The organism is Streptomyces sp. RLA131 (assembly GCF_056270125.1).
Genome location: NZ_JBWDOQ010000002.1, coordinates 5661728 through 5719398 on the forward strand (window position 1 = coordinate 5661728; position 57671 = coordinate 5719398).

Here is a 57671-nt window from a genome sequence, read left to right on the forward strand (position 1 = left end):
TGCGCGACGGGGCTCGGTTCGAAGGGCGGGCCGCCGTCGTCCTCCCATCGGGCGGTGGCCCATTCGGACTCCGACAGTGCGGGTGGGGCGGGGAGGATGTGGGGGTGTGCGGGCATGGCAGGTCGTTCCCTTCCCTGGAAGGTTGTGAGGGCCGGAGGCCGGAGCGGGGTGGGGCGGGCGGGGGTGTCAGAGCTGGCGTCCGAGGGCCAGGGCGGTCACCGGCCTGCCGATGGCCTTGGTGACGATCTCGGCGACCGTGTCGCGGTCCTCCAGCGGGGCGATGCCGACCAGATTGGCGAAGGCGGCCTCGGTACCCAGAACATCGGCGATCTTCTGAAAGGCGATCAGTTCCCGTAGTTGCGGTGCCCAGCCCACCTCACCGGCCTGCTGGCTTGTGGACAGGTGGCGGGCGACCCGCACCGCCGTCCCGTTGATCTTCAAGGCGGCGGCGAGGTCGTAGTCCGAGCCGACCTGGATCTGCACGCTGAACCGGCTGGCGAGGGCCTCGGTCAGCACCGCCCCGTGGACGCCGGGGTTGTGACCAGCGATCACATAGAAGCCGTCGGCTGCGGTGATCGCCTCGCCCTTGTGTGCCTTCACCTGGATCTGGCGCCGCCCGTCCATCGCCGGATACAGGGCCGCCAGCACTTTCGGGGAGATCAGTGTCGCGTCGTCCACCAGCAGGGCCCGCCCCTCTTGCATGGCGGTCACCAGGGGCCCGTGGACGAACACATAACCGCCGTTCTCGTCCTGGGTGTACTCGCCGATCAGATCGCCGACCGTCGTATCGCCATCCCCGGCCACCGTGATCAAGTCGTCGAAAGCCGCCTCGATCAGCGAGGTCTTGCCAGTTCCCGGCGGCCCGTAGAGCAGAACAGGCACGCTCGCCGCACGCAGCCGCCGCAACGCCTCAACATCCGGCAACTGGGCCAATGCCCGGGGATGGTAGCGCTGCCCGTTCGGCCGGATAAGCGGCTCGGGCTTGCCCGGTGGTACGGCAGCCGGGCCCGCAGGTGCCTTCGGGGAGGCCTGTCGCGGCACGGGCGGAGTCGTCACGGCGCGCTGGGCGGCCCCGGCGGTAGCGGCCGTCGCCCGGTACATGCGCGGTTTGGTACCAACCCTTTCCGCCTCGCCCCGGGACACCAGCGTCTCGCAGGCATTACCGACCGCCCCGCCCGAATGCCCCAGCATTTTCGCCAGTTCGGTGACGCTGAACATCGCTTCGGCCTGCGCGGCCAGGATCTTGGCGGTCCTTGCGCGCAGCTCGCCCGGGCGGGCCTTCCCGGCCATGCCAGGCCCCGGCATCACGGGCGCCGGGGCGGAGTTCGGCCCGGTGGAGGCGGCCGGTGGCAGCGGCAGGACCGGGGCGGGAGGAGAGGAAGGCGGGGCGGCACTGGTCATCGAAGAGCCTTTCAGTCATCACAGGGTCGGTATTCAGGGCGACACTGGAGCGGCCTGATTTTGGGCGCACTCCACCTGTCATCCATATCCAGGCGGACCCTTTTGCGAAATTCCCATTCCCAGCCTTTCCGGGAACAATTTAAATATAGCTCGACCCGCGCCCCACCTCCAGCCATAATGTGGCTTTAAAATGCTGGAATATCTCGTAATTCGCGACGTGAATTCAGGTGAATTTGCATTCTCGCGACGGCCTGTATCGTGCACACCGCGTTCCTCGACGGGTTCGAAGGCGCCCATGACGCTGGCCCCGGACGGAATTCGAGTCCGCGTACGCACGCCTGCGGCCCGGCGGCGCGGCGGCGCGGCGGCACTCTTGGCTTCGCCTGGGTACCGCCGCACCCTGCCCGGGGGCCGGCGATTGGGGACGGGGTAGGCAGGGAGAAAGTAAGAAGTGAGGAGGGGAAGGGGAAGCGAGAGGAAGGATGCTGCGGACAGATGTAGGGGGAGGAGGCTGTACGGGCCGCCGGGTTCCGCAGATCGGGGCAGATGCTTGCACCGATATGCAGTCTGCGCAGCCCGTGGGCGGCGAATGGCGCTCTGACCTGCGGGGCAACGGCCTTGGCGGGGGTCCTGCCTCAGTGGGATGGCAGGTTCGACACCCGTGGCAGGACGCCAGCCAGGACGGGGAGCGGGCCTGCGGCCACCGTCATGAGAACCCCACCCCAGAGGAGTTCAGCGGGTGGCCGCAGGGTGGCGCTGTCGTCCAAGCAGGGCAGTGGTGGCCGGGTCGGGGGTGGCGTCGATGTCGGAGAGGCGCCGGGCCAGCAGTTGGTACGTGCGCCGAGCGGCGTCGTCGCGTCCAGCGGAGAGTTGCAGGCGGATGATCCGCTCGTAGACAGCTTCGTTGACCGGGTCCCATTCGGCGGCCTGGTCAAGTAGGGCAAGGGCGGGGTCCGGGTCGGGGTGGGCAGCGGCGGTGTGGTCAGCCAGCAGGACGAGGGCGTCGACGGCTTTGCGGTGCAAGGCCTCCCGTAGCTCGTCGGCCCAGGGATAGTCCGCGCCCTCGCAGAGCCGGCCTCTGTACGCGTCGACGGCTTTCCTCAGCGCGGCGGCGCGGGCTCCTCCGCTGCGGGCCGAGGCAGCCTGCTGCACAGCAGCAGTGAACGCTTCGACATCGGTGGCGACGAGATTCGGGTCCAAGCGGATACGGTCGCCGGAGCGGACGAGGAATGCGGCCTGCTGCGCCCCGGTAGCCTGCCGCAGGCTGCGACGCACTGCACGCCGCAGGTTTCCCAGATCCCGGCTGGACTGTTCCGGGTCCGTGGACAGCCGCAGATGCTCAACGATTTCTTCCCCGCGAATCCCTCGAGGATGCGCCGCGAGGACAGCGATAAATTCACGGGTCTCTCCCTTCAGGCCAAACCCGAATTCCTCGCCCTTTCGCCTTGCGTGGATACGGAAACCGCCGAGCAGTTGGACGGTGACCGGTTTACGGGGCGCCTCGGCCTCTGCATCGTCTGGCGCGTCGTCGGCTCGGTCGCATTCTTCACCGATGGGCGTGTTGTCCTCTCGCTCGTTGGTGGCAGAGGTCGCGGTGGCTGCGGCCGACTTGGCAACCTCCGGTTCTGGCAGCGGCGCCGGTGTGACGGGGCTGGTCGGCGGAGACGTGCTGCGTGGGGTCCGGCCGTGCGCGCCGTGGATCACGTCGAGAAGGTCGCGGGCGGGTTCGGGCGCGACGGTGAACAGGGTGGCCGCGTCCAGGAGGCCGACTCCGGGGCCCGTGGTGCCGATCACGGTGCCGTCGGCTGCGAGCCGGGCGGTGTTCTCCCAGGTATCGGCACCGAGCATCACGACGGCAAGCTGGCCCGGGCCGGCACGGCGGGCCGTGGCCTTCAGCCGCTCATGGCGACTTGCGTCGGATCCACAGATGAGTAGGTCCATAGGCGGTCCGGGCGGGAGTGGGGCACCGGGACTGTGATCGTCGGAGAGACGAGCACGGTGCAGAAGGGCCTGTTCCACGAGGTCCAGCGCGTGATCGCTGTCCACCGTAGACGTCCATCCGGGTAGGTCCGGGGCGAGGCCGGGCAGGAGCCGCTCGGCAGTGAGCGCCGGAAGGATGAGCCGGGCCTTCGGGGGATCGGGTCGTAGGCGTTGGGCGGCACTGAGCACGGCGATGGCCAAAGCCCTGGCGGCGAGATCGGCTCCGGGCCCGGTGAGGGCGATTCCGCCCACAACGGCGAGGGCGTCCGCGGAGAGTTCCTGGCCGTCGCGGTGCGCGCACATCACCGCCCCGGGGCTGCCGGATTCAGCCGGAGTGGGGCGGCGCGACGTGATCGCCTCCGCGTCCTGCGGCAGGGCTGACGACGCTTGATGCACCGCCAGATGGGCGCTGTTGGCTGCGCGTACCGCTTCGGCCAGCGGCGGCGGTTCGGGGGCGTCAAGGTCCGCCTGCCGGCGTCGCCGGCTGTGGGCGCGCGCGAAAGCCAGGGCGGCTGCAATGCCAGCGGCCGTGGTGATACCGATCGCTGATGCAGGGCCGACCCCGATGCTCACGGGACGCACTTCCGAGCTGCGGCGGTGGGGCGGCGGCGCGTCGCGGCTGTTCGCTCGTTGCCCGGCGTCGTGCTGCTGGGTCGGCACCGGCGCTTCGTATGCTGGTGCCTGTACCTCGCTCGGTGATTCTTCCGGCGAGGAGACCTTTGGCGGCGGGGCCGTGTGGTCGGGGCCTTGCGCCGGGCCGCCCGGCGCGCCGCTGTCCGTGGGGAGATGGAGGACCCAGCCCGGGAGGATCAGGTCGGGGTCGCGAAGGCGCTGCCCGTCAACTTGGATCCGGTCCCGGCTCATCTGGTAGATCTTCGGCCACTTCAGAGGGTCGTCCAAATACTCACGGGCGATATCCCACAAGGTGTCCCCAGGCACGACGGTGTACGGAACCGTATGGACGACTTCCGCTGATCTCGCTGGTCCTACCGGGGCTGCGGCGGGGACTGATACGGGGGCGCTCGTATACGCGACCGAACGGGCGGAGACCGCGCTGTCGGGCGCTGCGGCGTGTGCTGGGGCAGGGCTCCACGCCGCGGCCCACGACAACAGCAGCGTCCCGATCAGCAGTGCCGCAGCGACCCGGTGTGCGGGCAGTGCGCGCAGGCGGGTCCGGAGCAGAGAGCCGTCTCGGCGTAGGACGGGCAACTGCCGTACGGTCCAGGCGGCTTCCCTCGCCAGGGTGGCCAGGAAGGCCGTCCAGCACACCCAGCCAATGAGGGCGAGAAGCTTGACCACCAGCGGATCGCTGAGCGGCTGGCCGAACCGGGCAAGCAGATCCTCGAAAGACACCGCCGGCTCCGGCCACGGCACCCCGGCGGAAGCCGCCAGCCCGTACGGCACCCCGATCACCACGGCGAACAGCACCGCGGAGGAGGCGGTCAGCCGCGCCAGAGCCCACACCCGGCTGCGGCCGGTACGGCTGGGTGTGGGCCGCACAGGGGTGCGGTGAGTCATTCGGTGCTCGCCTCCGCCGTCGTCCAGGGGCGAGTAATGCCTTGTTCTGGCTGCGCGATAGCGGTTGCTGTGGTGACCAGTTCATCCAGCCCCACCAGCGAGAGGATCTGAGTGCGTTGGCGGTGCGTGACCGTGACGGTCACCCGGTCGCCGGAGACGAAAACCCTGCCCTTATCGCCGGTGGCCTGTACGTAGCGGAGTGCTGCCTCAGCGGCGCGCTGACGGTCCAGTCGGACGTGCCGGGTGGCGCGCAGTTGGGCAAGGTCGATCTGCTGGGAGCCGCTGCGGGCTGCTTCCTGCGCGGCGTCGGCCGCATCGACCTTGCCTGCCAGAGCCAGCCCGCCGTCGAGCACCAGGCCCGTGAACAGCAACAGGCCGGCAGTGCAGACCACCACCATTGCGGTGATCTGCCCGGCCTCATCGGAGCCCCGTCCTCCGCCACCGCGCCGCCACCATGCGCCGTGGCCATCACGCTGTTTCATCCGCCGTCTCCCCGAAATGTGTCGACCACCGAGGAGGCCGTCTTGGTTACGGTGACGTGTGCGGGAAGCCCCGCGGTGGCCAAGGCAGCGGTGCAAGACACCCGCACCCGGACCACGCCCCCGGGCTGCAGGCTTCCGACGTCCGTGCTCACCGCGAACTGGGAGCAGGAGGGCCCTGCCCCGGCCAACGCGGCAGCGGCGACAGCCTGCGCCTGACGCCGCGCGCTCGTCGGCGTACGGGCAAGTGAGGCGGCCCGGGCGGCCTGGTGGGCGGCGTCGTCCGCGTCAAGGCGGGCGGTGGCCATGTGCCCGACTGCCACCGCGACCAGGAGCAGCAGCACCAGCAGCGGGGTGACGAGGACCAGTTCGGTGGACGCCGATCCGCGATCTTGCATCCACAGGTTGTGCGTCGATCTGTTGATAACCGCAGGCTCGGTGCGACTGTGCGATCGCCACGCCCTTGCCCGAGCCCTGAGTTCCACGCCCCTCACCCCCCGCCTCCCGCCGACCACCGCTCGTTTTCCCCACTGGCCCGTCCGGTGACGGCCAGGTGCACGCCCGGGATCACCGCTTGTACCTCGCCCTGGACCTGCGCAGTACTTCGCTGGCCGCCGCGCGCCACCGTGATCTGCGGTTTGAGTAGTACTGCGCTCCCCAGCGCACTCAGCGTGGCCTGAGCGGCCTGGCTGCCGGAGGCGGCGCTGCCACCCTGGGCCCGCGCATTCGCCAGAGCCCGGGACGCCGCAGTCTGAGCGATGTGCTGGGCGTGCAGCGCGAGTGCGAACTGCACGATCAGCAAAAGGAGGAACATCAGCAGTGGCACCACGATCACTGTCTCGGTAGACCCGGCCCCGCGATCCCCTCGGCACCGGGTACCGAACCCCCGGCGTCGGCCGATAGCTGCTCGATGCACGTGATCGCCTCCGCGAGGGTCGGGGATTTTTCGGGATCAGAGGTTTCAGAGGTTGATGCCGTTGGCCTTGTCCGTCACCTTGACCGCGATGATGCCGACGACGGCGAGGGCCAGAATGGCCAGCAGCGCCGTGACAATCACGGTCTCGGTGGAGTAGCCGGCGTCGTCCCGCATACGGCGGCGTAGCTCGGCAGCCCGGCATCGCAGCTGGCAGGCGAAGTAGTGGATCAGCGAGTTCACGGGGGCTAGTACTCCTTGTGCTGAGGGCGTCGGCTGCGGCGTCACGCCCGTGAGTCGGAATTCACGAACCCACCGGCCTTTCACAGGCCGGTGAGGACGTGAGCTATGGCCGGATAGCCGATGAAGACGAGGAATGCGGCGAACTTCAGCACCACGGGCAGAGCCATTCGTTCAGTGGCGGATTGGGCGGCACCGTCGGCTTCGGCGAGGCGGCGGCCGCGCATGGCAGCGGCCTTGGCTTCCAGCGAGGTACGGATGCGGGCACCCTCGCTGCCGGCCAGACCGACCGTGGCGGCCAGTTCGGACAGCTCGCGTACGCCGGTCTGCTCACCGAGGGCGCCGAGCTCGTCCCACACGCTGGTGCGGGCCATCTGCGCGGTCGCCAGGGCTCGCCGGAGTTGGGCAGCGGCCCAACCCTGCGGGGCTGCCGCCGCGTCCGCGAGGGCCTGCTGAACCCCGGCGCCGCCGGCGAGGGCGATCACCACCAGGTCGAAGAAGACCGCCAGCGTGTGGCGCATTTCGGCTCGGCGTTTGCCGGCCTTCTCCCGTACCGACAGGTCGGGCGCCAGGAAGAGTGCCCCGGCAGTCAGCAGCGCCGCCCACACGGGCAGCCACCAGCCGATGCCTCCTCCGACAGCAACGCTTGCGAGCGCGAACAAGCCAGGGGGCGCGATGAGCCCAACGGCCGCGGCTGCGGTCTTTTCAGCCAAGTGCCGCTCGATGTCGACGCCGACGACCTCAAGGTCCGCGCGCAACGACGCGGTCGGCAAGCCCAGCGCGCGCAGCAACGGCACGCCTCGCTGTCCCCACCGAGCGGCCCAGCCGCCTTCTCCCTCCGTCACCGGATCCTGGGCTGCCACGCGTCCTGCCGGCCGGTGCAGTGCGGCCAGCGCTGCCACCAAGGAGGGGCGAGGCGGATGCAGCCCATAGGCGAGAGCCAGCAGTCCGCCACCGAACGCGGCGCCGAGAACCAAGGCAATCATCGGGTTCCCACCTTCCCCTGTACGGGTACCGGTGTGGAGGCGCCGGACATCAGGATTCTGGGTTCCTCCGCGATTTCCGCGATCTTCATCAGCCAGGCATAGCCCGCCCCAAAGAGCAGCCCCACCAACGCCAGCACCAGCTGCCCCTCGACCGATCCGAACGGGTCCAGATAGGGACGGTTGAGCACCACCAGCCCTGTCGCCATCCCGAGCGTGGTGGCCGTAATGACACGCACCGAGGTCCGCACCCGGGCCCGGCCGGCGTCAATCCGCAGCCGCATCGCCACCTGCTCCCGCGTCGCCTCGGCCAGTGATCCCAGCAACGCCGCCAGTTGACGTGCCTGCCGCTCGGCCGCCATCACCAACGCAGCGACCACGGTGTCGGCGACGGGATCAGCGACCTCGTCGGCGAAAGTCCGCAGAGCCGCCCCGAGCGGCTCGCCTCGTTCGATCCGAGCAGCCAGTGCGGCGGTCTCGATCCGCAGCGCGGGTGGCGCGAGCGACGCGGTCGCGATGATGGCCTGTTCCAACCCGGCAGCAGCCGACAACGTATCGCGCAGCATCTCCGCCCAGACTGCCACCGCCTCCAGCTTCTCGGTCCGTACAGCGGCCTGTCGGTCCCGACCAAGCGCCTTCGGCAGCACTCCCACGGCCAGCACGGCCAGCAACGCCCCTACCGGCCAGCCGGTGGCGGCTGCGACCAGCGCTCCGGCGAGCACGGCTGCCACCAGCCGCTTGGTGCCGAACCGCGTCGTCAGCCGTTGCCACCATCGAGGGCCGCTGCTCTCGTCCGTCTTCCGTTCGCGGCGTACGAGGCCGTGCACGGCCAGCCAGCCGCCACCGGCCACGCCCGCCCCGAGAAGCAGCGCGATCAGCGTGTCGTCGCTCATGCGCTCTTCCCCCACCACTGAGCACGCAGAGCCCGTTCGTCCAGCCCTGCCGCCAGCAGATCCTCCAGCGTCTCTCCGCGCAGGGGTGTGGCAGGAACCGCGCGGCCGTCCGACCCGGGCTTGTACACCTCGTTCGAAACCACATGTGCGCCGTCGGCGTCGACGATCTCGCGCACCGAGTCGATGGCCCGATGGCCGTCGGCGTCCCAGCCGAGGTGGACGACAAAGTGCACGGCCGAGGCCACCAAGAGGTTCGTCGCCTCCAACGAAAGCCGCTCCGGCGACTGGGCCGCGTAGGCAGCGAGCTTGGTGAATACCCCGCGCGAGGTGGAGGCGTGGATTGTGGACAGCGACCCGTCGTTGCCCTGCGACATGGCATTGCACATCGGCACCACCTCCGATCCGCGGATCTCGCCGACGATGACCCGGTCGGGTGACATCCGCAGCCCCCACCGCACCAGCTCCGCCTGGTCGATGACGCCTTCGCCCTCGATATTCGCCTCGCGGGCCTGCATCGCCACCACGTCTGGGTGCGCGACCGGATCGGCGTCCAAACCGAGCTCGAAGGTGTCCTCGATCGTCACCAGCCGCTCGCTCGGCGGAATCGCCGAGGCCAGGGCTCGCAGCACCGTCGTCTTCCCGACGTTCGTGCCGCCCGCGACGATCACGTTGCGGCGTGCCCGCACCAGCGCGGCCAAGAAATCCGCCAGCGCCAGATCGCATACCCCCAGCCGCGCCAGATCCTCCAGCGTGACCGTACGGAAGCGGTGCCGGCGGATCGACAGCGAGACACGGCCGGTCACCGCCATCACCGCGAACATCCGCGACCCGTCCGGCAGGCAGACATTCAGCCGAGGCACACCGCGGTCGAACCGCCGCTCCTCAAGCCCAGCCCGGGCAGCGATCTGCCGCACCAGCTCGACCAATTCCTCGTCGGACGCCGCCAGCGGCTCGGCTCGCCGCTTGGTCCCGTCCGCGTATCGCACCCACACCGTGTCCGCGCCATTGATCGCGATGTTCTCCACCCGGTCGTCGGCGAGGAGGGCCTCCAGCGGGCCAAGCCCGAACAGCGCGTCCAGCACCATCCGCGTGATCCGGTCCTCTGCCCCCGCATCCAGCGCGTGACGCCCCGAGGACAGTTGGGTGGCGGTGTACGAATCCAGCTCCTCCGCCAGCAGCCGACGCACCACCGTCTTCCGCTGTTCGACGTCCTCGGCCGCCAGCCCAGCCTCCTCCCGCGCATGCGCGTACGACGCCATCCGGCCGGCGACCTGCTCGCGGACCCAGTCAGCAAGCTTCCGCTCCCAGTCTTCGGCTGTCCACGGCAATGCCGCCGGACTCGTACTCATGGTCACCGCACCTCACCCGCCTTGAGCAGCGACGTAGAGGCAGCGTTCTGACCAGGCAGCGCGGGTGCACCGGTGCCCGCAAGATGGGCCAGCTCCTTGCCCAACATGCTCTGTGTCGGCTCCGCGAGCGCAGCGAAATGCCACGCAAGATTGCTCGCAGCCCGCACCAGCGGCTCCACTCGCCAACGCCGCGGTGCCAGTTGGCCGTGGCGTGCAGCCGCTGTCCGCGGGTCCCACGGCAGGAGGTGTACGCGCCCGATGCCGAACGCCGCGCCAATCTCGGATGCCGGATACGGGCTCGGCCCAACCACCGCCAGCTCCACGCCGGCGGCGTACGACCGCAGTTCCGCAACGCGCGCTGCGACGTGCGCCAGCGCGTCCACCTCGCCGCGTGTCACAAGCAACAGCACATCCACCGCCTGCACGAGCGGTACGGTCGGCTCTTCCAGACGACCGAGGTCCAGGAGCACCGTCCCGGTCGTCTCCGTGCTCCCGCGAAGCGCCGCAATGCCGCCGCTGCCGGCGAACAAGCTGACGGCTGCTGCTGCCTGCTGCGCCCCAGCTGGCCCGGTCACCACCGGGATGCAATTCGGCAGCAGTTGCACGCATTTCTCCATCATCTCCGGCAACGCCGACCGCCGTACCGCCGCGGCGAGCGCCATCAGGCCCGGGGTGTCCGAGAGCCCGGACCGTGCGGCGACGTCCCCGCCTGCCGGATCCACCTCCACCACCAACGGCCGCGCCATCTGCCCGGCGGTCGGCCAATTCCCGGCCACCGCCAGCGCCAGAGTCGTCGCCCCCGGCGAGCCCTTCACCGACCCGATCGCCACCAGCTTTCGCATTACGGCACCTCCCGGCCGACCGGACTCAGCACCACCAGGCGCGGTTTGTCGATCAGAGCAGCCCGCCGCGCTGCCCCCGTGTCCACCAGCAAGGTCACCACCGTCGGGACCGATTCCCCTTCTGTGGCAGCCACGTCCGTGACCACGCCCACCAAGGGGCTGTCCTTGTAGTCTGTCCCGCCAGCTGCGGCCGCCCCGTCCGCAGCGCCGCTTCCCGTAACGACGGCCACCCGCTGTCCAGCCACAAGCCCTGCGGGCACCGCGCCCGGCTCAACGGCGAAGGACACCTGGGCCTTCCCCCGAGGCGGGTATGACGCCTCCGCTCCCACCTGGTCCGGCGCCAGGAGCGATCCGGCGGCCAAGGGAACCGACGCTGTACGGCCCACCACCGACCTCGCGTCCGCAGCCGGCACCACGTGGCTCACCGCATCGTCCATGCCCAGCTGGATTTCTCGCAGATCAGCGGCCACCAATACGTGCCCGGCGGGCAGCGACCGCGCCACCACCAGCACCGAAGTCTTCTTCCCTGCCTGACCGAGCAGCGCCGCGAACCCCACGGCGCACACGATCACCACCGCCGACCCAATCCACACCAGCCCAGGCCGACGCCGAGCCCGGGCACCTGCCGCGCCCGGTGGACCTTCGTCGGGTCCGTTCCACTGCGCCGCCGGACGCGCCCCAGCACCGACACTGCCGAGCCGATCCGCCGCCGATGAAGACAAGGAGGTACTCACATTTCACCCCGCACACAGAGAAGGTCACTGACCCGAGCGGTACCTACCGCCCGTTCTCCTACGGCCGTCCTACGGCCCCACCGCGCCTTACCGGCTGCGGCGCCCGGTCACCACCAGCGCCTGCACCTCGGTGACCCGCACCGGTATTTCCGCTGCCGTCAGCAGGCCGGGGAACGCACCGCCTTGACCGCCGCCGTGCCAGACCACGTCCCAGGTGATCGTCGCCGTCATCTTGAATGCCTCGTGCGGCTGGCCGGCTGATGACTGCCGGAACGTATGACCACAGTCCGGCGAGGCGGCGTCCGCCGCGTATTTCGCCAAGTACGGCGTCCCCGGACCGGCGCAGTCCACCGTCGCGCCATCGCCCAGCGACCACTCCACTCGCCGAGGAGTCGCCGTCGCCGTAACGGCCATCCCCGGCACCCGGGCAGTCTTCGACACAGGCCGCCACACCGTCTTGGCGATCCACAACCACGTCGGAACCCGCACCACTTGCGCAGCATGCTCATCCGGATTCATCCGGATGACCGGCCTCGGCAGCACCAGCTGCTGCACCGCGAGCTGCGCGACCTCGCCGGGAGTGGGTGCGGCAGCAGGCAACGTCACCGTCCCCGCCGTCAGGTTTGTCCCGAATCCCGGCAGGGCCCTGGCCCCGCGGGCAGAAATGGTCGGCCCGTCAGTTCGCCCGATCGCGGGAGAGCCCGCAGGGCCAGAGCCTCGCCGAACCGGGGACGAGCTGCGCTGGTGGTTCGGCGAACTCGCTCGGCCGCGCTTTGGCGACCGCGCGGATGTCCCCGCGTGAACGTTGCACTGTGACTTCCCGCAGGACACTCCGGCCAAGAGGTCTCCGCTGTCATCCGCTCTCGCGGAAGGTTCCGCGCCCGCCATCGCCAACACGCAAACGGCCGCGGCAGACGCGACGGGAGCCCAGCGTCGGCCGATCAGCATGACCCCGCCTGGTCCACATACAGCTTGGTGACCTTCCACTCACCGCGCACGTGCGTCACCGTTGCTTCTACATGGTGGTGACTACCCGGGACCTGGTTCTTCAGGGTGCCGTCGAGCTTGTACTGAAGCCACTTGGTGTCATCCATGCAGTCCTCCAACTCAACTGCCGTCGGAGCACTGGTCGGATGTGCCTTCACCACGTCGGGATGCAGTTGCGGCGCGCCCTTGGTGACAACGCTATCCTTCTGCGCCTTCTCCAAGCCGTACTGCAACAGGCGCAAGGCACCCTCGGCCGCGTGGTCATCGAGGCGCACCGACTTGGGGTCGGACGTCCTCGATGCTGCCGCCATGTCCGCCCACATTGAGCGGTACGCGGACAGCGCCGCTTCCGTACGGGAATCCCTCGACGTTACCGAAGGCTCCGTAGAAACCGAGCCGTGATCCGTAGCGCTCCCCGGCGAACCAGTCGCCTCGTCACTGCACGCGCTCAACAGCGGCCCGGTAACCGACAAGAGAAGAGCCGCTACCGCCGGCCACCGACGCCAACTCGCCGTCATCTGCCCTGCTTTCCGCCACCTTGATATCACACCTGGCAATAGATTACTCACGCTTAGTTACGACAGGGCGTTCCCCAGGATGCACACTGCTCAACCTCACCGGAAGACCCAATCCATGCCGGTACGCGCTTGCAGGCACAACCGTGCCGATTCCCCGCCTGCGCACGTAATCCGTCCGGGTGGTGTGCGCCGCTCGCCGCAACCACGGTCGACAGCGCAGCCATCGTCGACTACGACGCTCCGCCCGCTCATGCCGTTCGGCCCGCGATAACAAGGAGGCCTTGGTGATCAGGGAGTCCGTACTCATCGACGACCTACGCCGCCGCAATCTCCGCGCGCTCCTCACCCGCCACCGCGCGCGCATTGCCCCGCGCGACGTCGGGCTCCGCGAACATTCCCGCCCCCACCGCCCAGGCCTCCGACAGGACCATGTCGCTCTCTTGTCGGGCACCAGCGTCCGCTGGTACGGCGCCCTGGAACGCGGCACGCTCCGCGACGTCGACCTCGACATGCTCACCGACGTGGCGACCGCCCTCCGTATGGATCCGCAGGAAAAGGCCACACTCTTCTGCCTCGCCGCCGGAGTGATCCCGCCGAACATCAGCCACGCTTCGCCCAGCCCTACACCAGACCAGCACGCCTTTCTGGAACATGCCGGAGCCAATCCCGCTGTCCTCGCGGATCACGCGTGGAACGTCGTGGCCTACAACCCTGCCGTCATCGAGTGGTTCGGCGATCCGGAGACCGTTCCCCCGGACGAGCGCAACGCGCTGCTCTGGCTGTTCACCGATCAGGCGGCCGAGTGCCTCGTGGACATCGACGCGGAGCGCATGGCCGCCATTGCGCGCCTGCAGTTCGCGTACGTACTGACCGACGGAGACCCTGCCCTGCACGACATCGTCAAGCGCCTGCTCGACAACCCGGTGGCCGCCGAACTGTGGCACCAGCCGCGAGCCGGGCTCACCTCCGGCCTGACGGTCCGGCGGCTGCGTCACCCTTCCTATGGCGTCTGTACGCTGTCGGCCCTGGTCTCCGAACTCCCGAACGGGCTCCGGTTGATCATGCACCTGGTACAGCAAGGCGCTTGATGAAAAGGACGATGAGCGCGTGCTGGACCTCGGCCAGTCGGGCCGACGCAGGTTCTCAGCCGCGCGGCAGAACGTCACCGTGACCGGGGGCGATCGCCCCGGTTTGTCGAAAGTCCGGGCAACCCGGCGACACGGAACGACGCATCTCGCCATCATTGGCACATGCAAAAGCTCGCGGCGCACGAGATGCCCCTGCACAAGGTCTTCAGCAGCGACTACGTTTTCCAGATCCCGGACTACCAGCGCCCCTACGCCTGGCAGGAGGAGCAGGCGGTCCAGCTGCTCACGGACCTGGTGGAGTCGCTGGACCGCGGGACCGAGGAGCCGTACTTCCTCGGCTCGGTTGTACTCGTCAAGGGCAGCGAGGCCCCGAAGGCCCACGTCATCGACGGCCAGCAACGCCTCACTACCCTGACCATCCTGCTGTCGGTCCTCCGAGACCTTACCGAGGACCCCGACCTGCGCAGCGATCTCGACCGGCTGGTCACCGAGCCGGGCGACAGGATCCGCAGGCTGGAGCCCAGGCCCCGGCTCACCCTCCGCAGCCGTGACGCCGAGTTCTTCCAGAAGCACGTCCAGACCAAGGGGGCCGTCGGGACGCTGCTCGCACTCAACAAGAACACGCTGCGGACGGACGCGCAGAAGGCCGTCCTCAGCAACGCCGCAGCCCTGCATGGGATACTCGCCGACTGGTCCGAGGACCGCCGACTGGACCTCGTGCAGATGCTCGGCGAGCGGACGTTCCTGGTGGTCGTCAGCACCCCGGACCTGGACAGCGCGCACCGGATCTTCAGCGTGATGAACTCCCGCGGCCTGGATCTCTCGCCCACCGACATCTTCAAGTCGCAGATCATCGGAGCCGTGGAAGATCCGCAGAAGTCGGAGGACTGCGCCCGCAAATGGGAGGACGCCGAGGAGTCCGTCGGCCGGGACGACTTCGCCGATCTCTTCCTCCACCTCCGCATGATCTTTGCCATGAAGCGCGCGGAGCAGGAACTGCTTAAAGAGTTCCCCGAACAGGTGCTCCGCCACTACCTGCCCGACAGGGCCGAGTCGTTCGTCAACGATGTCGTCGTCCCGTACGCGGATGCCTACGCGCAGGTCCGTGACGCGCGCTTCGAGGCCGCATCGGGGGCGGAGCAGGTCAACGCCTGGTTCAAGCGACTCCAGCAGGTCGACAACAACGACTGGCGGCCCGCCGCGCTCTGGGCCCTGCGCCACCACGAAGACGATTCAGCCTGGCTCGACCGGTTCCTCCGGGCCCTGGAACGGCTGTCGGCGAGCATGTTCATCCGCCGCGTCTACACCACGCCCCGCGTCACCCGCTACGCCGAACTCCTCCGCCAGCTCGAGCAGGGACAAGGACTCGACTCCCCGGCATTCGAGCTGACGGACGTAGAGAAAGCCGAGACCCGGGCTCGGCTCAACGGCGAGCTGTACCTCGTCGGCAAGACCCGCAAGCATGTCCTGCTGCGCCTCGACGAGCTGCTCTCCAGCGCGCAGGGCGTGACGTACGACCACCCGCTCATCACGGTCGAGCACGTCCTGCCGCAGAACCCGAAGCCGGGCTCGCAGTGGGACGGCCTCTTCGACGAGGAGCTGCGTGCCTACTGGACGCACCGGCTCGCCAACCTTGTCCTCCTCAACCGGGCGAAGAACTCGGCAGCCCAGAACTACGACTTCACCGCGAAGAAGGCCAAGTACTTCACCGGCCGCAGTGGAGTCGTCCCCTTCGCGCTCACCAGCCAGGTCCTCCAGCACTCCGACTGGACGCCCGAACTGCTGGCGGCGCGGCAGAAGGAACTCATCGACGTACTGGCCAAGGAGTGGCGCCTCTGAGGCCGCACAGGCCCGCAGATGCGGGAACGGCAGGTCGCCGCATGGCCGTCACGGGCGGGTGCGTGTACGACTCTGAGCAGCGGTAGACCTGCAGGGTGTAGGCGCGGTCGATGGTCGCTGTAGCAGGGCGGCATTCGGCGGAGGGGCGGGTGGCCGCTCGGGATCCTCGGAGTCAAAGGCGGTTGACAAAGAGGATCCTGCATCGATGTCATAGTCGGACGATACGATGAATCCCTCTTTGGGGCTGCTGTGCCTTCGGCGCCCCGGATAACGGCTTAACGTCAAGACCTCACGGGGGTGGGCACAATGAGCATGAAGTTCGACATGGGCAGCCAGACGCTGTCGAACCTGACGAAGCAGACTCACGGCTCCGGCGAAGACCTGGGGTCCCTGATTAAGCAGTTGATCGCCGCCGCCCAGCCGCTCGAAGGCAAGTTCCACGGCTCCGGCAAGGTGGCCTTCGACGCCTTCAAGTCACACTCCGACCAGATCACCTCGGACCTCAACAGCGCCCTGAACTCGATCCTGGGCGGCCAGTCCGGCATGGAGCGGTCGTTCAGCTCGGGTGACACCGAGATGGGTGACAATGCGCGGTCGACGATGAGCGCGGCCAACTTCGATGCCGCCCGGTTCTCCGGGCGCTAGAGACGGGGGAAACGATCATGGCTTCGACAGACCGGCGCAGCTACGACACCGGTGCCTCAGCAGAGGCGCAGGGCAATCTGCAGAGCGTCATCTCGCGCCTGGAGACGCTCATCGCCCAGCGTGACTCGCAGGTGAAGGCCGCAATGGCGGACTTCCAGGCGGACGGTGTCTCCGACCAGTACCACGAGAAGGAAGTCCGCTGGAACCGGTCGGCTGCCGAGGTGCGCGCGATTATCCACCTGGTGCGCTCCACGCTGGAGAAGAACGACGGTACCGCGCAGCAGGCCCTCACCCAGGCCAAGGCCGCGGTGGACGCAATCGGCTGAGCGCTTCGTAGAGCGAGCGGCACAACGGGGAGCGGGCGGGTAGCTACATGTCGAAGCACGGCAAGTGGGACATCAAGGTGGACGGCGTGCGCAGCGTCGTCACCAAGACCTCCGAGGTCGCCGAGCATCTTGAAGGCGAAGCGAAGTCGTACGGCAAGCACCTTGAGGGCGCCGCGAAGGCGGCCGGCACCCTCAGCCAGGGCGGCAAGGCCCCGGCGACCGGGCTGGTCGGTCTGGCTCTGAGCCAGTTCGCCGAGGCGACGCAGAGCTCGCTGAAGTACATGGGCCAGCGGACCGGCAAGTCCCTGCAGGGCGCGGTGGACGCGACGAAGGCGTATCTGCACGCCGACTACGACATGGCAGCGGATGCGCAGGCCAAAGCGGTCAAGGATTCCGGGCCGGCCAAGTACGCCCTCCCGAAGCAGGGCAAGAAGTGATCGATCCGGAGAACATCCCGCAGTTCACGGGTGACTTGGAGCAGCTGGAGTCGGACGCGTCCGGTCTGAAGGCCGACGGCGGCAACATCGCCAAGACCGGCAAGGGCATCCACTCCTCCTTCCAGGGCTTGTCCGCGTTCTACGACGCCCCAGAGGCCGAGCGGTTGTTCGCGACCACCAAGCCGGTCGCCGATACCGCCGAGACCTTCGGCGGGGACCTGGAGACGGTGGCCTCCGCCCTGTCGGAGTACGCCCACGAGGTGCGGCCGATCGCGACGAAGCTCGAGCAACTCAAGATCGAGGCCACCACGTTCGTCGCGGACGTCAAGAGCGACGACGACTGGCAGGACAACTGGAAGTACGACGGCGACAAGGTTTCCCGCAACAACGACCTGCTGCATCAGGTCGATGCCGCCGTAGCCGCCTTCTGGGAGGCCGAGCGCAAGGCCGCCAACCGCATCGACAAGATCTTCCACGGTACGCAGTACGTCGCCAACGACGGCTCCGACAAGTCGAACATGTACGGCTACACCTCCGACCAGCTCGACCACGGCAAGCTGCCCTGGGGCAGCTCCGAGGAGGAGTCCCACCACTGGTGGGAAGCCGGATACTGGGTCAAGTCGTTCGTCTGGGACGGCCTGATCGTCGACGGAGTCTGGGGCACCCTCAAGGGCCTCGGTGGCCTGGTCGGCCTCGAGGGTGGTGACGTCTTCGTCCAGTCCTGGAAGGGCCTGGGCAAGCTCGCCATCGGTGTGGGCAGCTACGTCGGCATCCCCGTTCTGGCGCCACTGATGCTCGCGGTCCCCGACTCGTGGCTCCCGGGCTTCGTCCAGGACGGCCGCAAGACCGCACGCGAAGCCGGCAAGAGCCTACTGGCCTGGGACGAGTGGAGCCACAACCCCGCCCGCGCCGCAGGCGCCGTCACCTTCAACGCCCTCACCATCCTGGCCGGCGGCGAGGGCGCCATCGCCAAGGCCGGCGAGGTCGGCAAGTTCGGCGGCGTCGCCAAGGTCGCCAACATGCTTGCCAAGACCGGCCGCGTCATCGACCCGATGACGTATGTCTTCAAGGGCCTCGGCAAGCTCCCGAAGGTCTCCGAGGTGGCCGCCGCCCTCAACAAGCTCACCACCAGCGACCTTACGGGTCTCGACGACCTCACCAGGGTCCACGGCGTCGACATACCCGACGGCTCCCTCAAGCTCTCCGACGACTCCGTCCTCCACACCAACAATGAGGTCCACGTCCCCGACGGCGAGGTCAAGACGCCTGCGCACGTGGAGAGCCCGAAAGAACTTGTCGGAACCAACGCCGCGCATGGCAGCCACGACCTGGTCAACTCCACCATGCACAGAGCCGATCACGATATTGCCGGTGCCGACGCCAAGTCCACCGACGATGTTCACAACTCGGTCGGCCACCGCACTGACTCCGGTGCCGGCACCAAAGTGGCCGGACACGATCACGGCCAGTCCGGGCCCGACGGTGACCACGCGTCTACTGCTGATAAGGCCGACCCGCATGAAACTGATGGGAGCAACGCTGGCGGCGGGGACGGGTCGAGTGGCGGAGGGTATGGAGGAGGCACTGGCGACCCCGGCGACTCCAGCGCACCTCACGACGGCCCTGATCATCTCGCGGCGGCGACCACTCGCAACGTGGATCTCGATCGCCTCGGGCTGCCGCCGGCCTGGCGGACTGACGATGCCCCGCTCTATCGGAATGACAACCGCTCCCCGGATATCATCTTCGACAGGGGATTTGAACCACTAGACCCATCCAACACCGACCTCAAGCGCTACGTCGAGAACAACGACGCTTCAGCGTTCGTCAGCACGTCACGACGCGAAGACATCGGGGATGATTTTGGCGGTAAATTCACGTACGAAGTTGATGTTCCCGGTGGTATCGATGTCAATGAGACCTTGGGCCCTCATCCACTAGACTTCGAGCGAGAGGTAGCCTTTCCTGGAGGGGTACGCAAAGAATTCATCGTGGGAGCCCGCCCATATGACTACACTACCGGCGACTTTGGTGACCTCATTCCGAATCCGCACTACCACGGAGGGAGATAGCAGTGTCCGACACCCCTGAGACTCTCTACAGCAAGCCGATCTTCCTCGTCGGAGACAACACGGTCATCGCTGGCCAGCTAGTCTGTCTGCTTTCCGGGGATGACTACACTGTGCGCATCACCCACGGTTCAAGCTCGTCCGAGCATGTCGCCTGGAACCTTTTCGATGCCTTGGCCCAGGTTCGCGCGGACCTGGAGGGCGAGGGGCTGCGGCCTGCCGTTGAAGGTGCCTCTCAAAATGTCTACCCCAGCCGCATGGCCCGGGAGATGGGTGGCGGCCGCCGGGCTTACCGATGGCCGCTCGCCGGCAGGCCCGTTACCGTAGACATCTTCGATGACGTACCCGCTGATGACTACGGCAGACTGGTGTACGTCGATGACCAACTGACATGGATCAAGGAACGACGAGGGCAGCTGAATGACTGAATCCCGGTCGCCAGTACCGCCGGTGACCGACGCTCTCCTAGCTGAGGCTGCTACACGGCCAGGGGGGTGGGTCTATGCCATCGATGCCCATTTCGACCCGGCTGGTTCGGTTCCCCCTTACGGGATCGTGGGGGCATGGAAGGTCGACGACAACGGTCGGCTGACCGATGAATTTCAGCACAATCCAAATTATCGTCCCTCACCACGCAGTCTCGGGCTCCCTGAACCCAGCGATCCGACAGAGGCAGTACTTCAGCTTGCCGCCACCGGATATGCCTCTGACGCCGATCTGTTGAAGAGTTTGACCCAGGCGACGGTGTACCTGCTCCCCGACGACCAATCGGGAGTCGTGCCAAACACGGACAACCAAGGCGCATTCTTGCCCGTTTTCACCAGTCCAGAGCATGCCCCGGCAGCTGTGCCGCAACTGCGGCGCGTGGCGTTCCGAGACCTGATTCAGCAACTGCCAGCCGATATTTCAATGAAGCTGAATCCAGGCAGCGCAACAAGTGTCCGAGTCCCCGTAGCGGACCTGCGCGACAAGGCTTGAAGGCCCAGACTCAGCGAAGAGGCTGTCAGCGAATTCTATCAACCCATAGTGGTGCAGGATCCTGACAGTCAACTGTTGCAGTCGGTGGCCGTACGGCGCCGACGACTGCGGGACGCACTGCTGCCCGGGTCAACACGGGCGCGGCGGACGACGGACGATGAACTGATGCGTTGATCAGCGGCGAAGGGGGAGCAGAAATGCGGCACTTGTCTTGGGGAGAGCTGACGGCCTACCGAGCACGGGTGCGGGGCTGTTTGCTGGGCGGCGCGATCGGGGACGCGCTGGGTAATCCGGTGGAGTTTTTGTCGCTTGGCGGGATTCGGGCCAAGTACGGCGAGGCCGGCATCACCGGGCTCGTACCCGACGGAGACGGCGCGGTCGGCACGGTTACGGATGATACGCAGATGACGCTGTTCACAGCCGAGGGGTATCTGCGTGGCTATGCACGGGCTGCGGCGAAGGGCATTGGCGGCGCGGAGACAGCCCTGGTACGGGAGGCGTACCTGCGCTGGCTGGACACCCAGAACCACCCTGCGCCGCCGCCTGCCGAGGGCGTGCGGCACCGACACGGGTGGTTGCGCCAGGAGCCGTGGCTGTACGCACGGCGGGCTCCGGGCAATGCGTGCCTGTCCGGCCTGCAGGCGACGTACATTCCCGACGGCTTCGGCAAGCTGGACGGTACGCCGGGCCCGGTGAACGGCGGGTCGAAGGGATGCGGCACGGTGATGCGGTCGGCGCCCTTCGGCTTCGGTGGAGTGGGGGCCCAGCGTTCCTTCGAACTCGCGGCACATTGTGCCCAGATCACGCATGGCCATCCCACTGGCTACTACGCCGCGGGAGCATTCGCCGCAATGATCAGCCACTTGATCGAGGGCGAATCACTACAGGATGCGGTGCTTCGCGCGATGGAGCTGCTGGCCCGATATCCCGGCCACGAGGAGACATACGCCGCCCTGCGCAAGGCTGTCGATCTCGCGACCGACGACGAGGCGGTCCCGGAGAAGCTGGAGACGTTGGGAGCCGGCTGGGTGGCGGAGGAGGCCTTGGCCATTGCTGTCTACTCGGCGCTGGCCCGTACGCGGCCCCAGACCTTTTATATGGATCAGAGCGGTGAGGTCTGCGATCCGAGGCCGCCGCGTACGCCCATTGAGGCCGCGCTGTTGCTGTCGGTGAATCATTCCGGGGACAGCGACTCCACCGGCTCCTTGTGTGGCAATCTGCTCGGCGCCTTGCACGGCGATGTGCGGCTTCCCCAGCAATGGCTGGTGCAGATCGAGGGGCGCGCGACGATCGCCACCCTCGCGGACGACTTCGCGGCCGAGGTGCACCCGGGGGAAGCGCGCCCGTGGGTCTACTGAGCAGCCGGGTACGCTCGGTGCTTCCCGAGACGTCTGAAGAGTAAGTGAGATGGCGCGAGACTTTGACAGCCAGCTGCTGGAGTCGGTGGCCGTACGCCGCCGCAGGCTGCGCGACGCCCTGCTGCACGGCTCGATGCGGGCGCGGCGGACGACAGACGAGAACCTTGGGAAAGTGTTCGCCGGGATCGCGCTGGCGGCGGTGCTGTGTGCGGGGTGTGTGGGGTGGTCGTTCGTGACGCACCGGTTGATGAGCGGGCAGTCGTCGGGCGTGGTACCGGCTTCTTCCCCGTCCCCGGGGGCGAGCGCGGGCCGATGATAGGTTCGGCGGAATGGTGAGCTCGGGGGTCAAGCGTTCGGCGCAGTTGAGCCGAATCACTCTCATTGGTCGGCGGCGGCGGGTGGATGTGGTGCTGCCGTCGGACGAGCCGTTCGGTGTGCTGCTCCCGGATGTGCTGACGCTGCTGGGTGACGAGGTCGGTTCACCGCCGATGCTGCGGCATCTGGTCACTGCCGACGGAACGATTCTGCCGCAGGACGGCACGTTGGCCTCCTCGGGTATCGCGGACGGCGCCGTGCTGCGGCTGCTGCGTACGCAGGCCGCGCCGTCGGCTCCCGTCGTGCATGACGTCACCGACGAGGTGGCCGATGACCTTGATCTGCGGGCCTGGCGGTGGCGGCCGGCGGCACGGCGGTGGACGGCGGGTGCGGCCGCGCTGGGGCTGGCAGTGGTGGCTGCGGTGCTGGCTCGGGTCAGCCTGGGGCCGGAGGCGGTGGCGGCCTGGCTGGTGGTGGCGGCCGTGGTGGCAGGGGTTGGCGGCATCGTCGCGGCGCGGTTGGGCAATCGGGGGCTGGCGACGGCGTTGATCGTCGCTGGTGGCGTGGTCGGGGTGTTCGGCGCATGGACGGTGGCGGATGCTCAGGCGTGGCCTGGCGCCGGGCTGTGGGCCGGTGCGGGCGGGGCCGTGGCGGTGACATTGGTGCTGCTCGGGCTGTTCTCGCCGGTGGGCCGGGGCGGCCTGATCGGTGCGGCGGTGGTCGTGGCGTTCGGTGTCGTCTGGGAGGTCACGGCGGCGCTGCTGGGCGGCGCGCAGGGCACGGTGGATGAGTCCCGGCTCGGTGCGGCGCTCGCGGTGGTGTCGGTGGTCGCGCTCGGGGTGCTGCCTCGGTTCGCACTGACGGCGGCCGGCCTGACTGGACTGGATGACCGGCGTGCCGGTGGGGTATCGGTGAGCCGATATGAGGTGACCACGGCGCTGGCGGCGGCACATCGGGGCCTGACAGTGGCGACGGTGGTGCTGGCCGCGTCGGCGGCCGGGGCCGGGTGGCTGGCGGTGTCCGCGCCGGGGTGGTGGACGGTGCTACTGGCGGTGGTGCTGGCCGTGGTGCTGGCCTCCCGGGCGCGGGCCTTCCCGTTGGTGGCCGAGGTGGTGGTGTTGCTGGCCGCAGCCGTGGTGCTGCTGGTACGGCTGGTCGTGGTCTGGATCGCCGAAGCCGGGCAGGCAGGGCAGGGCGAGACGGCGTGGCCGGTGCTGGTGCTGGGGGCGGCGGTGTTGCTGCCGCTGGGTGTGCTGGCGGTGGAGCCGCCGGAGCACGTGCGGGTCCGGTTGCGGCGGACGATGGATCTGGTCGAGGCGCTCGGGGTGATCGCGCTGGTCCCGCTGGCGCTTGGGGTGTTCGGCGTGTATGCACGGCTACTCGGCGCGTTCTGAGAGGGAGATGACGTGCCCGAAGATGATTGGCAGCGCTCCGTGCTCGGCGACGTAGGCCGTATGCCCGGCACACCGAGCACTCCGCCGGCCCACCGTGTTCCCGTTCCGGCGCCGCAGCCGGCGGCGGCGCGCCCCCAGCCCCAGCCACGAGTGGCGCCGTTGCAACCGCCGGCCCCCGTGCCGACGCTCGCCCCGGACGCGGCTGCGCTCGCCACGGGCAAACCGCAGCGGGGCGAGTCTCTGGTGCGGCGGACCGGCCGGTCGCTGCTGCGGCTGGTGGCGTCCTCGGCTGCGAGCGATGTGGAGCAGGCGACCCGGGTGGCCCGGGAGTTGCAGCAGCCGATCACGACCGGTCGGCAGATCGTCGTCACCAGTGTCCGGGGCGGTGCGGGCAAGACGACGGTGGCCGCCCTGCTGGGGTCCGCGTACGCGCACTACCGGTCGGACGCGGTGCTGGTGATCGAGGCCAATCCGACGCTGGGCACGCTGCCGGCCCGGCTCGGTGCCCCGTCGCTGCGGTGGACCATCGATGACCTGGCCCGGGTGTTGGCGCCGTCGATGCGTTTCGATCAGGTCGTCGGCTACCTGGTCGGGCTGCCGGAGGGCGGCTGGCTGCTGCCCGGCAGCCGCGGGCAGATCGGCGCCCACGTCAGCTGGGAGGCGTACCAGACGGTGGTGGTGGCGCTGCGGCGGTACTTCGGGGTCACCGTGGCTGATTGCGAGTCTCTGCCGGGCGAGTTGGCGCGCAGCGCGATGGTGGGTGCCCAGGCGCGGGTGCTGGTGGCTCCGGCCACCGTGGAAGGGGTCGTGTCCACTCGGACGGTGCTGGACTGGATGGCTACCATTCCGCGGCCGATGCTGCCCAGCACCGTCGTCGCGTTGGTGGCGGCGAGCCCGCATGCCACGATCGATGTCGCCGCGGCCACGAAGTACTTGCAGGTAGACGGCGTGCGGGTGGTGGCGATTCCGTACGACCGGCACTTGGCGGCGGGCGGCGCGATCCGGATGTCGCTGCTGGCGCAGGACACCCGGGACAGCGCGGCGCGGCTCGCGGCGGAGCTGCTGAACCGGGCTGTACGCGGCTGATGAGGCGGCTACGAAATGAGCCTGCGCAGGGGCTGGGGCAGCTTGGGACGGCCGGTGAGCCGGGAGAAGCCGATGACGTGCAGGCTGTCGTCGGCCCACCAGTACAGCCGGTCGTCGCAGGGATCGTCCGCCTCCAGATAGGTGCCGCGGACGTGTTCGGCCATCGCGCCCGCCGCGCCCTGCAGGCTGTCGGGCTGTACCGGGTGGAGCAGAACCTGGCTGTAGCGGGGCAGGGCGAGCAGAAGGCCGTGCGGGCACGGGCCAGGCAGAAAGCGCACGAGATCGAGCAGGGCGCTAGTGACGCAGCGGCTGCCCGGCTTGGCGACGCTCCTAACTTGATGGACGTCATGGCCGTCGTCGATGACAGCGAAGGACGGGAGTTCGCGGCGCAGGGTGTTGGCGAGCGCGCGACTGCCGGGGTCGATGATCGCCAGCCGGTCGGCGCGCTTGCGGGTGAGGGGTTCGCCGCCGAGCAGGATCACGGCATCGAGCAGGTCCCCGTACGGCGTGCACATCAACCGCTGCCGCTCCATCTCCGGCAGTTTCGGGGTGAGCTGCACGCGCAGGCGTTCTTCGACCGGCCCCAGCTGTTGCCGCTCCGCCAGCGCGGTGGTCACCTGCACCGTTTTTGCGGCGAGCCACGCCTCCACCTGCCGCGGCCACGCGTGCGGGGGCAGGCCGGCGCAGGCCGCAGTGATCGCGTCCAGCGAGATGTCGGCGTGCGCGGTACCGACGGGCAGGACCAGCATTCCGCTGTCAGTGTCGAGCATCGCGTGCGGCGCCAGCACTGGCAGCAGGTCGGCGACCAACGCCCGCACCTCGCCGCTGATATCCCCGTCCATCCCCATTCGCCGTTCATATCAGCCTGGAGGAGCGCATGACCATCCGGCTGATGCACCGTCCGGCCCGCACCACCCGCCATCTGGTCGGCACCGAGCCCCGCACGGTCGAGGCCCCGCCGAACCTGCCCGAGGGCAAGGCCGGCGGCGTGGCGCACTCGCTGCTGCCAGTGGCCGGGGTGATGAGCTCGGTGGTGATGATGACCGTGCTGCGCAGCGGCCAGTACGCCGCGATCGGCGCGTGTGTCCTGGTGGTGACCGTCCTGGGCAGCGTGGGGCTGCTGCTGTCGCAGCGCGGGAAGGCCCAGCGTACCCGGCGCGCTCAGCGCGAGCGGTATCTGGAGTACCTGGAGCAACTGCGCGAGGAGTTGGCGGCCGACGAGCAGGCCCGGCGCGAGGCGGCCCGGGTGCTGCAGCCGCCGCCGGAGGCGCTGTACGACATCGTGCGCGACCCGTCGCGGCTGTGGGAGCGGCGCCGCGCAGACGCGGACTTCCTGCAGGTCCGGGTCGGCACCGGCGAGATGCCGGTCCGTACGCTCACCCTGGCGCAGCCCGGCAGCAGTGTGCTGACCCCACCGGATCCCTTCATGCTCAACGAGGCGAAGGCGCTGCTGCACCGCTTCGCCACCGCCGGCGATCTGCCGCTTCCGGTGCCGCTGGACCGGGTGGGCAACGTCAGCGTCGTCGGCGACCGCGAGGACGTGCTGCGGGTCGCGCGGGCGCTGCTGTCGCATGCGGCGGTGTTCCACGCGCCGGACGATGCGGCCGTGGCTCTGGCCTGCCCGGCGCAGCAGTTGGACGACTGGGCGTGGCTGAAGTGGCTGCCGCATGTGCTCGATCCCGAGCAGCACGACGGCCCGGTCAACGCTCGCCGGATCGCTCCGGATCTGCGGCAGTTGGCCGCTCTGCTCGGCGATGACCTGCGGCAGCGGGCCTCGTACGCCGCCGAGGTGCGGCGGGGCCTCACGGACCAGGACGCACTGGCCCTGGCGCCGCGGCTGCTGGTCGTCAGCGACGGCTACGGCGACATGGCCCAGGAGCTGCTGCGGCCCGATGAGGCGGTGCCGCTGCACGCCATGGGCGTAACCGTGCTCCACCTGGTGGCCGAGCGGGTCGCCGAGCCGGGCCAGGTATCCGTACGGATCACCGTCACCGGGGACCAGGTCACCGTGGAGGACCTGCGCGGCGAGACCCCGCTGACCGCCCACGGCACGGTGGACGCCGTCACCCCCGCCGGGGCCGAGGGCCTGGCGCGGATGCTCGCGCCACTGCGCCTGTCGGCCGACTCCGCCGTCGAGGGGCCGCTGACCGGGCCGCTGGACTTCGCCGGGCTGCTGGGCATCGACGACCCGGCCAACCTTGATCTTGGTCGGCTGTGGGCGCCGCGCGGCGAACGCGCCTTCCTGCGCGTGCCGATCGGGCTGAGCGATGCCCGGCAGCCGGTGCTGCTGGACCTGAAGGAATCCGCCGAGCTGGGCATGGGCCCGCACGGGCTGTGCGTGGGCGCGACCGGCTCCGGCAAGAGCGAGCTGCTGCGCACCCTCGTGCTGGCGCTGGCCACCACCCACCCGCCGGACGACCTGGCGATGATGCTGGTCGACTACAAGGGCGGCGCCACCTTCGCCCCGTTCGAGGACCTTCCCCACGTGGCCGGGCTCATCACCAACCTGGAGAACGACCCCAGCCTCATCGAACGCGCCCACGCGTCGCTCGCCGGCGAGATCCAGCGCCGCCAGCAGGTGTTGAAGAGCGCTGGGAACGTCGCCGACATCTCCTCCTACGCCGCCGCCCGCGCCACCACCCGCCCCGACCTTCCGCCGCTGCCCCACCTGCTGGTCGTCATCGACGAGTTCGGCGAACTCCTCACGGCCAAGCCCGACTTCATCGAGCTGTTCCTTTCCATCGGCCGGATCGGGCGCTCCATCGGCGTGCACCTGCTGCTGTCCAGCCAGCGCATCGAGGGCGGCAAGCTCAAGGGCCTGGACACCTACCTCTCCTACCGGCTCGGCCTGCGCACTTTCTCCCCCGACGAATCGCGCACGGTCCTGGACAGCGCCGACGCCTTCCACCTCCCGCCGCTGCCCGGCTTCGGCTACCTCAAGGTCGATACCTCCACGTACGAACGCTTCAAGGCCGGCTACGTCTCCGGCCCGTACCGCGGCCCCGCCCAGCGCGACACCGACGACGCCGGCCCGCTCGCCCTGCCCTACCCCGCGTACAACACCCTCGCCGCCCCCCACCCGGGCGCCGGCGACGCCGAGCCGGTTCTGCCCAAGCGCACCATCGGCCCCACCGAACTGGCCATCATGGTTGACCAGTTGCGCACCGCCGCCGATCCCGTGCGGAGGATCTGGCTTCCCCCGCTGCCTGCGGCACTCACCCTGGACGGCATGGCCGGGCCGGTCGAGGTCACGGCGCGCGGCATGCAGCTGGCCATCCGGCCCGGCACGATGAAGGTGCCGCTCGGCCGCCTGGACGACCCGGCCCGGCAGTGGCAGGGCCAGTGGGTCCTGGACCTCACCACGGCCGGCGGGCACGCGGCAGTCATCGGCGGCCCGCAGTCCGGCAAGACCACCCTCCTGCGCTCCCTCGCCCTGTCCTTCGCACTCACCCACACCCCGCACGAGGTCGGCGTCTACGGCATCGACCTGGTCGGCGGCGGCCTGCAGGCCCTGTCCGGGCTGCCGCACGTCGGCGGCATCGCCTCGCGCACCGACCGCGAGCGCGTGCGCCGCACGGTGGAGGAAGTGCGCGGCATGCTCGCTACTCGGGAGGAACTCTTCCGAATCCACGGCATCGACTCCGTCAACCAGCTCCGTACGCTGCGCGCCGCAGACAAGCTGCCCGAACTGGCCTCCACCGACATCGTGCTGCTCATCGACGGCTTCGGAGCCCTGCGCGACGACTTCGACGAGATCGACGACGCCGTCACCGACCTGCTGCAGCGCGGCGGCGGCTACGGCATCCACGTCGTCGCCGGCATGCTGCGCTGGAACGATGTCCGCATCGCCACCCAGTCCACCTTCGGCACCCGCATGGAACTGCGGCTCAACGACCCCAGCGACAGCAGCATCGACCGCAAACTCGCCGAAGCCCTCCCCGTCGGCACTCCCGGCCGCGTCCTCACCGATAGCAAGCTCACCGCCCAGGCCGCCCTCCCACGCATCGACGGCCTGGCCACCGCCACCGAACTCGGCACCGCCGTCGACCAGGCCGTCCGCGCGATCCGCTCCGCCTGGTCGGGCGGCACCGCCCAGACCGTCCGCGTGCTGCCCGACAGGCTCGCCAGCAGCTCTCTGCCCACGCGCACAGCCGAGCCGCACAAGGTGCCGATCGGCGTCGATCAGACCGCGCTCGCCCCCGTCCTCCTGGACCTCTTCGAGCACGACCAGCACCTGCTCATCCTCGGCGACGACGAGTGCGGCAAGACCAATCTGCTCCGCCTCATCGCCCATGGCCTCGTCGACCGGTACGCCGACGACGAACTCGTCTTCGCGATCATGGACCCGCGCCGCGGCCTGCGCGACCTCGTCCCCGAGGCCTATCGCGGCGGCTACGCCCCCAACGCCCGCATCTGCGCCGCCCTGGCCACCGGCGTCGCCGCCGAACTCGAAAAGCGCATTCCCGACGACCTCACCGAGAACCCCGGCACCACCAAACCCCGCGTCGTCATCCTCATCGACGACTACGACGTCCTCACCACGGCTGGCCAGCAACCGCTCGCCCCGTTCCTGCCGTACATACCCTCCGCCCCCGACATCGGCCTGCACTTCATCGTCACCCGCCGCGTCGCCGGCGCCTCACGCGCCCTGTACGAACCGTTCCTGATGACCCTGCGCGAAAGCGGCACCACCGGCCTGGTCATGACCGGCGACCGCTCCGAAGGCCAGCTCTTCCCCGGCGTCCACGCCACCGCCCAACCCGCCGGCCGCGGCACCCTCATCCGTCGCGGCGAGCCCGTCCGCCTCATCCAGACCGCCCTCGCCCCGGAGCCGGAAGCCAACCAGTGACCCAGGACGTCATCGCCCTCACCCAGCGCATGCCCGACGCCCGCGCCATCGTCGCCGCCCTGCTCGCTGCAGGCCCCGACCTGCGGCTGCAGTCCATCGCCGACGGAGCCGTCCTCCAGCTCTGCGACAACGCCGGCCGCCCCCTGCTCTCCGTAGAAGCCCCGCTCCTCCTCCAAGTCCCCGGCGAGACCGCCCGCCTCCTCGGCCCGGAAACCGCGTACGTCCCCACCCCCATCTGGTGGACCGAAGCCCGCGCCTCCACCGCCGTCCCCCAAGCCGAAACCCTCGCCGCGGTCTTCGCCAGCCACCTCGCCCGCCACCTCGACGGCACCGTCTGGCCCAAGACCGCAACCGTCCCCGTGCCAACGCCAACCGGAACCCCCGAAGGGCATCGAGGCTCCCAGCCCCGCTGCCGCCCAACCCGCCGTCGACGTCCTCACCGACCGCGTCGCCGTCGTCATCCAGGACCGTCCCGTCATCCCCATGACCGCCTGGCTCTCCGACGCCCTCCGCGCCTGCCTGGCCGGCGACCGAGGCCTCCAGATCGTCACCCCCGCACACGCCCGCCTCAGCCTCCCGACCCGCACCTTGCTCTCCGGGCTTCCCTCCCGCTGGGTCGTCCGCGACGACACAAGCGGCTACTACGACGGCCTGTCCGGCGCCGTACTCCACTGGCACGGCGGCGCCTTCGTCCCCATCGACGCCCCGGACGGCACCAACACACCGGTCGCCCCCGCCTTCACCAAGCAGGCCTCCAGCGGGGAAACCCAGCTCGTCATCTCCCTGCGCACCCAGCATCCCGCCGACGAGCACCTCCTCCTCGGCGGCGCACTCGAAGCCCTCTGGCAAAACCTCACCGGCCACCCGCCGACCGGCTGGGGCACCGCCGAACCTGCCAACCAGCCCTGGTCCCGCTCCGAAATCACCGAACTCGCCCGCCGACGCGTCCCCAACGGCACCTGGATCGTCGCCGTCGGAACCCACGACCGCCCCGCCATCGCCACCACCCGCATCGCCCGCACCACCACCGGCGTCGAAGAGGACATCACCCTCGCCCTCGGCTATGCACCTGACGAACCCGTCCCCGTCGACGCCCTCCCCAACCTGGCAGCCGAACTCACCAGCGAGCACAACGCCCAGTCCGTCCTGATCCAGCGCCGCGCCGCCCGCCGGGACCTCAGCATCCCCGCCCGCTTCGAAGCCTTCCCGAGCCCCCTCGCCTTCGCCCTCGGCTCCGACGCGGTCCAGGAAGTCGGCGTCGTCCACGCCCGCCGCCCACCCATCCCCGGCACGCCCCAGCCGCTCGGAACCGCCGGACGACCAGGCTTCTTCTACTCTCTCGACGACGGCACCTCAGCCGGGGGCTGGAGGACCTTCGAACAGCTCATGCGCCATCTGCGCGTGGACCCAAGCGGCCATCCGGACAAGCGGCAGTAGCAGGGGGTGCGCGCACGTCCATTTCTGGTCGGCCTTCCCATGGCTTGACACCCTTGAGGCGCAAGTGAACAGAGTGCCCTGTCTGCCGAGGGCGAGTGATCGCCTCGCGGGTCCGATGGGCGTGGCGTGTCCGCTGCGGGTGGAGAGGGGTGTATAGCAAGAAGCCTGTGCGGACAGAGCCGTCCGCGAGGTGATGCCGGGGTGACGGATGGCGGGCGGGGCGTACGAGGAACTGGCGCGGTATGGCCAACTCGGTGACAAAGGATTCGAGTTGCTGCGGCGCGTGGGCCGTCAGGTGGCCCGCGCCCAGGGATTTCCGCCGCCAGAGGGATACAACCGGTGGGAGAACGACGCGGTCGACGAACTCCTGCACCGCATGATCACTCGGGAAGGCGAGGGAGGGCAGTTCATCTTGAACTGCTTCCTGCGAGCGGTCGACGACACCTCCCTGGAGAAGATGTTCTTCACCTCGATCAAGTACTTCCTGATCGACGAGGCGAAGAGCACCGAGCGGGGAAAGCTGCGGCGCCGATTCGCCACACGCCTTGCCAAGGACGATCAGTTCCGTGCAGTGCCCAGTGCTTCGCCCCGCTGGGCCCTGGCCTCCCATCCGGCCGGCGCCGTCTGGCAGGGGGATCTCGACGAACTCGTCCGGGCCGCCTGGGAGGTGCGGGGGGTGTGGATCACCGCCTGGAATCACTCCGGACCCACCCCACGGCAAACGGTGCACGCCCTGATGACGGTACTGACGGCGGTACTCGAGGCGGCCGGGGGAGCGGTCCGGGAAGAGGACCTGGCCAAGACCCTCGAAGCCCGCTTCGATCTGCTCTCGCCGCCCCGATTCACCAACCTGTATGTGGACGACGGCGCCCTGATCGACCCCGCCGCCGACCAGGCACAGGACACCGACCCGGTGGCAGCCGAAGCTGTGGCCGGGGAGATCTGGCAGGAGATGTCCCCGCAGGAGCGGATGCTGCTGCCCCATCTCGGCGACGATCCGGCCGAAGTAGCCTCCCTGCTGGGGATCGGACGCCATCAGACGCACGCGATCATGGAAGCGCTGCGCGAGAAACTCAGGCTGGCGCTGACCGGCGACGGAAGCGATCCTCGCGATGTGGCCGCGGTGCTGGTGCGCCGTGGCGGCGATCCACCCTGACGTCCGGCGAGTGACGTCGTTTGTCCATAGTGGGAAGAGACTGCCGCGAGGAATGGGGGTGCCCGATGAACCAGGCATCGAGCAGCGCGTACGAGCGGCTGCGAGTTGCAGTCGCCCAACTCAAAGTCCCCGATGCCGTCCGTGCGGCGGCGGCAGCCCCGCCCGGCGATCCCCGCCCGGGACAGATCTGGCGCGCCGTCTGGGACCACGTCGTCGAAATCGTGGCCGTCACCGCAGTCGATGAGACCACCGTCCACGCCCTTCCGGTCTCCTTGGAGACCCGCTTCCACGACTCCGACACGTTGCTGCTGTCCGCCGAGGCCTCCACCCTGGCGCAGCCCCTCGCCCTGTGGTGCGGTCTGGGCAGCCGCCTTCCCTGGTGCATCCTGGACCGGCAGGTCAGCAAGCTGTCCATCCCCCTCGGTGCCGACGGCACCCCCCCGGCCGACACCGGGTACCGCTATGGCAGCCCCATCCCCAGTCCCACAGCACAGGCCGCCGAGTTCCGGGCCGCCCTGGCCGACACCATGGACCTGCTCGCTGCGGCACGCTGGGCGCCTCAGGGCAGGGGCGACCTGGCCGCTCTGCTCAAGCAGCATGGCCTCGGTCCCGCCGAACTGATCCAATGTCTGAGCATCCAACCGCCCCGCGCTCTCGCCCTCCTGCGCGCGCAGACGCCGCTCACCCCAGACGAAGCCCGACTCCTCGCACCGGCCCTGGGCATGGCTGCAGACAAGATCCTGGCCGCCAATCCGCCTCTGCCCGAACGCGTGGTGCACGAACTGAGCCGCCCCGCACGGCGCGTACAGATCCGTCGGCTGGCCCAACTCACCGGAACTGCCGAACACGACGCCCGCCAACAGGCACTCTTCGCCACCCTCACCCTGGCAGCGCGGCAGGAACGCCCCGCAGAGGCGGACTGGCCCGCCCGCGTAGACCGCTACTTCGACGTCCACCTCGGCCAAGAGGGCGAGCGATGACATATCTGCGCCGCGCCGCGGCTCGTACCCAGGCCAAGGCCATGCTCACCGTCTTGCAGCGCGACCACCCCGGCACCGCCCAGCGGCTGGGCGCCGGCGCCCTGGACGAACTGCGTCAGTGGCTAGGCCTCGAAGTCCGGGACGTACCCGACGATCGTTCCGGCGGCGGCTGCAGCGTCTCCGGCGCCTATTTCACCGGCACCCCTGCCGTCCTTGCCATCGCCAGCTCCGCCAGCCTGGCCCGCCGCGACTTCACCGCCCTCCACGAACTGGGCCACCACCTCCAGCAGACCATGGTGGAGCTGATGGACGTCCTGCTCGCCCAGCTCGACGGGGGCACCGCTCTGGAAGACGCGGCCTGCGATGCCTTCGCCGCCGACATCCTCCTGCCTGACACACTCGCCGATCAGCACATCACCGCCGCCGGGCCCACCGCCGACGCCGCTATCGCACTGTGGCGAGCCAGCAACGCCTCCCGAATGGCGACCTGCGTCAAAGCCAGCGAACGCCTCCCCGCCCCCGGCCACATCCTGCTCCTCGACCACGACGGCAACCTCGCCTTCGTGGCCTCCCACGGCCTGCCCCCGCTGCGCCGCGGCAGCGACCAGAGCCACGTCCCGGTCCTCCGCACCGCCCTGTCCGGTCGCGGCCGCGCCGAGGGACGTGGCCGACTCACCTACCGTGACGGCATCCTTGGCGAGGAGCTGTACCTGCAAACCGCGGCAATGGACGGCTATCTCCTCGCCGTCGCCGTCACCGACCTCGCCCCCTGGAAGACCTTCGCGCCCTCCGTCCGGGGCAACGGCCCCGAGCCCGCTGCCTACACCTGCGCGCACTGCGGTGAGGACTTCACCTCCTATGCCCGCGCCTGCGCTCGTTGCGAGTCCGCCCTGTGTCCCGACTGCGGTCGCTGTGGCTGTGACCGCAAGGTGCCCGAGCGCCAGTGCACGGCCTGCTTCGTCGTACACCCCGCAGCCATGTTCGACGGCGCGAGCAGCCGCTGCCGCGACTGCGACTGAACCCTCGTCACGCACGTACCGCTACTGCCGAGTTACGTCGTCTGTACCCAGTGAAGGCGCCCGCACCGTGCGCCCCATCACATACGGGACCCCGGAGCCGGCACCGGGCACCACGATCTACGAGGCCGGCGGGAACGAGCACGACAGCACGATGAACGACAGCACCAAGGGCGCCTTCGACGCCTTCGACGAGGACCTCAACCTCGACTTCCGCGAGCGCAAGAGTGCCCAGAAGCGGCACAGCGACATCACCGACCACCTGGTGAGTGTCAGCCTGGCCATCGGCACCTTCCTGCAGGGCAGCTTCGCCCGCAAGACGATGCTCAAGCCGCTCAAGGACGTCGACATGATCATCCGGATGCACCCGAACCTCGAGAAGATCCTGCGCCGGCCCGGCGGCCCCGCACACGCGATGCTCCTCATCCGCGAGGCCATCTCCCAGAAGTACCCCGACGCCCAGTTCGACGTGGATGACGCCCCCGCCCACGCCCTCCAGGTCACCTTCCCCGACCTGGACTTTACCTTCGACCTGGTCCCCGCGCTCGACGTGGAAGGCAGCGAGATCGTCTACATCGCCGACCGGAAGAACGACACCTGGGAGTGGTCCAACACCCGCACCCTCAACCGGATCATCAGCACCCGGAACCAGGCCACCGGTGGACGGTTCGTCCACCAGGTCCGCATGCTGAAGTCCTACAAGAAGGACCACCCGGTCCTCGACGACATGTGCGGCCTGCTGTGGGAGGCCTTCGCTTACGAGGCGGTCACCGGCCCGCTTGAGCACTCCCAGGCCCTCGCCGGCACACTCGCCCACGCAGCCCGGGCGGTCGCTGGCCCGGTGTTCGACCCCACCGGCGTCGATGACCTCACGGCCGACTGGACGACCGCCCAGCGCACCGCCTACACCGCTACGCTGTCCGCCGCCGCCCGCCGGGCGGCCGAGGCACGGCGCCTGGAAGAGGACGGCCAGCATGCCGCAGCCATCGACATCTGGCACGACCTGATCGGCGACCCGTTCCCCGTCGCCGAGGCCCAGAGCGCCACCGATGCGCTGCGTGCCCTGGCGGCCGGCAGCATCACCTCCACCGGACGCGCCGTCACCTCCCCGCGCGGACAGCAGCCCGCCCGCCCGGCGCGGTCATGGCGTACCCGCTGAACCGGGTGCTCGCCGACCCTTCAGATGCCGCCGAGCACCTGCTCCACACCGACGCCGTCTTCGGCGTGGAGCAGGCGGCCGGCCGCACCGGGCATGGCGGAGCAGCGCGCCTCGAACTCACCCTGCGCCCGCTGCCCGCCCTGGAACGCGAGAACTACCCCACCGAACGCGTCCGCCTCGTGATCCGGCCCGACCACACCGTCCATGCCTTTCCGCTGGACTCGGCCGATCGCGCCTTCAAGCACCGCAACCCGCCCCCGCTGAGGGACCTGTGCCTGCAGTACCCCGACGACGACGCGGCCCTGCGCTGGATCCCCGAGGACGGCCTCGAACCGTTGGTCACCCTCGTCCACCGGCATTTGCTATATGAAGAGGCCTGGCGCCGCACCGGCACCTGGCCGACTGAAGACGCTCCGCACGGTCAACCCGCCCACGGAACCCACCCGCTGCGAACCCCCGAGACACAGCAGGAGGCCCGCCGATGGACCCGGCACCCCTCACCGCACCCCCGACGACATCCGCGTCCCTGACGGCCATCCTCATCCTGGCCCTGGGCTCCTCTGTCGTCGCCGGAGCCCTCGGCCACATCCTGACCGGCCTGCGCGCCGGGGCCACCATCCGCCGCGACCGCTACGCCGTCGCCGTCCAACTCCTCGTCGCCCGCATCGAATACCCCTACCGAATACGCCGCCGCACCAGCGACGCCCCTGATGTCCTCAACGCACTCGCCGGCACCGGACACGACCTACAAGAACGCCTCGCCGAAATCCGCGCCTGGATCTCCACCGAGAGCACCGTGCTCAGCGACGTCTTCGACCACTGTCTCACCAGCCTCGACGCGCCCTTCAAACAAGCCTGCGCCGACGCCTGGAACGCCACCCCCGTCGCCACCGCCGCCCAGATGAACCTGGGCGGATTCGGCATGGGCAACCAACAACACATCGTCACCCTGATGGAGCGCACCCTCACCTACCGCTTCGGCCACCGCCGTCTGATCCCCGCCTTCCTCCTCCGCCGCCTCTTCAAGCGGCGTGGGCTTCTGCCGTAGATCTGCACGGGTCCGGTCGTGCGACACATGTGCCGAGGAGCGAACCGGCGGTGGATGCCGTGGTGAGTGGCCGACCCGTTCACGTCGGCCCACATGAAGGTGATGTTGGACTCTGACGGACCCCGGTGGTCATTCGAGTTGATCAAGCGACGAACTCAGTTGAGCGGGGGGGGTGCCCCTATGTCTTTCGTCAATCCCGGGTCGTGAGTTTTGAGGTGGTTCGTCCGGGGTGGGGTCATGCGGCCAGCTCGACGTTCTTCGGTTCGCGGGGTTCGTAGAAGGTGCCGTTGCGGAGCATGGCGAAGATGACGTCGATGCGTCGTCGGGCGAGGCGGAGCAAGGCTTGGGTGTGGGTCTTGCCGGTGGCTCGCTGCTTGTCGTAGTAGGTGCGGGAGGTGGGATCGTGCAGGGCTGCGAACGCGGACAGGAACATGGCGCGCTTGAGCTGCCGGTTGCCGCGGTGGGGTGCGTGTTCGCCGCGGATGGAGCTGCCGGAGGACTTGGTGACGGGTGCGAGTCCGGCGTAGGAGGCGAGGTGCCCGGCGGTGGCGAAGGTCTTGCCGTCGCCGATGGTGACCAGCAGGGTCGCACCGGTCCTGATGCCCACGCCGGGCAGCGACATCAGGAGCTTCGAAAGAGGGTGGGCCTCCAGCAGGGCCTTGATCTGCGCTTCGAGTGTGCGGCGCTGGTCCAGGACGGCGGCGAGCTGGCGGGCGAGCGAGGGCACGATGGTGGTGGCGGCCCGAGTGCCGGGCACCACCACGGTCTGCTCGTCCAGCGCCTTGAAGACGTCCTCGACCAGGCGTTCGGCCATGCGCGGGGCCTTCGGGCGTATCAGCGTGACCAGCTGGCGGCGTCCGGCCTTCCTCAGCTCAGCCGGGGAGCCGAACCGCTCCAGCATCATGAGCACGGCCGGGTGCTGGACGCGCGGGCCCAGGACCCGCTCCAGGGACGGGTGGATCTGGGTGAGCAGGCCGCGCAGACGGTTGGAGACGCGGGTGGCCTCGCCCGCGAGGTCGTCGTCGAAGCCGACCAGCATGGCCAGCTCCGCGGAGGTTTCGTCGGTGACCTCGATCGAGCGCAGGGTGTGCGGCATCGTGCGGGCGGTGTCGGCAATGACGAACGCGTCGCGCGCATCGGTCTTGGCCTCGCCGGGATACAGGTCGGCGGCCCGGCGCATCGACAGCCCGGGCAGGTAGGCGACCTCGCAGCCGGCATCACGGGCAACCGCGACGGGCAGCGCGCCGATGTTCGCGATCTGGTCGACGACGACCAGGACGGTGCCGAACTTCTCTCTCAGCTTGTCGAACAGGGCCCGCAGCTTCGGCTCGCTGTTGGGCAGCTTCTTGTCGTGCACGGTCTTCCCGGCCGGTGTCAGGCCGTGGGCGTGGTGGTCGCCCTTGCCGACGTTCAGGCCGAGGAACACGCCGATGCCGCTGGTGTCGAACATCCGCATCCCCCCAGGTGGGCGAGCATCCGTCCTGGCCTTCCCTACGGCACCACGAGCCGGCAACCACGTTACGCAGACCATCCACCCTTCGCAGCCTCGGCGTTGCGCCGGGCCGGGTGGCCGTCAGGCCCCTCATCAGCGGTCAAGCGGTGCCCCAGACCCGGTGACACCACCCCCCAGGCCATACATACGACAGGGGGCACACAGTCATGCCGGGCCCGGGGGCCAGGAGCCCCATTGCGGGGCCACGAAAAAGGTAACGGGGGCTCAGCCGAAGCTGTGGGATGTCGAGGGCGAGCTTATGGGCGGTGGTCGAGCCGCTGCTGCCGAGGGTGGAGCGCCGGACTCGGCCGCGCGTCCGCATCCCGCGGATCCGGGGTCACCTCCGTGCCGGCGGTGTCGCCGCCGTCCGGAGCCAGCACCGTATCGACCCGCCTGCGGGCGCTCGCCCACTCCTGCCATTCCTGCTCGGCAGCGGCCAGCTCGGCCTGGATGCGGTCGGCCTCCTCCCGCAGCCCGTCGACCCGACGGCGAGCGGTGAGCTCGTGCTGTTCCAGCAGTCCAACGACCGATGGCATCCGCGACTTCCCAGCAAGAAACGACCCGGCAGGCCACGACTCCCACCGAATCACCCCCTGTGCCCGACCAGCGGAAACGCGGCGATCACGTCCGGAAAGACAACAGCTTCTACCGCCGTTTGCGGCTGGTGGCACGGTTCTTACTCTCAGTCGTCCGGACGGGTACCCGACTGTCAGCGGTGCCCCGCTGGCAGGGACGGAAGGTCAAGGGGACCCGTTGGTCAGCAGTAGATGACAGATGCCGGCGAGCTGGAAGAACGTGGCGGTGTCCGCGTCACCGCCGTCAAAGTAGGCGAAGTCGCCTGTGCGGCCGCCGTAGTAGCCAGTGCGGTGCAGGAAGTCGGGGCACACGCTGAACGCCCAGAAGTCCGGACCGCCTCCGTGGGCGCTCGCGAGGGAGTCCAGAAACCCGTCCGCCAGATTGCGGGCCGCCGTCAGGTTCAGGTGCCTGCGGTAGGGGCTGGGGGCGGCGGTGAGCATCCAAGCCAGTCGGGCCGTGAGTTGATCCGAGCGGAGCGCGGTGAGCTGCAGCGGTCTGCGGTGGCGGACCACGGTGCCAGCCACGTGCACGACGACCGCCTCCGTGGCGTCGGCGTAATCGACAGAGCTGTAGTTGTTCCAGTTGCGGACACGATCGCCCTCCAGCAGCAGCTCGGGAAGCAGCGGGCCGTGCACGAAGCGTTCGAGCACGGCCGCGGCATCAGCAACTGGCACGGGATCGCCGGAGGAGAAGGACAGCAGGAAGCTGTTGCTGTTCATGACCGCATCCGCCGCATCAAGGAACGCCACCACCCCTGGGCGAGAGCCCAAGCCCACAGCTGCACGCATACGCTCCCTTGTAGCAGACCCGTCAGGGGCGCGAAGTAGCGGCTCATGTTGCTGCATCGGGAATCGCCATCCACGCGACCTTCGTCCCATCGCCAGGGAGTCGGAACCCCCACGCGCCCCTGGTCAGTTGGTCGACGATGTGCAACCCTCGGCCCCGCTCGCACAGGCGCGCAGTCAGTGCTTCCAGACCACCGCCGCGATCTTCGGGATCCGGAGCGAACGGGGCCGTTGTCGGGATGGCGGGGATTTCGGGGATCCGCGGGTCATAGTCGTAGATCTCGCAGATCAGTTCCTTCGCCGTCTTTCGCAGCGTGATCTCGTAGGGGCCTGTGGCGTGGTCGTTGGCGTTCGCCACGAGCTCGGAGGCGGCCAGTACTGCGTCGCTGATGACCTCGTCGGAGAGCCCTGCCTTCGCCAGGATCCGCCGCAGCGCGGCACGGGCGTGTCCTGGGGCACCGGGAGTGGAACTGCTCCACGCGTAAACCAGGCCGAGGGGCGGGGTGGGGAGTGGCTGGGTCATCGTGCACCTCCCCTGACAGCGTGCCGACCGTGCATAATCCGGCGGTGGCGGCCTCGCCCCGGGCGCACGCAGGCGCGGGCCTCACCGAGCATGAGTGGGGTGCTGGGCATGGCCGGAGCCATCAGCAGAAGGGTGGTGAACAGCAGCGGCAGCACCACGTCGACCTCCAAGGCAGTCGCGATCGGGAACACGACCACCACACCGTCCGCGCCCCGGTGAGCGGCACCGCTTGGGGGCGACGTCGTTGCACCGAGCCCGACGTGCTGGAAGTCGTTCTGCCCGTCCGGCAGACCCGCTTCCCCTCTGCCGATGAGCGACGTTACGGTCCGTCCCGTCCGTCCTTCGCCGTGCTTGTGGAGGTGACCGTGCGCCGTCCGAATCACGTACTCGCCGAGCAGCTGGCGCTCGTCGGCTGGCGACCACCGCGCTTGGTCGCGGCAGTCAACGCGTTGCTCGGCGAGGGCTATCTGAGCCGTTCCACCGTCTCGGAGTGGCTGCACGCCGGTCGCATCCCGCGAGAGCCCTTGCCGGCAATCGTCGCCCTGCTCCTGTCCGAGGCCAGCAGCAGCCAGATCTCGGTACGAGACCTGTGGCCCCGAGCAGGCCTCGCGCCGGCGTGGGCAGTTCCCGCAGACGCGGGTCTGGCCGACATCGAGCGTGCGCCCAGCCCAGCTGTGGCATTGGCTCAGGACTGGATCCGGCATTCCGACCGGAGCGCCGCACGCGACCGCCGCCGCTTCATTCCCATCCCGGGCACGGCGCTGCCCACAGCCTCCCCTCGCGTACCCACGGCGAGTGCCGCTACGACCGGATGCTGGGAATTGACGGCGTTGGCCATCGCCGACCAGTTCTGCGAGCTCCCGCCCGGGCCCTCGGCCGTGAGCTTCGCGTACCGCCAGACCATTGCCCTTGCCGAGACCCTGACGGAGTCCCCGCACGAGAGTGACCTCATCGCCGCTCTCGCGGTCATCACCGCCGCAGCTGGGATGTTGGCGCACGCAGCCGGGGAGCGCGGGCTGGCACAGCGGTACGCCGTAAGCAGCGCCGTTCTCAGAAGAGCGCTGGGCACCCCGTCCGGGATGGCGCGGACGGAGTGAAGCGAGCTTCTGCTGGACGACATGGCGACGGACCGCATTTCGCCGCCGCAGGTCACCCGGCCACTGCGTCACCGGCCAGTTCCATGAGCGGCACGAGTACGTCGTCCCGCTGCCACCCTGCGCGCCTCGTCCTGCCATCCGTGCGGCATCTCGGTGAGGCTGACGTGACGAAATCGCAGCCGGACGTCGGCCACGTCGATTCGCCCGGAGAGTTTCGCGACAAGGCCGAGAAGCAGCACCGTCTCGTCTCCGTCGTCCCGCGCGTGCTCAGCTCCCGCGCCCGCGGACGGGACCGAGCGCCGCAGCGTGTCCATCGCGTCGGCGTGCCAGGCGAAGTGGTGCACGGCCGCCGCCATGCCCGAGTATGACCTGCTCCCTAGAACCTCGTGGTTTCCGGGGGTCACGGCGACGTCGGAGCGCGCGAGGACGACGCGCCGAGGATCACCGCCGAGAAGTCGATGGGTCAGATGTCCTCCGAGTGGAAACGTACGGTCCAGGTCGTCCTGAGGCTGAACAGCTGCCACGCGCCCGTCAGGCGTGACGCGGTCGAGCAGCACACCACCGACGACCGGCGAACCGGCTCGCTGGGCCCCCGCCATTACTTCAGGAAGCGGAGTTGGGAACTGATGGAACTCCTGTGCCCCGGCGAGTAGGTGCCAGCCAGGCCCGGCCTTCGCACGCAAGGCGTCGCGCAGTTCAGTGTCAACGTGCTCGTTCCAGGTCCCACAACAAATCGCGGCGGGGGCGAGACTGAGCGCGCGGGAGGCGGCCTGCAGCGCGGCGCGGCGCTCGCTGGACACATTGGCGGGGAAGCGGAAGCCGACCTGGAAGCGGCGCACCCCGAGGGAGCGGTAGTGGCTTACCCACGCTGCGAACAGGGCGGGGTCGACGGGTCCGATCACGGCGATCAGGGCGGGGTCCTCAGCTGGCATGACGGCTCCTTGCCTCAGCGAGTCGAGCGGGCGTACGGTCCCGACAACAGGTGTCAGCCAGTACGCCCTGGGAGGACCAGCACACGCCGCCTCTCCGCGTGCTGTGCAGGGGATTTGTCCGCGAACGTTGCGAAGCTGCGCGACCGGGTGTGAATAGCCGCGAATTCGTGCGCTCCAGCCACGAGGGGCCCTATAACGTCCGCAAGGCCCATGTGACTGGCCACACCATCTGTTTCTGGAGACTCCGGTGAGGACGCCCAACACCCACCTCAATACCGCGCTCACCGCGGCCGGTTGGTCTCCCCGCGACCTCATCCGCGCCCTCAACCCCCGCCTGGACGCCGTCGGAGAACCGCGCCTTGACCTCACCGCCGCCCACGGCTGGCTGCACGGCGCACACCCCCGGTCACCAGCCGTCCGCCGGTTGGCCGCCGCCGTCCTCAGCGAGGCAACCGCCGAGCCGGTCACCGTACGGGGGCTGTGGCCCGACGCCCTGGGCACCCCCGTGCCCCCGGAGGCCGCCGCCGACGACGGGCTGGTCGGCCCTCTCCCCTTGCCCGACGTACTCCAAGCAGCCACGTCCTGGAACACCAGCTCCCCCCAGGACCAAGCAGCTCTGCGTCCCGCCAACGGGCCGTCACTGTTCACCGCCGCGTGGGACGCCGCCAACCTGGTCGCCCGACCCCTGAGCCCGCGGTCAGGCACTGACCAGGTCCTCCCTCCGCTGATGGACCTGATCGAAACCCACCTGAGCGCGCTCCGCCGCCTCGACGACAGCGCCGGAGGCGGCGCGCTCTCCCAGCGCTACGTCCACGCAGCCCTCACCAGCGTCCTGGACCTGCTACGTAACGCCCGCTACACCCCTGCCGTCGGGACCCGGTTACTCCGTGCAGCCAGCCAACTGGCGCAACTCTCCGGCTGGATGGCCTTCGACGCCGATCTGTACGCAGCCGCCCAGCGCTACCAGCTCCTCGGCCTTCGCCTCGCCCGCGCAGCGGAGTCCAGCAACCGCGACGGCATTATCGCCAACATCATGGGCATGCTGGCCTACCAGCACGCCGCCACCGGCCACCCCGACGACGCCCTCCGCTTCGCGCACGCAGCGGTGGAACACTCCAGGGGCTCCGCCGCGACCGTACGCGCCCGCGCCTTCGGCCGACTCGCTACTGCTGGCGCCGCCGCCGGCGACGTCGACACCTTCCGGCGCGCCGCCGACCAATGCCGAACGCTGCTCGCCCACCGCCGCCCCGAAGACGACCCACCCCACCTCTACTACTTCACCGACACCCAGCTCGACGCCGAGTCCGGCCAAGCCCTGGTCGACCTCGCCGCCGCCCACCCCCAGCGCACCCGCCAACTACTCCGCGAAGCCACCGCCCTGCTGACCCCGCTCGCCGCCACCGGCCCCACCGACGGCTACCGCCGCTCCGCCCTCCTGCACGGCATCCACCTTGCCCGCGCCCACCTGCTCGCCCACGCCTCGGACGAGACCGCCTCCAGCCTCACCGACCTCGCCGGCCGGGTCCCCGGGGTGCAATCCATCCGCTGCCGGACCCTCCTCCGAACCTTGCGTGCCCGAGCGGCCGTACGGATCCGCTCCTCCGCCGCCACTGATGCGTTCCAGGCGGTGGACAGGGCACTATCGGGCGCATGACCTGCCCAACACACTCCCCCGCGCGCTCCCGCGCCCCCCAAGCGTTCACCCTGGCACGCGTTACGTACGACCATCCGGACGTCCGCCGACTCGTTGAAGCCCTACACGCCGGGCAACACGCCCTGTACGGCTTCGCCGACGACCCGTACGACACCTCACCCGACGAATTCGCCCTCCCACAAGGGCTCTTCGTCATCGGCACTCTGGAGCCGGAGGGCATAGCCGCTGCCTGCGGCGGCTGGCACCGGTTGGACGGCCTCCCCTCCACAGCCGAAATCAAGCGCATGTACGTCCACCCCGACGCCCGCGGCCGTGGATACGGCCACCGCATCCTCCAGCACCTCGAGCAGTCCGCAGCCAACGCAGGCATCACCCGCATGCTGCTGGAGACCGGCCGCGACAACACCGACGCCCTCGCCCTGTACGCCCGGTGCGGCTATCACCCCATCCCCTCGTACGCTCCTGGTCGCGACCCCCGCATCAACCGCGCCCTTGCCAAACGTCTCGCCTGTTAAGCGCTAACGCCAGTCGGAGGCGTCGCGTGATGGAGCTCGGTGACGTTCGCGGCGGTATCGAAGCTGAGTACCGGGTCGGGCTGGCCGGACAGCAGGCTCTCGTAGAGGGGCCGGTAGTGGGCGATCTTCCGCGGGGTCCGGCCGTCGCTGCCGTAGGCGGCGAGGAGCGTGCTGTCGTGGGCGGCGAAGCCGGTCATGGCGGTGTGGTCGATCCAGATCTCCACGCCGGAGCGGCCGAGGGTGAGGGTGGTCTCCTTGCTGCTGGAGCCGGTGAGCCAGCTGCAGCGCAGCCGGGCCGTGCCGACCGTGTCGCGGGAGCGGTAGGAGTAGGTGCACCAGGCACTCGCGCCGTCGTCCATCTGCTGGGCGGAGGTGAGCGCCGTGAGGTCGACGAAGCGGGCGAGGGTGCTGAGTTGGTTGACCCCGGAGTCCATCCAGCTTGAGATGTACGAGGAGAAGGCTTGCTCTCCGCGGAGGATGTAGGGGTCGTAGAACGCCGAGGTGATACCCGTGACGGGCCCCCATTCGGGGTGTTCGGTGAGCTGTTCGGCGGCCCAGCGCACCTCGGGGGAGAAGGCGAAATGGTGCGCGGTGAACACGCGTCCCCGCACATCGGCCGTCCCGTCCAGGGCACGCAACCGGGCGAGGGAGGCGAGATCGTGGACGAGGGGCTTTTCGACCAGCACCCGCGCTGAGGACAGTGTGAGGGCCTGGGCAGCCAGGTCCGCATGCGTATCCGTGGGCGTGGCGATCACGACCAGGTCGGGCTGGTGCGCTTCGAGTGCCTCGGCGAGACCGCCGTAGTGAGGAGGCTTGGTTCCTCGGAACGCGGGCGGCTCCGCAAGGTAGGGATCGACGGTGAACTCAAGGGAGACCCGGGATAGTTCGGCGAGGACCTCGAGATGGGTCTCCGCGATGATCCCGACCCCCACCAGACCGACCCGTACCAGGTCACTCATGAAGTCCTGCCCTCCTCGTATGGATCTGCCCGCTTCGTACAGTCCGGTCGGCAACGGTCCGTCCCCTGGCCCCGGCAGCGTCATCGGAGAGCCACTACTTGTGCCCAGCGGCCTAGCGACGTGGCGGGGTCGTCGACCCAGTCGACGGCGGGACTACGCTCCGCCGCCGTGTCGACGCCGTCGATCCAGGAGGTCACGACGGGCACCCAGTAGGTGTTGCCGCCCGAGGTGCGCGTGCGCTCGTCGAGCTCGGAGCGCGTACGGCGGGCGCCGTCGTGGTCACCGGTGAGCACGGCGAGGAGGATCTCGGCCACGTCCGCCAGGTTGTGGCCGCCCCGGTAGCGGATCTCGTCCGCCAACCGCCGGGTGTCACGGACCGCTTCCGAGGCCGCTGTAGCGTCGCCTGCCATCGCCCAGGCGACCGCCTCGGCGGAACGGATCTTGACGAGCTCAACGGGGTTGGGCACAAGGTCGAGCAACTCCCGGGCCTGGCCGGCCGCCTCGGACACGGTGGCCGTGTCACCGGACCAGCAGGCCGTCTGGACCAGGTTGGCCAGCGCCTTCGCCTCGGCAACGGCCAGCCCCTCGCCGCGGGCCAGGGCGATTGCCTGGGTATAGGCGTCGGTGGCTTCGCCGAAGCGGGCGTTGACCCGCCAGATGTGCCCGATCAGCCGGAGCCGTTCGCCCTCGTCCGCTGCGTCCTGGCTGCGCAGGTCCCGCAGCTCGGCAAGAGCGGTGGCGAAGCGCCCATTGAGATAGTCGTAATCGCACAGCCAATAGCGAGCGGCAGCCTCGAACTCGCCACCCAGCAGACCCTGGTAGATCTCCGCGGCCTTTGTGTAGTCGCCCTGGTTGCGCAGCGCGTGCGCGCGGTGGAGGCGCACCAGCTGTCCCGCCAGGCTTTCGGACGCCACATCCGCGTCAGCGCCGTCCAGGACCCCGACGGCCTCCAGGGCGCGCCCGGTCCGGCGCAGCTGGACGCCCTGTATCGCCGCGCGGATCGCCTGGAACTCCGGATTGGCCACCGCGCTGGTGGTGAGCCCCGCCCCGATCTCCGCCCACTGTCCCGCCTCTACCAGCCGCTGCGTGGCCCGCACCATCCAGTCGTCGAAGACCCCGTACGTGCCCGACAGTTTCAGGCCGGATTCGAGAGCTTGAGCGGTCGCGGCGCGCCCGGCGGAGGCGCCCAGCCGCTCGCCCAGCCGACGAAGCAGCCGGGCGGCCACCTCGCTGCGGTCCCGGTCCGACCAGCCGTCCGGAAGCCCGTGGTCGGCCTCACGGATGGCGTGGCGCAGCGCCGCATGCAGGGCGTACGGCAGCTCGTAGGCGTCGTCATGTGTCAGGAACGGGCGCCGCAGGAACCTCGCCACCGAACCATCTGGAAGGGAAGGCTGGCCAGCCCTCAGCAGCTCGGCGTCGACCCGGTCGATAAGTGCTGCCGTGCGGACGAGATCGCGTTCCTCGCGGGGGAGGTCCCTGATGGACCGGGTGGCGACGGCCGTGAAAGATCCGCCGAAGTCGTCAACCGATGGCTGCCCACCTCGCGCCAGTAGTTCGACGAAGTGCGACACCGACAGATCGAGGTACAGCGGCAGTCCCTGGCCGCCGGAGATGATGCGCTCGCGCACTGCGGCCGACATCGCAGGCTCGCCGTCCCGTGTGAGCGCCTCGCGGAGATAGCTGTCGGCATCGGAGTCCGACAGGTACCCCACGAGATGCTGGCGTGGCTCGGACGTGTCATTGCTGAAGTGCAGATTCGGCCAGCATTCCGAGCCGGCGAAGTCCAGCTCACCGCTCGCGCTGCCGTCCGCCCAGTCGATCCGGTTCCGGCCGGTGATCACGAACAGCACGTTCGGCATGAGGTAGACGCAGCGTTGCAGTAGCCGTTCTGCCGTACGGTCGGTCCAACCGCCGAACACCTCGAACGTGTCCAGGAACACGACCACCCTCGGCCGTCGGCCGGGCCGGCCTCGCCGGGGCTGCCGCTCCAGGTCCCAGGCCAGAAGATAGGGAAAGTACGACAGAGTCTCGTAGTCGGCGTCCGCCTCGACCAACTCGGCGAACAGTTCGCACTCCGACAGCAGCCGCCCCTCCCGCACCCGCTCCCGGATGGCCCGGTAGGCGACCAGCGCCGCGCGGTGCGCAAGCCCCGCCAGACCGCCCAGATCGCCAGGGACAACCTGCTGAACGGTCGCCGCGATCTGCTCGCTCAGGCCGACGCCCCGTGCAGCTCGCCGCAACGTCGGCGAGGCGTCGAGGAACTCCTGCAGACTCTCCCCCGGATGGGCCCGCGCCCAGTACGAGGCCAGAGCCAGGTCGAAGGCCGGCCAGCGGTTCCCCAGCTGTCCCAAGCCAGCCCGCAGGCGCAGCAGCAGGCCCTCGATGTCGGAGGCACCCTCCTCGGAGACATCGACCCGGACGGATACGACGTCCTTCTGGTCTTCGGACTGCGCGTCAGCGAGGAGGCGGCGCTCCAGCTCGTGGGAGAGCGTCGTCTTCCCTATGCCGCCCACACCGTAGAACGTCAGGACATTCCGACGCCCCTGCACACGGTCGACGACAGGTGAGATCTCAGCCAAGTCCAGTGCCTGGTGGAGCCCGTCCAGCGACCGGCCGAATGCGGCCACCTCATCCGTCCGGTTGGTGAACACCTGCTGCGCGGCGACAGCGGATGTCATTCCGCTCATGAACGCAGCACGTAAGTTCACTCGGGCCATCTGGTCTCCTCTGACGACATCACACGGGTACCTCGTCGGCGGCCCACCGAGGACCCATCCAACAGGCGACGGTAGCGCGGCAACGAGCAGTCCCGGAACAGGGCGTGTACGCCACAAAATACGACGCGCCATTCCAGGACACCCGCAGGACACACTTCGCAGGTGGACATTGCCGCCCCCGGAGTGATCACGATGGGGCGACCGCGAACTGCACCCGCTCTACCGCCACGCAGCCAGGCCCTCACCGCCCGGCTCGACCCTGAACAGCTTCCTCAGTGCCAGGCCCGTGCGCTGCTCAGCCCGGCAGACACGCCCACGTCTACCGCCGCAGCTGGAATCCGGTCGCTCAATGGCTCCGGGCGCTGGCCTCCCGCACCAACCCCGGCTACTACCCGCCCGACGCCACCAGCATCCCCATCCTCACCGCTGGCGCCCTCCGTCTCGTCCAGGCATCATAGGGGGGCTCTCACTCTGACATCGGCCTGCGCCGCCTGGGCTTCGCGCCGTTCGTTCCTCCCAGCTTCACCGCGGCGTCGGCCGAGTAACCAGCCTCGTCCAGGATCTTCATGGCATTGATAATGCCCAGGCACTGTGCCTTGAGCAGCCCAATCGCCGCCGTGTTCTGCGCTTCGGCAGGAAGAGGCTCGATCATGCTGGTGTAGATGCGGTTCACCCGGCGCTCGATGACCTTGAACTCCCTCACCACGGCGCTGGCGCACAGGACCGGGTCGACCGTGGTCAGATAAAAGCCCTCGAAGAGCACGAACGCCTTACGCTCCAACGCGCACTTCTTGTCCCGCACCCACGCCTTCGCGCGCTCGAACTGGCTGCGGGTCATCGACCCCCGTGCCTCTGTAGGAGGCAGTCCCCCAACTCCCGCAGCTTCGACCCGCTCCCACAGTTCTTCACCCAGATCCGCAGCGGCCCGCGGCCTCGCCCTCGACGTCACGACGCCTCGCCACCCTCGGTACCGAGCATCCGCGCCAGCGCCTCGTCCATGCCTGTCCTGCCGGACATCACCGAGTCCTCGCACCAGCCGCAGACCTCACGCACCGTTTCCAGACTCTCTCGGATCGCAGCCTTGCCCTCGGGCGCAACGTCCAGCCCCTGAACGTCGAAGATCGCGTCTCGCATCGACACAGAGAAACTGGTGCACAGCCCCAAGATCCTCAGGACCGTCGGCGGGGTCTGCCGAAAGTCCACCGCTGGCTGCTCTCGTTCCACGGGCTCCTCGGCTTCCCGCCCGGTCGGTGCAGCGAGCTCTCGGGCGGCCTCCGCCTCTTGATCGAGTTCTTGATACCGCTCGTTGTTGGCCTTCCTGATGGCCTTTTGCGTGGGTCGATCACGCACGACGCGGGAGGCGACCTCTGGCCGTTGTAGCAGCTTGCTGATCGCCTCGGCGGCCACATCGGAGTCTCGCAAGACGGACGAGACGTGCTCGATCTTCTCTTCGCGCGTCACCGGCGTAACCGGATCCCGCTCCCTCGCACGTAATGCCTGATCCTTCGTCCATTCCGTCGGTTGCTCTGTCACCGGGTCGGGCGGCTGTGTCCGGATCAGCTGGAAGCGGTCCGGGTGCGGCGCCAGTTCCCGGTGCACGCTCCACGCAACGCCGTTGCGCCGCCTGCCCTCCGGCCACGCCGTCGCCACATACCGGTACACCTTCAGGGTGTCGGGTTTCGCCCCAATCTGCCGGGCGTATACCGTCAGGATCTCCTCGACCTCGCCATGCCCGCGCCTACGGTTCGCGAGCATCTCGTTGAGCGTGTCCCCGAGGGCAAACTTGGCGTCGCTGATCTGCTTGATCAGCGTCCGCCCCTTCTCCACGTACTCATGCCACTCGGTCGTGCTGAAGCCTTGGGGGATCATCGCTGTATCCATCCGTGCCTCCCGGCCATCATGCGGCACCGCTGCTTCGGCGGGATCACGGCGCTCACGACGCGGGTCCACCACAGCGGCATCGAACGCAGTCATGCTCGCGGGCGCGAGTCTTCGAATGAAGGCGCAACCGCCAGCGTCATGAGGCACACCACCACAGGCGTTGCCGCCCGCGCAGGGCTGCGCGCCCGGCCACGGCCTTCAGCGCCATTCGAGAGCCAGAGGCGTATCCGCTCTGCGAGCGCCGGGCTCACACGGCCTGTACGTATCTCCACGGGATGGCCCTGACTGTCCCCCGCCTACTTGGCCTTGGCGAATCGGGCCCGCTAGCCGAGCCACTGGCTGAGGCTTCGGAAACTTCATGAAACAGTCCCCGGTGATCGATACCGTGCTTACCTAAAGTTGAGCGAGGGGGCGGGCCTGTGAGGGCAGATACAGTCGATCTGCGGCGGATCTTCGGGAAGGACGTGCGGTACACCGTGCCGCTGTTCCAGCGGCCGTACGTATGGAACAGGGACGACAACTGGTCCGCCTTGTGGGAGGACGTACGCCGCACCATCGAGCGGATCGAGAGCGCTGGGAAGACCGGGGATACCGTCGCGCCGCATTTCCTCGGTGCGGTGGTCTTCGACGAGACGCCCTACCTGTCGTCGAATCTCGAGACCCGGCAGGTCATCGACGGCCAACAGCGCCTCACTACGCTGCAGCTCTTCCTCTACGCCGCCCGGCTGTCCGCCGCCGCGCTCGACCACGAACGCTCCGTACGCCTGTTGAGCAAATTCCTGGAGAACGACGAGGACCTGTTTGACAGCGGCCAGCATCCCGACCACCAGTACAAGGTGTGGCCGACCAACGCGGACCGTGACCAGTTCAGGGCAGTCATGAGCGGCCAGGCGACCGACGGCACCATGGCCGAAGCTGTGAGCTACTTCCGGGGAGAGATCGACGCCTGGCTGGCGGAATCGGCCCAACCTGAAGAACGCCTCAGTGCCCTGGTCCAGACGGTGCGGGAGCAGCTCCGCCTGGTCATCATCGACCTTGAGGAACACGACGACGCCCAGGTCGTGTTCGAGACGCTCAACAGCCGCGGCACACCGCTGGAGCACGCGGACCTGGTGAAGAACCTGCTCTTCCGCGACGCCGAGCACACAGGTGCGGACGTCGATCGCCTCTACAAAACCTACTGGGCTCCGTTCGACCAGGCGGAGTGGCGGGTCGAGCAGACGACCGGCCGCATCACCCGCAGCCGCCTCGATGTGTTTCTCACGTACTGGCTCACCATGCGCACCCGACGCGAGTTCACGTCTTCCGCCTTGTTCAAGGAGTTCGAACGCTGGCTGCGCTCCGACGTGCTGCCCACGGAAGAGGTGTTCGCGGAGCTTGCTCGCTATGCCGAGATCTACGACCAGATCGACCAACATCCCCTCCACGGTGTCGAGGGCCGGTTCCTGTACCGGATGAAGGTCCTGCAGACCTCCACCCCCATGCCCCTGCTGCTGTTCCTGTACGGACTGGGCGACGGCGTGCTGCCACCAGAACGCCGGCACCGGGCCATCCTGGCCATCGACAGCTACATCGTCCGCCGCGCCATCCTCAACCTGAGCAACCGCGACTACAACCACGTCTTCCGCGACCTCGTCACTGCGGCCTCACGACAGCCCGAGCAGGCCGACGAGGCGATCATCAAGGCCCTCGGCGCGATGCAGGGACAGCATCGCCAATGGCCAACCGACGCCGAGTTCCAGGCAGCGCTGGAGCAGGACCCCATCTACGCCCGCCTGTACCGGCACCGGGTCCGCATCCTCCTGGAGGCGCTGGAGGACACACTCCGCACGGATCACACCGAGCAACTCACCGTCCCGGTCGGCGAGCACATCGGCGCGAAGCTCACCATCGAGCACGTCATGCCACAAAGCTGGGAGGAGAACTGGCCCGTACTCGCAGACGACACCAGCGAAGGGGCCAACCGCTACGAACTCGTCCACACCCTGGGCAACCTAACCCTGGTCACCGCCCGCCTCAATCCCGCTCTCGGCAACATGGGCTGGGAGGACAAGAAGCGGTGGCTCGGCAAACATAGCCTGCTCCGCCTGACCCACGGCACGCTCCTTCACGCCCCGCCAACGGCCACGGTCGAAGACTGGGCGACCTCGTGGGACGAACACCGCATTCATGAGCGCGGCGCCTACCTCGCGTCGCTCGCCCTGAAGATCTGGCCCTCGGCGGATCAGCTCCTGGCAAGCGGTGAGGCGTCCTGGTCTGTCTGAGATCCAAAAGAAGGATCCTGCCACTGGGAGCCACCAGCGGCAGGATGCTCACGCGGCAGAGCTGGACGGCGGGCCTTCGCCACACGAGACCATTGCTGCGTTGACGGCGTGCCGGGCCGCTTCCTCGGGCAGGAAGCGGCTGGGCCGCCCGTTCCAGGTGACCACGAGTTCATCGCGGGCGCGGGTGGCAGCGACGAAGAGCAGTGAGCGGAACCGCTGGAGCTCCCGCTCGTAGCGGCGCGGATCGCTGTGGCGGTACGTCTCGATGTGCTGGTGAGGCACCTGGCCCTCGCTCACACTGGTGAGGAAGACCCGCTGGAACTCCAGCCCCTTGAACCGGTGCATGGTGCCGATGCGTACGCCCTCAGCGCTGCGGGGGCCGTCCTTGCCAAGCTCGGAAGCAGGGATGCGGAAGGGTTCCCGGGCCAGGGTTACCCCCATCTGCACTGCTGCGTCGCCGCTCGGCACGCTCACGGCCATCGCCTCGTAAGGGGTGCCGTATGTGTCATGCCGCTCCTTGATGAGGGCCGCCACGGCGCGCATTTCCGTCTCCCAGTCGGCGGCACGGTAGAACTGCGGCGTGAGGCCGGAGAGCACGGAGCGGTATCCGTCCAGCGTGTCGGTGTTCTCATCGAGATCGTCGAAGGCGATGCCGTCGATCAGGCCTCGGGCACTACTGAGAATCTGGCGGGTGGTGCGGTAGTTCAGGGTGAGGCGGCGCGAACTGCGGCCCGGGGTCTTGATGTTCAGCCGGCCAAGGACGACCTGATGGGCGTAGATGCGCTGGTGGGCGTCGCCGACGAGGAAGATGTCGTTGGGGCCGGGGCGGGCCATGGCGCGCAGCATCCGCCAGTGGGAGGCGGACAGGTCCTGGGCTTCGTCGACGACGATGTGCTGGTAGCGGGGCTTCAGCCACATGCCGCTGCCCGCCTCGCGGTGGATGAGGTCGATGCCGCCGTGCTCCTCCTTGTAGCGGGCCTGGGCCTCGATGCGGCGCATCTTCTCTTCCTCCAGGCGGGCAGCCTCGTCGGCGATCTGCGCGTACGTGACCCGACGGGGCGGCTCGGCAAGTTTGGCCTGGTAGGCCTGGGCCAGCTTCCACACCTCCATGCGCTTGGGACGGTGGAGGGGGCCGCGGCCCTGGCGTTCGGCGCGCAGGTATTGAGCAGCCGTACCGCAGCCCTGGGCGAGGATGATGTGCTTCCACTCGGAGTCCAGGAACTCAGCGTCGAATGCGTACTCTCCCGCCTCCGTACACACGGTGTCCCAGAGGTTCAGGGCCGTCTCGTCGTCGATGGGCCGGCCGAGGTCGGAGCCGGGGCACTGCTGCACCACTTCGCGGGCGAGCTGGTCGACCGATTTCACGTCCACGCGGCGCAGCAGTTCGGGGCCGCCGAGCTGGTCCAGTCTGCTGCGCAGATCGGCGGCGAGATTGGTGTTGTACGTGGTGAGCAGGACAGGCCGGGTGTGACCCGGCGGCAGCTGTGCGACGAGGTGGCGGACCCGGTGCAGGGCCACGACCGTCTTGCCGGTACCGGGTCCGCCGGTGACCTTGGCGGACCCCTTGAAGTCGGCGGTGGCCAGGCGCTGCTGTTCGGGGTGGAGGAAGAGGCGCCAGGCATCGAAGCTCTCCCCGAGAACGTCGAGAACGGCGGCGTCCTCCGTGCTCACCTGTGAGACCGGACGGCGGGCGGCTCGGGCCCAGTCGCTCGGGTTGACGACGTCGTCGTCGGACTTCCACGCGCCGGTGATGTGCTGTTCTACGTCCGCGATCGCCATGCCGCTGTGGAGGGCGAGCAGCACATCTCGGGTGAGCTCGGGGATGTTCTGGCCGAGCAGCCCGTCGAGCTGGTCGTTGTGGCTGATCCGGCGGATGGCGGGCAGCAGGGACGCGACGACGCCCAGGTCCAGCAGCTTCTTGTCGTCGAAGGGCCCGAAGAGGGGCACGGGCAGATCGAGGAGCGCGGACGCAGGAGTGTCCGTCCGCGCTTCCGGCGAATGCGCGGGCCGTTCGGGCAGGGCGATGACCTTGGCGATGGCCTCGCCCTGGTCAACGCTCTCGATACCGCCGGAGACCTCGTTCACCGCGACGGTGAGGCGTACCAGCTCGTCGTGTGCGTGGGGGCCTTCGCGCACGGCGAGAACGGTGAGGCGGTTTTTCTCCGTCTCCAGCAGCAACGCCATGCGCTGGCCGTCCACGGCCGCTGTGCCCAGCTGCGCGTTGTCTCCGGCGCTACGCAATGGCGTCACACGCAGAGCGGCGTTGGTACGGTCGGCACGCAGGCGGCGGACGAAGTCGCCGAGGGCGTCCTTGGCCGCCTGACCCAGCCGTCTGGCATCCTGAGCGGCTTGTGGGGAGACGCAGACCTCTGCCCTGACCTTGCCGCTCATCGTGCTCCGCCCTTCCCACTCAGCAGCGCCGCGAGTTCATCGGGCGTCCAGGCGCCCGGGGCACGCACCTGCCAGCCCGCGCTGTGGCACTGCCGCATGAAGGCGCTGTCCTCGGCGTCCTCGGTAAGTACGACGCCGATCCGCCAGGAGGGCCAGGCGAGTTCGAGCGGCCGGGGGATGCCTTCGACGTCATAACCGGCCTCGGCTGCCGGGACGGAGCCCCGGTCGGCGAGCCGCCGGGCCAGGGCATCGATCTCGGGGTCGCCGATGTAGGCGAGCTGTTCGAAGACCAGTTCCCAGGCTTTGCGTTCCAGTTCGGTCGGGCTTTCGTCCGGCACGGGGGTGGGGACGGGGACGGGCTCGGGCTCGGGCTTCTGGACGACAAGGCCCGTGCCGGGCCGGTCGTCACGCAACGCGGAGAGAAGACCGCCGGACGGGCCTGCGGCAGCGGCCAGCAGCTCGGCGTCGAAGGACTCGACCGTGGAGCGGGCGAGCTGGAGGCCGTCGGCACGACCGGTGCCGGTGGGGTCGAGGAACTGGATGATGTTGCCCCAGCACAGCCATGCCTTCCAGCGGCGGCGGTGCTCGCGGCGGTCACCGTCCACGGCGTCCTCACGGTCGTCGAGAACCGCTAGCGCGCTCCAGCGTTGGGCGCCCGCACCACCGGTGACGTCCACGACGAGGGCGAGCGGGAGCCCGGAGCCGTCACGGGTACGGATCAGCATCCGGCCCTGCCCGGCAGGCTGCGGCGGAGTCTCCTCCCGCAGGAGGGCTTCCGCCCAGGGGACGACGTCGGCGGGACCGGCTTTGGCCGCTGTGGTGTGCTGGTTGCCGACGAGCAGCCCGCCCACGGTGTGCTCGGCCAGTTCGCGCCAGCGGGCGAGGTCGGGCACGCGCAGGAAGCCGAGAAGCGACGGGATCGCGCCGGAGAAGACGAGGGCGTCCAGGTCCCGGGGGTCCCGGCCCCGTGCCTGCCACTGTGCGCGGACCTTCCCCCCGGGGCTGTTGTCGCCCCCGACGGTGTACGGCGGCCATGCCGCGTCGGCATCAGGTCCGGCGACGACTCCGGCCAGCGGATTCACCGGCGCGTCCGATCCGGCCTCGGGCTCAGCGGCGGCAGGCCGTCCGTTGAGCCCGGCTTCCCAGGCCATGACGTCGTCCCAGGTGATCTGCCACACCAGCATCCCATCGGCGCGCAGCCGGGCCCGCTTGGCGGCGTCGTCGGCGATGCGATTGGTCTGCGACGAGGCGTGCCAGCGGTAGCCGTCGAGATAAACGGCGATCGGGAGCGTGGGTGCCCCGATGCTGGTGTCGCCGCCGGGCAGCGGGCGGAAGAGCAGGTCGGGCCGGGTAGCGTAACCCTCGAGATATTTCTGTGCGACCAGTTCCCAATGGACGGCCGTGCCGTCGGCGTGCCGCAGCACGAACTGCTTCCCTGGACGGCCCGTGGGGGTCTCCTCGTGGTCGTACGAGGCCTGGTTGGCGGGGTCGGCGAGCCAGCGGTCGAAGGCGTCGAGGAAGCGGCGCTCCAGGTCGCTCTCGGCCTGGTCAGCGAAGCGGACGGGCGCGGCGCCCTTGTGCCCCTCGATGATCTGCCAGTCGCTCTGGCCGTCCGCGCCGAGCAGGCCGTCGAGTATCCACAGGGCCTCCTGGCGGTCCAGGAGGCGGTACTTGCTCTCTTCGGCATAGCCGAGCAGGCACAGGTGGCAGGCACGGCGCGGGCCGTCCTTGCACTCGCAGTCGCGCAGCTTGCGCTGGGCGGCGGCCAGGACGCTGCGGAATTCCTCGCCCTTCTTGTCCACCAGGCGCTGAAGGTAGCCGGTGCCGCCGGTCAGGGCGTCGTAGAGGACCAGGTAGTGACGGGTCAGGCCGGTGTCGCGGTCGGGTTCGCTGCTGGGGGTGGAGCGGATGTGGGCCGGATCGCCGCCGTACTGCTCGGCGAGGCCGAGATGGAGGGCGGCGGAGAAGGAGGCCAGGCGTTCGTCGACCAGGAGGGTCGCCGCGGGCAGCAGGATGCGCAGGGCCTCGGTGCGGTGTTCGGCGGCGGTGATGATCCGCTGGTCGTCGGCCGGGCGGGGCCGGTCGCGGCGCCTGGTGGGGCACCACGGCTGGTGGTGCCCCAGCTCCAGGCGTTGGGTCGTGGACTCGGGGATGGTTTCCTGCACAGGGGCGTGCCCGGGCTCCCGGTCGGTGGCGCCACCGCAGAACGGGCACACCGTGAAGCCGGTCACCGCGACCTGCCCGCCGGCGAACGCCACGTCGGGGCGCCGTCCGAACTTCGTCCGGCCGAGGTTGAAGCGCCGGATGACGGCTTCCCGCACGTGGTCCACGCCGAAGGTGGCCTTGGCATGCCGCCAGCTGCCCTTGACCGCGGCCGGGGCGATATCGACAGCCGTGGCGATCGTGTAGTTGACGCGGTGCCGGGTGTCGGCGTCGTCCACGATGCGCGCGTCGTCCCGCTTGTCCCGGGAGATGACCTTGCGCGGCACGATCACGGTGTGCAGCGCGGCCCGCCCGCCGATGCCGGTGCCGTCACAGCGCGGGCAGGGCGAGGTGTCCTCCTCCGCGTTCAGCGTGCGCACATGGCCGCAGTCCTGGCAGACCCGCCAGGAGCGCAGCGCCCCGGATGGGCCGTCGGCGCTGCGGGCGGCGCGCGGGCCGAGGTCGAAGCCGCTTATGTCGTGCCGGTATCCCTTGACGTAGTACGAGTTGCCGGGGGCGAGCTCGCTGAGCGCGCTCACGGCGGGCCGGTCGTAGGTGCGCAGTTCGGTTCGCCAGCGGGTCCTGGGCTTGGATCCGTCGGCTCCGGCGTCGGTGCCGCTCTTGCGGACCGGCTCCTTGCGGGTGAGGGCCGCTTCCAGGCGTACGCCGTCCTCGACCAGGCTGTAGTTGGGCAGCAGGCCCTGTTCGACCAGGAACGTCTGGGCGCTGGTCTGGCTGAGCTCGCCGAGGCGCTTGCTGAGGCCGGCAGCCTCGCGCTCCAGGGTGCGCTTGTCGCGGGCCTGGTCCTCGATCTCCTCGCGCAGTGAGTCGGCGGCGTCGTTGATCACCGCGCGGCGGTCCAGCAGTTCGGTCCGTTCGGCCTCCCAGGCGTCCTCGGTCTCGGCGAGGGCGGCCGCGAGCTTGGATCCGGCGTACTTGCGCAGCGCCTTGCGGGCATCCGGGGTGATCCCGGAGCCGGGGACGCCCTCGATGTCAGGGAAGAGCCGCAAGAAGTCCTTGACGAAGTCCAGGCGGCCGGTCACGGCACGGCTGAACTCCTTCAGCCAGCCGGTCCGTCCGAACAGCGCCGTGGCCCGGTCCGGCAGCGGCAGCACCCCCTCCAGGCGGCCACGGGCGGCCCGGTCGAGCAGATGCGCGACGTACTGGCGGCGCAGCAGCTCCGCGGCGGACAGAAAGCAGCCGGGCGGCAGGATGGGCCCAGCGATGAGGTTGCGCGGCTCGGCCAGGTGATAGAGCGCCCGGGGGCTGGTGTCGGCGATGCTCACCATCAGCGCGTTGCCGGTGCCGCGCCCGGCGCGGCCTACCCGCTGTACGTAGCCGGCTGTGGAGGGCGGCAGGGAGGCGAGCACGACGGCCTCCAACTCTCCGATGTCGATGCCCAGTTCCAGGGTGGGCGTGCACGACAGAACGTTGGGGTCGGTGTCGTTGCCCCGGCGGAAGCCCTTCTCGACGGCCTCCCGTTCCTTGCGGGTCAGGACGCCGGTGTGTTCGGCGGCGATCACGCTGTACGTGCCGCCCTCCCGGTACAGCCGCCGGTAGTAGTCGGAGCGGTAGTCGCGGGCCGCCCTCCCGTCGCCTTCTGCTGCCGACGGCACGGTCAGCGTGCCGCCGCACCGCTTGAGCGGGCACGGCAGGCCCTGCCAGG

The 57671-nt window shown here is 69.2% G+C and carries 49 protein-coding genes and 1 pseudogene (2 of these 50 running past the window's edge); 24 read left to right on the plus strand and 26 right to left on the minus strand.

The window, feature by feature from the left end:
* The 14 genes from RWE79_RS26690 to RWE79_RS26755 all read right to left on the minus strand — a co-directional run.
* Window positions 1-116, minus strand: partial view of a VWA domain-containing protein gene (locus tag RWE79_RS26690; protein ID WP_475942604.1) — the 5' portion only. The gene continues 1705 nt to the left of window position 1, outside the view; only the first 116 of its 1821 coding nucleotides appear in the window; the start codon lies at window positions 114-116; the stop codon falls past the left edge of the window.
* A 70-nt stretch (window positions 117-186) separates the two neighbouring features.
* Window positions 187-1290: an AAA family ATPase gene (locus RWE79_RS26695; RefSeq protein WP_475942605.1), complete on the minus strand. Its 1104-nt coding sequence runs from the start codon at window positions 1288-1290 to the stop codon at window positions 187-189.
* Window positions 1291-2133: 843 nt separating this feature from the next.
* Window positions 2134-4899, minus strand: coding sequence for a BTAD domain-containing putative transcriptional regulator (locus RWE79_RS26700; RefSeq protein ID WP_475942606.1), 2766 nt, complete (start codon window positions 4897-4899; stop codon window positions 2134-2136).
* Window positions 4896-5381: a pilus assembly protein TadG-related protein gene (locus RWE79_RS26705; protein ID WP_475942607.1), complete on the minus strand. Its 486-nt coding sequence runs from the start codon at window positions 5379-5381 to the stop codon at window positions 4896-4898. The genes RWE79_RS26700 and RWE79_RS26705 overlap by 4 nt, the downstream gene beginning before the upstream one ends.
* Entirely contained in the window at window positions 5378-5776 is a 399-nt protein-coding gene (locus RWE79_RS26710; protein WP_475942608.1) for a TadE/TadG family type IV pilus assembly protein, read from the minus strand. The genes RWE79_RS26705 and RWE79_RS26710 overlap by 4 nt, the downstream gene beginning before the upstream one ends.
* A gap of 92 nt (window positions 5777-5868) precedes the next feature.
* On the minus strand, window positions 5869-6294 hold the full coding sequence (locus RWE79_RS26715) for a TadE/TadG family type IV pilus assembly protein (protein ID WP_475942609.1): 426 nt from the start codon (window positions 6292-6294) through the stop codon (window positions 5869-5871).
* A 45-nt stretch (window positions 6295-6339) separates the two neighbouring features.
* Window positions 6340-6534 carry a hypothetical protein gene (locus RWE79_RS26720; RefSeq protein ID WP_475942610.1) on the minus strand — a complete coding sequence of 65 codons (195 nt, stop codon included), beginning with the start codon at window positions 6532-6534 and terminating at the stop codon, window positions 6340-6342.
* Between the two features lie 80 nt (window positions 6535-6614).
* A complete protein-coding gene (locus RWE79_RS26725; RefSeq protein WP_475942611.1) occupies window positions 6615-7517 on the minus strand; it encodes a type II secretion system F family protein in 903 nt (300 codons plus the stop codon).
* A complete protein-coding gene (locus RWE79_RS26730) occupies window positions 7514-8407 on the minus strand; it encodes a type II secretion system F family protein (protein WP_475942612.1) in 894 nt (297 codons plus the stop codon). The genes RWE79_RS26725 and RWE79_RS26730 overlap by 4 nt, the downstream gene beginning before the upstream one ends.
* Window positions 8404-9756 carry a CpaF family protein gene (locus tag RWE79_RS26735; RefSeq protein WP_475942613.1) on the minus strand — a complete coding sequence of 451 codons (1353 nt, stop codon included), beginning with the start codon at window positions 9754-9756 and terminating at the stop codon, window positions 8404-8406. Before RWE79_RS26735 ends, RWE79_RS26730 begins: the two co-directional genes overlap by 4 nt.
* A 2-nt stretch (window positions 9757-9758) precedes the next feature.
* Entirely contained in the window at window positions 9759-10598 is an 840-nt protein-coding gene (locus RWE79_RS26740; RefSeq protein ID WP_475942614.1) for a CpaE-like family protein, read from the minus strand.
* A complete protein-coding gene (locus RWE79_RS26745) occupies window positions 10598-11173 on the minus strand; it encodes an SAF domain-containing protein (protein ID WP_475942615.1) in 576 nt (191 codons plus the stop codon). The genes RWE79_RS26740 and RWE79_RS26745 overlap by 1 nt, the downstream gene beginning before the upstream one ends.
* A 246-nt stretch (window positions 11174-11419) precedes the next feature.
* Window positions 11420-11938 (minus strand): hypothetical protein, encoded by a 519-nt coding sequence (locus tag RWE79_RS26750; protein ID WP_475942616.1) that lies wholly within the window; start codon window positions 11936-11938, stop codon window positions 11420-11422.
* A 335-nt stretch (window positions 11939-12273) separates the two neighbouring features.
* Complete coding sequence (locus RWE79_RS26755) at window positions 12274-12630, minus strand: hypothetical protein (protein WP_475942617.1); 357 nt, start codon at window positions 12628-12630, stop codon at window positions 12274-12276.
* 491 nt (window positions 12631-13121) lie between these two features.
* On the opposite strand from RWE79_RS26755, the gene RWE79_RS26760 reads away from it, so the two are divergent.
* From RWE79_RS26760 to RWE79_RS26815, 12 genes are all read left to right on the plus strand, one after another.
* A complete protein-coding gene (locus tag RWE79_RS26760; RefSeq protein WP_475942618.1) occupies window positions 13122-13925 on the plus strand; it encodes a helix-turn-helix domain-containing protein in 804 nt (267 codons plus the stop codon).
* A gap of 162 nt (window positions 13926-14087) precedes the next feature.
* Window positions 14088-15764: a DUF262 domain-containing protein gene (locus tag RWE79_RS26765; protein WP_475942619.1), complete on the plus strand. Its 1677-nt coding sequence runs from the start codon at window positions 14088-14090 to the stop codon at window positions 15762-15764.
* Window positions 15765-16076: 312 nt separating this feature from the next.
* On the plus strand, window positions 16077-16409 hold the full coding sequence (locus RWE79_RS26770; RefSeq protein ID WP_475946119.1) for a hypothetical protein: 333 nt from the start codon (window positions 16077-16079) through the stop codon (window positions 16407-16409).
* Between the two features lie 17 nt (window positions 16410-16426).
* A complete protein-coding gene (locus RWE79_RS26775) occupies window positions 16427-16735 on the plus strand; it encodes a pore-forming ESAT-6 family protein (protein WP_475942620.1) in 309 nt (102 codons plus the stop codon).
* A gap of 47 nt (window positions 16736-16782) precedes the next feature.
* Window positions 16783-17172, plus strand: coding sequence for a DUF6507 family protein (locus RWE79_RS26780; RefSeq protein WP_475942621.1), 390 nt, complete (start codon window positions 16783-16785; stop codon window positions 17170-17172).
* Entirely contained in the window at window positions 17169-19244 is a 2076-nt protein-coding gene (locus tag RWE79_RS26785) for a scabin-related ADP-ribosyltransferase (RefSeq protein WP_475942622.1), read from the plus strand. The genes RWE79_RS26780 and RWE79_RS26785 overlap by 4 nt, the downstream gene beginning before the upstream one ends.
* Before the next feature lie 2 nt (window positions 19245-19246).
* Window positions 19247-19669, plus strand: a complete 423-nt coding sequence (locus RWE79_RS26790) for a hypothetical protein (protein WP_475942623.1) — start codon at window positions 19247-19249, stop codon at window positions 19667-19669.
* Window positions 19670-19691: 22 nt separating this feature from the next.
* Window positions 19692-20219: a type VII secretion system-associated protein gene (locus RWE79_RS26795; RefSeq protein WP_475942624.1), complete on the plus strand. Its 528-nt coding sequence runs from the start codon at window positions 19692-19694 to the stop codon at window positions 20217-20219.
* Between the two features lie 197 nt (window positions 20220-20416).
* Window positions 20417-21577 carry an ADP-ribosylglycohydrolase family protein gene (locus tag RWE79_RS26800; RefSeq protein ID WP_475946121.1) on the plus strand — a complete coding sequence of 387 codons (1161 nt, stop codon included), beginning with the start codon at window positions 20417-20419 and terminating at the stop codon, window positions 21575-21577.
* 49 nt (window positions 21578-21626) lie between these two features.
* Window positions 21627-21893 (plus strand): hypothetical protein, encoded by a 267-nt coding sequence (locus RWE79_RS26805; RefSeq protein ID WP_475942625.1) that lies wholly within the window; start codon window positions 21627-21629, stop codon window positions 21891-21893.
* Window positions 21894-21906: 13 nt separating this feature from the next.
* On the plus strand, window positions 21907-23286 hold the full coding sequence (gene eccD / locus RWE79_RS26810; protein WP_475942626.1) for a type VII secretion integral membrane protein EccD: 1380 nt from the start codon (window positions 21907-21909) through the stop codon (window positions 23284-23286).
* 177 nt (window positions 23287-23463) lie between these two features.
* Window positions 23464-24372, plus strand: a complete 909-nt coding sequence (locus RWE79_RS26815) for a CpaE/TadZ family protein (RefSeq protein WP_475942627.1) — start codon at window positions 23464-23466, stop codon at window positions 24370-24372.
* An 8-nt stretch (window positions 24373-24380) separates the two neighbouring features.
* On the opposite strand, the gene RWE79_RS26820 is transcribed toward RWE79_RS26815, so the two are convergent.
* Window positions 24381-25220 (minus strand): hypothetical protein, encoded by an 840-nt coding sequence (locus RWE79_RS26820; protein WP_475942628.1) that lies wholly within the window; start codon window positions 25218-25220, stop codon window positions 24381-24383.
* Between the two features lie 29 nt (window positions 25221-25249).
* Between RWE79_RS26820 and eccCa the strand changes: the two genes are divergently transcribed.
* The 8 genes from eccCa to RWE79_RS26860 all read left to right on the plus strand — a co-directional run bounded on the left by eccCa (window position 25250) and on the right by RWE79_RS26860 (window position 36017).
* The gene (gene eccCa, locus RWE79_RS26825) at window positions 25250-29221 is read left to right on the plus strand and encodes a type VII secretion protein EccCa (protein WP_475942629.1); all 3972 of its coding nucleotides are present in this window, start codon (window positions 25250-25252) and stop codon (window positions 29219-29221) included.
* Between the two features lie 477 nt (window positions 29222-29698).
* Complete coding sequence (locus RWE79_RS26830) at window positions 29699-30658, plus strand: DUF6177 family protein (RefSeq protein ID WP_475946123.1); 960 nt, start codon at window positions 29699-29701, stop codon at window positions 30656-30658.
* A 208-nt stretch (window positions 30659-30866) separates the two neighbouring features.
* Entirely contained in the window at window positions 30867-31814 is a 948-nt protein-coding gene (locus tag RWE79_RS26835; protein WP_475942630.1) for a hypothetical protein, read from the plus strand.
* A gap of 65 nt (window positions 31815-31879) precedes the next feature.
* A complete protein-coding gene (locus RWE79_RS26840; RefSeq protein ID WP_475942631.1) occupies window positions 31880-32794 on the plus strand; it encodes a hypothetical protein in 915 nt (304 codons plus the stop codon).
* Entirely contained in the window at window positions 32791-33813 is a 1023-nt protein-coding gene (locus RWE79_RS26845) for an ImmA/IrrE family metallo-endopeptidase (protein ID WP_475942632.1), read from the plus strand. The genes RWE79_RS26840 and RWE79_RS26845 overlap by 4 nt, the downstream gene beginning before the upstream one ends.
* A gap of 67 nt (window positions 33814-33880) precedes the next feature.
* Entirely contained in the window at window positions 33881-34969 is a 1089-nt protein-coding gene (locus tag RWE79_RS26850) for an SMODS domain-containing nucleotidyltransferase (RefSeq protein ID WP_475942633.1), read from the plus strand.
* Window positions 34954-35499 (plus strand): hypothetical protein, encoded by a 546-nt coding sequence (locus RWE79_RS26855; RefSeq protein WP_475942634.1) that lies wholly within the window; start codon window positions 34954-34956, stop codon window positions 35497-35499. The genes RWE79_RS26850 and RWE79_RS26855 overlap by 16 nt, the downstream gene beginning before the upstream one ends.
* Window positions 35451-36017, plus strand: a complete 567-nt coding sequence (locus RWE79_RS26860; RefSeq protein WP_475942635.1) for a hypothetical protein — start codon at window positions 35451-35453, stop codon at window positions 36015-36017. Before RWE79_RS26855 ends, RWE79_RS26860 begins: the two co-directional genes overlap by 49 nt.
* A 235-nt stretch (window positions 36018-36252) precedes the next feature.
* Here RWE79_RS26860 and RWE79_RS26865 read toward each other — a convergent pair whose 3' ends face one another.
* From RWE79_RS26865 to RWE79_RS26880, 4 genes and pseudogenes are all read right to left on the minus strand, one after another.
* Window positions 36253-37467: an IS110 family RNA-guided transposase gene (locus RWE79_RS26865; protein ID WP_475942636.1), complete on the minus strand. Its 1215-nt coding sequence runs from the start codon at window positions 37465-37467 to the stop codon at window positions 36253-36255.
* Window positions 37468-37808: 341 nt separating this feature from the next.
* Window positions 37809-38045 (minus strand): annotated as a pseudogene (locus tag RWE79_RS26870) (hypothetical protein); the annotation flags it as partial.
* A 204-nt stretch (window positions 38046-38249) separates the two neighbouring features.
* Complete coding sequence (locus RWE79_RS26875; protein WP_475942637.1) at window positions 38250-38804, minus strand: hypothetical protein; 555 nt, start codon at window positions 38802-38804, stop codon at window positions 38250-38252.
* Window positions 38805-38916: 112 nt separating this feature from the next.
* Window positions 38917-39393: an ATP-binding protein gene (locus RWE79_RS26880; RefSeq protein WP_475942638.1), complete on the minus strand. Its 477-nt coding sequence runs from the start codon at window positions 39391-39393 to the stop codon at window positions 38917-38919.
* Window positions 39394-39413: 20 nt separating this feature from the next.
* On the opposite strand from RWE79_RS26880, the gene RWE79_RS26885 reads away from it, so the two are divergent.
* A complete protein-coding gene (locus tag RWE79_RS26885) occupies window positions 39414-40490 on the plus strand; it encodes a hypothetical protein (RefSeq protein WP_475942639.1) in 1077 nt (358 codons plus the stop codon).
* A gap of 68 nt (window positions 40491-40558) precedes the next feature.
* Here RWE79_RS26885 and RWE79_RS26890 read toward each other — a convergent pair whose 3' ends face one another.
* On the minus strand, window positions 40559-41422 hold the full coding sequence (locus tag RWE79_RS26890; RefSeq protein ID WP_475942640.1) for a glycosyltransferase family 2 protein: 864 nt from the start codon (window positions 41420-41422) through the stop codon (window positions 40559-40561).
* A 247-nt stretch (window positions 41423-41669) separates the two neighbouring features.
* On the opposite strand from RWE79_RS26890, the gene RWE79_RS26895 reads away from it, so the two are divergent.
* On the plus strand, window positions 41670-43076 hold the full coding sequence (locus tag RWE79_RS26895) for a hypothetical protein (protein WP_475942641.1): 1407 nt from the start codon (window positions 41670-41672) through the stop codon (window positions 43074-43076).
* Entirely contained in the window at window positions 43073-43591 is a 519-nt protein-coding gene (locus RWE79_RS26900) for a GNAT family N-acetyltransferase (RefSeq protein ID WP_475942642.1), read from the plus strand. The genes RWE79_RS26895 and RWE79_RS26900 overlap by 4 nt, the downstream gene beginning before the upstream one ends.
* Here the strand turns inward: RWE79_RS26900 and RWE79_RS26905 are convergent.
* From RWE79_RS26905 to RWE79_RS26920, 4 genes are all read right to left on the minus strand, one after another.
* A complete protein-coding gene (locus RWE79_RS26905) occupies window positions 43588-44550 on the minus strand; it encodes a Gfo/Idh/MocA family protein (RefSeq protein ID WP_475942643.1) in 963 nt (320 codons plus the stop codon). The two genes, RWE79_RS26900 and RWE79_RS26905, sit on opposite strands and share 4 nt — an antisense overlap.
* Before the next feature lie 80 nt (window positions 44551-44630).
* Window positions 44631-47237: a hypothetical protein gene (locus RWE79_RS26910; protein ID WP_475942644.1), complete on the minus strand. Its 2607-nt coding sequence runs from the start codon at window positions 47235-47237 to the stop codon at window positions 44631-44633.
* A gap of 496 nt (window positions 47238-47733) precedes the next feature.
* Window positions 47734-48105, minus strand: coding sequence for a hypothetical protein (locus RWE79_RS26915; RefSeq protein WP_475942645.1), 372 nt, complete (start codon window positions 48103-48105; stop codon window positions 47734-47736).
* A gap of 107 nt (window positions 48106-48212) precedes the next feature.
* Window positions 48213-49241 (minus strand): DUF6192 family protein, encoded by a 1029-nt coding sequence (locus RWE79_RS26920; protein ID WP_475942646.1) that lies wholly within the window; start codon window positions 49239-49241, stop codon window positions 48213-48215.
* Window positions 49242-49567: 326 nt separating this feature from the next.
* On the opposite strand from RWE79_RS26920, the gene RWE79_RS26925 reads away from it, so the two are divergent.
* Complete coding sequence (locus tag RWE79_RS26925; protein ID WP_475942647.1) at window positions 49568-51412, plus strand: DUF262 domain-containing protein; 1845 nt, start codon at window positions 49568-49570, stop codon at window positions 51410-51412.
* Window positions 51413-51460: 48 nt separating this feature from the next.
* Here RWE79_RS26925 and RWE79_RS26930 read toward each other — a convergent pair whose 3' ends face one another.
* On the minus strand, window positions 51461-53803 hold the full coding sequence (locus tag RWE79_RS26930) for a UvrD-helicase domain-containing protein (RefSeq protein WP_475942648.1): 2343 nt from the start codon (window positions 53801-53803) through the stop codon (window positions 51461-51463).
* A protein-coding gene (locus RWE79_RS26935; protein ID WP_475942649.1) for a DEAD/DEAH box helicase crosses the window boundary here: on the minus strand, window positions 53800-57671 show its 3' portion. It continues 3160 nt past the right edge of the window; only the last 3872 of its 7032 coding nucleotides appear in the window; its start codon lies beyond the right edge, outside the window — the gene reads right to left on this strand; its stop codon occupies window positions 53800-53802. The genes RWE79_RS26930 and RWE79_RS26935 overlap by 4 nt, the downstream gene beginning before the upstream one ends.

What these genes read in the sequence shown, in the direction of transcription:
- RWE79_RS26695 (WP_475942605.1), bottom strand. Translation starts at nt 1,290, where the DNA reads ATGGCCGGGAAGGCCCGCCCGGGCGAGCTGCGCGCAAGGACCGCCAAG.
- RWE79_RS26700 (WP_475942606.1), bottom strand. Translation starts at nt 4,899, where the DNA reads ATGACTCACCGCACCCCTGTGCGGCCCACACCCAGCCGTACCGGCCGC.
- RWE79_RS26705 (WP_475942607.1), bottom strand. Translation starts at nt 5,381, where the DNA reads ATGAAACAGCGTGATGGCCACGGCGCATGGTGGCGGCGCGGTGGCGGA.
- RWE79_RS26710 (WP_475942608.1), bottom strand. Translation starts at nt 5,776, where the DNA reads ATGCAAGATCGCGGATCGGCGTCCACCGAACTGGTCCTCGTCACCCCG.
- RWE79_RS26725 (WP_475942611.1), bottom strand. Translation starts at nt 7,517, where the DNA reads ATGATTGCCTTGGTTCTCGGCGCCGCGTTCGGTGGCGGACTGCTGGCT.
- RWE79_RS26730 (WP_475942612.1), bottom strand. Translation starts at nt 8,407, where the DNA reads ATGAGCGACGACACGCTGATCGCGCTGCTTCTCGGGGCGGGCGTGGCC.
- RWE79_RS26735 (WP_475942613.1), bottom strand. Translation starts at nt 9,756, where the DNA reads ATGAGTACGAGTCCGGCGGCATTGCCGTGGACAGCCGAAGACTGGGAG.
- RWE79_RS26740 (WP_475942614.1), bottom strand. Translation starts at nt 10,598, where the DNA reads ATGCGAAAGCTGGTGGCGATCGGGTCGGTGAAGGGCTCGCCGGGGGCG.
- RWE79_RS26755 (WP_475942617.1), bottom strand. Translation starts at nt 12,630, where the DNA reads ATGGCGGCAGCATCGAGGACGTCCGACCCCAAGTCGGTGCGCCTCGAT.
- RWE79_RS26765 (WP_475942619.1), top strand. Translation starts at nt 14,088, where the DNA reads ATGCAAAAGCTCGCGGCGCACGAGATGCCCCTGCACAAGGTCTTCAGC.
- RWE79_RS26770 (WP_475946119.1), top strand. Translation starts at nt 16,077, where the DNA reads ATGAAGTTCGACATGGGCAGCCAGACGCTGTCGAACCTGACGAAGCAG.
- RWE79_RS26775 (WP_475942620.1), top strand. Translation starts at nt 16,427, where the DNA reads ATGGCTTCGACAGACCGGCGCAGCTACGACACCGGTGCCTCAGCAGAG.
- RWE79_RS26780 (WP_475942621.1), top strand. Translation starts at nt 16,783, where the DNA reads ATGTCGAAGCACGGCAAGTGGGACATCAAGGTGGACGGCGTGCGCAGC.
- RWE79_RS26800 (WP_475946121.1), top strand. Translation starts at nt 20,417, where the DNA reads ATGCGGCACTTGTCTTGGGGAGAGCTGACGGCCTACCGAGCACGGGTG.
- RWE79_RS26805 (WP_475942625.1), top strand. Translation starts at nt 21,627, where the DNA reads ATGGCGCGAGACTTTGACAGCCAGCTGCTGGAGTCGGTGGCCGTACGC.
- eccD (WP_475942626.1), top strand. Translation starts at nt 21,907, where the DNA reads ATGGTGAGCTCGGGGGTCAAGCGTTCGGCGCAGTTGAGCCGAATCACT.
- RWE79_RS26820 (WP_475942628.1), bottom strand. Translation starts at nt 25,220, where the DNA reads ATGGGGATGGACGGGGATATCAGCGGCGAGGTGCGGGCGTTGGTCGCC.
- eccCa (WP_475942629.1), top strand. Translation starts at nt 25,250, where the DNA reads ATGACCATCCGGCTGATGCACCGTCCGGCCCGCACCACCCGCCATCTG.
- RWE79_RS26835 (WP_475942630.1), top strand. Translation starts at nt 30,867, where the DNA reads ATGGCGGGCGGGGCGTACGAGGAACTGGCGCGGTATGGCCAACTCGGT.
- RWE79_RS26840 (WP_475942631.1), top strand. Translation starts at nt 31,880, where the DNA reads ATGAACCAGGCATCGAGCAGCGCGTACGAGCGGCTGCGAGTTGCAGTC.
- RWE79_RS26845 (WP_475942632.1), top strand. Translation starts at nt 32,791, where the DNA reads ATGACATATCTGCGCCGCGCCGCGGCTCGTACCCAGGCCAAGGCCATG.
- RWE79_RS26855 (WP_475942634.1), top strand. Translation starts at nt 34,954, where the DNA reads ATGGCGTACCCGCTGAACCGGGTGCTCGCCGACCCTTCAGATGCCGCC.
- RWE79_RS26860 (WP_475942635.1), top strand. Translation starts at nt 35,451, where the DNA reads ATGGACCCGGCACCCCTCACCGCACCCCCGACGACATCCGCGTCCCTG.
- RWE79_RS26865 (WP_475942636.1), bottom strand. Translation starts at nt 37,467, where the DNA reads ATGTTCGACACCAGCGGCATCGGCGTGTTCCTCGGCCTGAACGTCGGC.
- RWE79_RS26875 (WP_475942637.1), bottom strand. Translation starts at nt 38,804, where the DNA reads ATGAACAGCAACAGCTTCCTGCTGTCCTTCTCCTCCGGCGATCCCGTG.
- RWE79_RS26880 (WP_475942638.1), bottom strand. Translation starts at nt 39,393, where the DNA reads ATGACCCAGCCACTCCCCACCCCGCCCCTCGGCCTGGTTTACGCGTGG.
- RWE79_RS26890 (WP_475942640.1), bottom strand. Translation starts at nt 41,422, where the DNA reads ATGCCAGCTGAGGACCCCGCCCTGATCGCCGTGATCGGACCCGTCGAC.
- RWE79_RS26900 (WP_475942642.1), top strand. Translation starts at nt 43,073, where the DNA reads ATGACCTGCCCAACACACTCCCCCGCGCGCTCCCGCGCCCCCCAAGCG.
- RWE79_RS26905 (WP_475942643.1), bottom strand. Translation starts at nt 44,550, where the DNA reads ATGAGTGACCTGGTACGGGTCGGTCTGGTGGGGGTCGGGATCATCGCG.
- RWE79_RS26910 (WP_475942644.1), bottom strand. Translation starts at nt 47,237, where the DNA reads ATGAGCGGAATGACATCCGCTGTCGCCGCGCAGCAGGTGTTCACCAAC.
- RWE79_RS26915 (WP_475942645.1), bottom strand. Translation starts at nt 48,105, where the DNA reads ATGACCCGCAGCCAGTTCGAGCGCGCGAAGGCGTGGGTGCGGGACAAG.
- RWE79_RS26920 (WP_475942646.1), bottom strand. Translation starts at nt 49,241, where the DNA reads ATGACTGCGTTCGATGCCGCTGTGGTGGACCCGCGTCGTGAGCGCCGT.
- RWE79_RS26930 (WP_475942648.1), bottom strand. Translation starts at nt 53,803, where the DNA reads ATGAGCGGCAAGGTCAGGGCAGAGGTCTGCGTCTCCCCACAAGCCGCT.